The 57671-nt window shown below is 60.7% G+C and carries 51 protein-coding genes and 1 pseudogene (1 of these 52 running past the window's edge); 21 read left to right on the forward strand and 31 right to left on the reverse strand.

The window, feature by feature from the left end; translation table 11 throughout:
- Positions 1-285: pseudogene (locus ACCD00_RS11900) on the forward strand (protein BatD); the annotation flags it as partial.
- Positions 286-404: 119 nt separating this feature from the next.
- On the opposite strand, the gene ACCD00_RS11905 reads toward ACCD00_RS11900, so the two are convergent.
- Entirely contained in the window at positions 405-1763 is a 1359-nt protein-coding gene (locus ACCD00_RS11905; protein ID WP_413424660.1) for a lytic polysaccharide monooxygenase, read from the reverse strand.
- 363 nt (positions 1764-2126) lie between these two features.
- Between ACCD00_RS11905 and ACCD00_RS11910 the strand changes: the two genes are divergently transcribed.
- The 3 genes from ACCD00_RS11910 to ACCD00_RS11920 are packed head-to-tail and all read left to right on the forward strand — an operon-like array spanning position 2127 to position 7602.
- Entirely contained in the window at positions 2127-3371 is a 1245-nt protein-coding gene (locus tag ACCD00_RS11910) for an exonuclease SbcCD subunit D C-terminal domain-containing protein (RefSeq protein WP_413424662.1), read from the forward strand.
- A complete protein-coding gene (locus tag ACCD00_RS11915) occupies positions 3368-7009 on the forward strand; it encodes an AAA family ATPase (protein WP_413424664.1) in 3642 nt (1213 codons plus the stop codon). The genes ACCD00_RS11910 and ACCD00_RS11915 overlap by 4 nt, the downstream gene beginning before the upstream one ends.
- Positions 7006-7602 carry a glutathione S-transferase gene (locus ACCD00_RS11920; protein ID WP_413424666.1) on the forward strand — a complete coding sequence of 199 codons (597 nt, stop codon included), beginning with the start codon at positions 7006-7008 and terminating at the stop codon, positions 7600-7602. Before ACCD00_RS11915 ends, ACCD00_RS11920 begins: the two co-directional genes overlap by 4 nt.
- 114 nt (positions 7603-7716) lie before the next feature.
- Here ACCD00_RS11920 and ACCD00_RS11925 read toward each other — a convergent pair whose 3' ends face one another.
- From ACCD00_RS11925 to ACCD00_RS11965, 9 genes are all read right to left on the reverse strand, one after another.
- Positions 7717-7974, reverse strand: coding sequence for a hypothetical protein (locus ACCD00_RS11925; RefSeq protein WP_413424668.1), 258 nt, complete (start codon positions 7972-7974; stop codon positions 7717-7719).
- A complete protein-coding gene (locus ACCD00_RS11930; protein WP_413424670.1) occupies positions 7971-8183 on the reverse strand; it encodes a hypothetical protein in 213 nt (70 codons plus the stop codon). The genes ACCD00_RS11925 and ACCD00_RS11930 overlap by 4 nt, the downstream gene beginning before the upstream one ends.
- 115 nt (positions 8184-8298) lie before the next feature.
- Positions 8299-8424 (reverse strand): hypothetical protein, encoded by a 126-nt coding sequence (locus tag ACCD00_RS11935; protein ID WP_008020073.1) that lies wholly within the window; start codon positions 8422-8424, stop codon positions 8299-8301.
- Between the two features lie 218 nt (positions 8425-8642).
- A complete protein-coding gene (locus tag ACCD00_RS11940) occupies positions 8643-8822 on the reverse strand; it encodes a hypothetical protein (protein WP_007979950.1) in 180 nt (59 codons plus the stop codon).
- A 156-nt stretch (positions 8823-8978) separates the two neighbouring features.
- The gene (locus ACCD00_RS11945) at positions 8979-10148 is read right to left on the reverse strand and encodes a lactonase family protein (RefSeq protein ID WP_413424672.1); all 1170 of its coding nucleotides are present in this window, start codon (positions 10146-10148) and stop codon (positions 8979-8981) included.
- Positions 10141-10479, reverse strand: coding sequence for a DUF5629 family protein (locus ACCD00_RS11950; protein ID WP_008020075.1), 339 nt, complete (start codon positions 10477-10479; stop codon positions 10141-10143). The genes ACCD00_RS11945 and ACCD00_RS11950 overlap by 8 nt, the downstream gene beginning before the upstream one ends.
- A gap of 141 nt (positions 10480-10620) precedes the next feature.
- A complete protein-coding gene (locus tag ACCD00_RS11955; RefSeq protein WP_413424674.1) occupies positions 10621-12201 on the reverse strand; it encodes an aldehyde dehydrogenase (NADP(+)) in 1581 nt (526 codons plus the stop codon).
- 10 nt (positions 12202-12211) lie between these two features.
- The gene (gene araD1, locus ACCD00_RS11960) at positions 12212-13204 is read right to left on the reverse strand and encodes an AraD1 family protein (protein WP_413424676.1); all 993 of its coding nucleotides are present in this window, start codon (positions 13202-13204) and stop codon (positions 12212-12214) included.
- 174 nt (positions 13205-13378) lie between these two features.
- Complete coding sequence (locus ACCD00_RS11965; RefSeq protein WP_413424678.1) at positions 13379-14701, reverse strand: MFS transporter; 1323 nt, start codon at positions 14699-14701, stop codon at positions 13379-13381.
- 194 nt (positions 14702-14895) lie between these two features.
- Between ACCD00_RS11965 and ACCD00_RS11970 the strand changes: the two genes are divergently transcribed.
- Together ACCD00_RS11970 and ACCD00_RS11975 are read left to right on the forward strand one after the other, a co-directional pair.
- Positions 14896-16632 (forward strand): IlvD/Edd family dehydratase, encoded by a 1737-nt coding sequence (locus ACCD00_RS11970; RefSeq protein ID WP_413424680.1) that lies wholly within the window; start codon positions 14896-14898, stop codon positions 16630-16632.
- 175 nt (positions 16633-16807) lie between these two features.
- The gene (locus tag ACCD00_RS11975; protein WP_032829613.1) at positions 16808-17527 is read left to right on the forward strand and encodes a FadR/GntR family transcriptional regulator; all 720 of its coding nucleotides are present in this window, start codon (positions 16808-16810) and stop codon (positions 17525-17527) included.
- Between the two features lie 170 nt (positions 17528-17697).
- Here ACCD00_RS11975 and ACCD00_RS11980 read toward each other — a convergent pair whose 3' ends face one another.
- Both ACCD00_RS11980 and ACCD00_RS11985 read right to left on the reverse strand, forming a co-directional pair.
- Entirely contained in the window at positions 17698-20082 is a 2385-nt protein-coding gene (locus ACCD00_RS11980; RefSeq protein WP_413424682.1) for an efflux RND transporter permease subunit, read from the reverse strand.
- Between the two features lie 28 nt (positions 20083-20110).
- Positions 20111-21163 (reverse strand): WD40/YVTN/BNR-like repeat-containing protein, encoded by a 1053-nt coding sequence (locus ACCD00_RS11985; RefSeq protein ID WP_413424684.1) that lies wholly within the window; start codon positions 21161-21163, stop codon positions 20111-20113.
- A 375-nt stretch (positions 21164-21538) separates the two neighbouring features.
- Between ACCD00_RS11985 and ACCD00_RS11990 the strand changes: the two genes are divergently transcribed.
- Positions 21539-23599, forward strand: coding sequence for a hypothetical protein (locus tag ACCD00_RS11990; protein ID WP_413424686.1), 2061 nt, complete (start codon positions 21539-21541; stop codon positions 23597-23599).
- Between the two features lie 41 nt (positions 23600-23640).
- On the opposite strand, the gene pepN is transcribed toward ACCD00_RS11990, so the two are convergent.
- Genes pepN through ACCD00_RS12020 form a run of 6 tightly spaced genes read right to left on the reverse strand, consistent with a single transcriptional unit; the run spans position 23641 to position 30156 of the window.
- Complete coding sequence (gene pepN, locus ACCD00_RS11995; protein ID WP_413424688.1) at positions 23641-26298, reverse strand: aminopeptidase N; 2658 nt, start codon at positions 26296-26298, stop codon at positions 23641-23643.
- Positions 26299-26308: 10 nt separating this feature from the next.
- Positions 26309-27139 carry a DUF2797 domain-containing protein gene (locus ACCD00_RS12000; RefSeq protein WP_413424690.1) on the reverse strand — a complete coding sequence of 277 codons (831 nt, stop codon included), beginning with the start codon at positions 27137-27139 and terminating at the stop codon, positions 26309-26311.
- Positions 27136-27396, reverse strand: coding sequence for a YeaC family protein (locus tag ACCD00_RS12005; RefSeq protein ID WP_060540507.1), 261 nt, complete (start codon positions 27394-27396; stop codon positions 27136-27138). The genes ACCD00_RS12000 and ACCD00_RS12005 overlap by 4 nt, the downstream gene beginning before the upstream one ends.
- Before the next feature lie 32 nt (positions 27397-27428).
- Positions 27429-28298: a rhomboid family intramembrane serine protease gene (locus tag ACCD00_RS12010; protein WP_413424692.1), complete on the reverse strand. Its 870-nt coding sequence runs from the start codon at positions 28296-28298 to the stop codon at positions 27429-27431.
- The gene (locus ACCD00_RS12015) at positions 28295-29266 is read right to left on the reverse strand and encodes a metallophosphoesterase (RefSeq protein WP_413424694.1); all 972 of its coding nucleotides are present in this window, start codon (positions 29264-29266) and stop codon (positions 28295-28297) included. The genes ACCD00_RS12010 and ACCD00_RS12015 overlap by 4 nt, the downstream gene beginning before the upstream one ends.
- Positions 29266-30156: an NAD(+) kinase gene (locus ACCD00_RS12020; protein ID WP_008016128.1), complete on the reverse strand. Its 891-nt coding sequence runs from the start codon at positions 30154-30156 to the stop codon at positions 29266-29268. The genes ACCD00_RS12015 and ACCD00_RS12020 overlap by 1 nt, the downstream gene beginning before the upstream one ends.
- A 117-nt stretch (positions 30157-30273) precedes the next feature.
- Here ACCD00_RS12020 and ACCD00_RS12025 point away from each other — a divergent pair, with 117 nt between their 5' ends.
- A complete protein-coding gene (locus tag ACCD00_RS12025; RefSeq protein ID WP_413424696.1) occupies positions 30274-31224 on the forward strand; it encodes a DUF1853 family protein in 951 nt (316 codons plus the stop codon).
- 195 nt (positions 31225-31419) lie between these two features.
- Here the strand turns inward: ACCD00_RS12025 and ACCD00_RS12030 are convergent, their stop codons facing one another.
- Positions 31420-31980 (reverse strand): NADPH-dependent FMN reductase, encoded by a 561-nt coding sequence (locus ACCD00_RS12030; RefSeq protein ID WP_413424698.1) that lies wholly within the window; start codon positions 31978-31980, stop codon positions 31420-31422.
- A 175-nt stretch (positions 31981-32155) separates the two neighbouring features.
- On the opposite strand from ACCD00_RS12030, the gene ACCD00_RS12035 reads away from it, so the two are divergent.
- Both ACCD00_RS12035 and ACCD00_RS12040 read left to right on the forward strand, forming a co-directional pair.
- Positions 32156-32383 carry a hypothetical protein gene (locus ACCD00_RS12035; protein WP_413424700.1) on the forward strand — a complete coding sequence of 76 codons (228 nt, stop codon included), beginning with the start codon at positions 32156-32158 and terminating at the stop codon, positions 32381-32383.
- Between the two features lie 88 nt (positions 32384-32471).
- Positions 32472-33365, forward strand: coding sequence for a LysR family transcriptional regulator (locus tag ACCD00_RS12040; RefSeq protein WP_413424702.1), 894 nt, complete (start codon positions 32472-32474; stop codon positions 33363-33365).
- On the opposite strand, the gene ACCD00_RS12045 is transcribed toward ACCD00_RS12040, so the two are convergent.
- The 5 genes from ACCD00_RS12045 to ACCD00_RS12065 form a co-directional block, all read right to left on the reverse strand.
- Complete coding sequence (locus ACCD00_RS12045) at positions 33331-33945, reverse strand: GNAT family N-acetyltransferase (protein ID WP_413424704.1); 615 nt, start codon at positions 33943-33945, stop codon at positions 33331-33333. The two genes, ACCD00_RS12040 and ACCD00_RS12045, sit on opposite strands and share 35 nt — an antisense overlap.
- A 14-nt stretch (positions 33946-33959) precedes the next feature.
- Positions 33960-36215: an Orn/Lys/Arg decarboxylase N-terminal domain-containing protein gene (locus ACCD00_RS12050; RefSeq protein ID WP_413424706.1), complete on the reverse strand. Its 2256-nt coding sequence runs from the start codon at positions 36213-36215 to the stop codon at positions 33960-33962.
- Positions 36216-36339: 124 nt separating this feature from the next.
- Positions 36340-37098 (reverse strand): DNA polymerase III subunit epsilon, encoded by a 759-nt coding sequence (gene dnaQ / locus ACCD00_RS12055; protein WP_008016120.1) that lies wholly within the window; start codon positions 37096-37098, stop codon positions 36340-36342.
- Positions 37099-37310: 212 nt separating this feature from the next.
- Positions 37311-37763, reverse strand: coding sequence for a ribonuclease HI (gene rnhA / locus ACCD00_RS12060; protein WP_108215886.1), 453 nt, complete (start codon positions 37761-37763; stop codon positions 37311-37313).
- 92 nt (positions 37764-37855) lie between these two features.
- Entirely contained in the window at positions 37856-38614 is a 759-nt protein-coding gene (locus ACCD00_RS12065; RefSeq protein WP_413424709.1) for a methyltransferase domain-containing protein, read from the reverse strand.
- A gap of 65 nt (positions 38615-38679) precedes the next feature.
- On the opposite strand from ACCD00_RS12065, the gene gloB reads away from it, so the two are divergent.
- From gloB to fabI, 8 genes are all read left to right on the forward strand, one after another.
- Positions 38680-39447: a hydroxyacylglutathione hydrolase gene (gloB, locus tag ACCD00_RS12070; RefSeq protein ID WP_413424711.1), complete on the forward strand. Its 768-nt coding sequence runs from the start codon at positions 38680-38682 to the stop codon at positions 39445-39447.
- 99 nt (positions 39448-39546) lie between these two features.
- Positions 39547-40977 carry a transglycosylase SLT domain-containing protein gene (locus ACCD00_RS12075; protein WP_413424713.1) on the forward strand — a complete coding sequence of 477 codons (1431 nt, stop codon included), beginning with the start codon at positions 39547-39549 and terminating at the stop codon, positions 40975-40977.
- Between the two features lie 215 nt (positions 40978-41192).
- Positions 41193-43013 (forward strand): extracellular solute-binding protein, encoded by a 1821-nt coding sequence (locus ACCD00_RS12080; RefSeq protein ID WP_413424762.1) that lies wholly within the window; start codon positions 41193-41195, stop codon positions 43011-43013.
- Complete coding sequence (locus ACCD00_RS12085) at positions 43010-44851, forward strand: extracellular solute-binding protein (RefSeq protein WP_413424715.1); 1842 nt, start codon at positions 43010-43012, stop codon at positions 44849-44851. Before ACCD00_RS12080 ends, ACCD00_RS12085 begins: the two co-directional genes overlap by 4 nt.
- A gap of 4 nt (positions 44852-44855) precedes the next feature.
- Positions 44856-45929 carry a microcin C ABC transporter permease YejB gene (locus tag ACCD00_RS12090; protein ID WP_413424717.1) on the forward strand — a complete coding sequence of 358 codons (1074 nt, stop codon included), beginning with the start codon at positions 44856-44858 and terminating at the stop codon, positions 45927-45929.
- A 1-nt stretch (position 45930) separates the two neighbouring features.
- Entirely contained in the window at positions 45931-46950 is a 1020-nt protein-coding gene (locus ACCD00_RS12095; RefSeq protein ID WP_223461820.1) for an ABC transporter permease, read from the forward strand.
- Between the two features lies 1 nt (position 46951).
- Complete coding sequence (locus tag ACCD00_RS12100) at positions 46952-48562, forward strand: ABC transporter ATP-binding protein (protein ID WP_413424719.1); 1611 nt, start codon at positions 46952-46954, stop codon at positions 48560-48562.
- A gap of 19 nt (positions 48563-48581) precedes the next feature.
- On the forward strand, positions 48582-49376 hold the full coding sequence (gene fabI, locus ACCD00_RS12105) for an enoyl-ACP reductase FabI (RefSeq protein ID WP_057398455.1): 795 nt from the start codon (positions 48582-48584) through the stop codon (positions 49374-49376).
- 183 nt (positions 49377-49559) lie between these two features.
- On the opposite strand, the gene ACCD00_RS12110 is transcribed toward fabI, so the two are convergent.
- Positions 49560-50420, reverse strand: a complete 861-nt coding sequence (locus tag ACCD00_RS12110) for a LysR family transcriptional regulator (protein WP_413424721.1) — start codon at positions 50418-50420, stop codon at positions 49560-49562.
- Between the two features lie 113 nt (positions 50421-50533).
- Here ACCD00_RS12110 and ACCD00_RS12115 point away from each other — a divergent pair, with 113 nt between their 5' ends.
- Positions 50534-50959, forward strand: a complete 426-nt coding sequence (locus ACCD00_RS12115) for a VOC family protein (protein WP_413424723.1) — start codon at positions 50534-50536, stop codon at positions 50957-50959.
- A 125-nt stretch (positions 50960-51084) separates the two neighbouring features.
- On the opposite strand, the gene ACCD00_RS12120 is transcribed toward ACCD00_RS12115, so the two are convergent.
- The 6 genes from ACCD00_RS12120 to ACCD00_RS12145 all read right to left on the reverse strand — a co-directional run bounded on the left by ACCD00_RS12120 (position 51085) and on the right by ACCD00_RS12145 (position 56589).
- Positions 51085-51666, reverse strand: coding sequence for a GGDEF domain-containing protein (locus ACCD00_RS12120; protein WP_413424725.1), 582 nt, complete (start codon positions 51664-51666; stop codon positions 51085-51087).
- Positions 51667-51740: 74 nt separating this feature from the next.
- Positions 51741-52322: a hypothetical protein gene (locus ACCD00_RS12125; protein WP_413424727.1), complete on the reverse strand. Its 582-nt coding sequence runs from the start codon at positions 52320-52322 to the stop codon at positions 51741-51743.
- A gap of 1 nt (position 52323) precedes the next feature.
- Complete coding sequence (locus ACCD00_RS12130; RefSeq protein ID WP_413424729.1) at positions 52324-54492, reverse strand: molybdopterin cofactor-binding domain-containing protein; 2169 nt, start codon at positions 54490-54492, stop codon at positions 52324-52326.
- A 7-nt stretch (positions 54493-54499) separates the two neighbouring features.
- A complete protein-coding gene (locus tag ACCD00_RS12135) occupies positions 54500-54955 on the reverse strand; it encodes a (2Fe-2S)-binding protein (protein WP_413424731.1) in 456 nt (151 codons plus the stop codon).
- Between the two features lie 231 nt (positions 54956-55186).
- Positions 55187-56341, reverse strand: coding sequence for an NnrS family protein (locus ACCD00_RS12140; protein ID WP_413424733.1), 1155 nt, complete (start codon positions 56339-56341; stop codon positions 55187-55189).
- Positions 56341-56589, reverse strand: a complete 249-nt coding sequence (locus ACCD00_RS12145) for a transmembrane sensor/regulator PpyR (RefSeq protein WP_413424735.1) — start codon at positions 56587-56589, stop codon at positions 56341-56343. The genes ACCD00_RS12140 and ACCD00_RS12145 overlap by 1 nt, the downstream gene beginning before the upstream one ends.
- Before the next feature lie 266 nt (positions 56590-56855).
- On the opposite strand from ACCD00_RS12145, the gene ACCD00_RS12150 reads away from it, so the two are divergent.
- Both ACCD00_RS12150 and ACCD00_RS12155 read left to right on the forward strand, forming a co-directional pair.
- Entirely contained in the window at positions 56856-57359 is a 504-nt protein-coding gene (locus tag ACCD00_RS12150) for a VOC family protein (protein WP_413424737.1), read from the forward strand.
- Positions 57360-57392: 33 nt separating this feature from the next.
- Positions 57393-57671: the 5' portion of a helix-turn-helix domain-containing protein gene (locus ACCD00_RS12155; protein ID WP_413424739.1), read on the forward strand. Its footprint extends 555 nt past the window's final position; the window shows 279 of its 834 coding nt (coding positions 1-279); its start codon is at positions 57393-57395; the stop codon falls past the right edge of the window.

Below are 57671 nucleotides of genomic sequence, written 5' to 3' on the forward strand. Positions count from 1 at the left end.
GTCCTCGACGACCTCAAGCGCGCCTGCCAGGCCAACGACTCCCACGCCACCCGCCAGGCCCTCGACGCCTGGGCCCGCCAACAACCGGAAACCCTGGCCGACATGGCCGCCCGCTTCGTGCCGCTGTCCAATGCCCTCGACGGCCTGAACGGCGCGCTTTACAGCGAAACCGGCCAGTATTGGCAAGGTGATGAATTGTGGCGGGCGATCAAGGCGATCCCGATTGCCGAACGGGTTCAGGATCCGGTCGGCGACACTGGGTTGCCGCCGCTTTATCCCAAGTAGAATCAAATGATCGCAACCTTCGAAAGCGCCTGCATCAGGTGGATGTACACCCTCAGGAGCCATCGAAGGCTGCGATCTTTCAGCCCTTTTCAGCCACTCACGATGGCCTGTTCAACGGATCAGACATGCTTGGCCCAAAGCACATTGTCGCCTGCCCCAGGTGCCCAATCCTCAACATATGACGTATGTGCCTGAATGCAGGACCAGTTCTGCCCGGCGTGGCTCACCAACGCGTTTTTTGCATACTGAGTATTCAACTTCCACGCCGGATATGCCCCACCATCACCTTGTGTGCTGACGCTCAGGACATTACTTGATGATGACAGCTTGCCGTTCAGGTCGAGCGCCCTCACAAAATAACGGTACTCGGTCCCTGACGTCAGGTCCGTGTCCTCAAACGAAGTCTGATCTGCACCTACGCGCTTGACCTCCTGGCCGTCGCGAAAAATCAGGTAGTTCGTTATTGCCACCGGGCCTGAGGAGGCCCCCCACATCAAGCTGATACTGCGCTCTGTCTGGCCCATGCTGTGCAGGTTCGCCGGAGCGCTCGGCGCCCCGACCTCACCCTCCTCTGGCAACGTACGCACCTCGATAGCCGGACTTGGACGTGAAACATTGCCTGTCTCGTCGACTGCGCTAATAAAATAGCTGTAGACGGTGTCAGGCATCACGGCATGGTCGATCCAGGTCAGTTGTGGTGCCGCGACATCGACTGTAGCGGTCCCGTTGCGCGTAATACGGTAAAACGCGATAGGAGAAGCCCCCGTTGCAGCATTCCACGTCAATACCACCTGCTTGTCAGTGATATCACTGGCCTTCAAACCGGTCGGCGTGGTCGGACGCTCGCCTCCTCCAGACGACACAAAATCCAGGTCCACTACGTGATAGAACGCATTTCCGGTATCGGCGACCTCCCAGACAGCCAACAACACGTGATACCCCTCTCGTTTTGGCAGCGGGACCCCATGGATGGTGGGCGACGGCGGCTTCATGTCGTTTGAGTGTTCCCAATAGGGCTTCAGATTCAACTGCACCGTATAGAAAGGCTCGGCATCAAATTGATCGCGCGCCAGCGCTCTGCTGCTATCCCAATCAGCCTTGGTAATGAAGTAGTTCCAGCGACGGGTAACGTGGTTGGCGGTGAAATGCCAAGAGACATCCAGTGTTTCGCCGCTTCGCACTTCATGTTTTTGCCAGTGGCTACCCGGCTGATCCAGTTTTTGGCCGGTGGCTTGATTGGCGCTGGCAATTTTGCCGTCAGGAGGCGGCGCAAAATTGGCCACGTCCTCTTTGGCGTATGCATCAGCCACGTCGGCGGAAGTTTCGGGAAAAAACTTGCCGGACTCGCGCTGGTTCAAAGCCCCTTCATCCAACTCGCCTGCCTGCCAGGCAAAGTACGCCCGGGATGCGGGGGAAAACACGTGGCCATGACGCGGCGTGTTGATTCGGCTGATGGTACTCGGATGACTGTTTGACATGACGTTTCTCCACTGAGGCTGGATGAATGCGAGGTTCGATTCCATTGAGATCACATGTGAACAACACAACTTCAGCGTTTTTGAAGCGACACTATTTTCCCTTCAGGCTGAAACTCATAAATTGCGTCGCTGCCGCTCTGCAAGGCTCCATGCGCAGGGTCGATTAAACACCCTGCCCACCATAGTGGGAACTGTCATAACTGACAGGTAGGCATGACCGTTCGTAGGATTTTTTCATCGAGATCCGTAGCTGCACTCAATCAAGGCGTTCAGCAACCTTGGTCGTTTGTCAGTAAACTCTCCCCCCTTTCGTCGCCTCCATTTTTCCTGCGACCATCACCTTTTTATTTAGCGGAGTTGCCCTTGCGCTTGTTCCACACCTCCGACTGGCACCTCGGGCAGAACCTGCACGGCCAGGATCGCGATTTCGAACACGGCTGTTTTCTCGACTGGCTGCTGCGTCAACTGAAGCTCGATCAGCCGGACGTGCTGTTGATCGCCGGCGATATCTTCGACACGGTCAATCCGCCGGTCAAAGCCCAGGAACGCCTCTACGACTTCATCGTCAGCGCCCACGAACAGCAGCCATTGCTGACCATCGTGATGATTGCCGGCAACCACGATTCCGGCTCGCGGATCGAACTGCCCGCGCCGTTGATGCGCCGCCTGCGCACGCATGCCCTCGGTCGTGTGCTGTGGCTGGATGACGGGCAACTGGATGCCGAGCGCTTGCTGTTGCCGCTGCCGGACGCCAAGGGCAAAACCGTCGCCTGGTGCCTGGCGCTGCCGTTCCTGCGCCCTGCCGAAGTCACCGGCGCGCATCTGGGCGACAACTACCTGCGTGGCATTGGCCAGGTCCATGAATGGCTGATCGAGGCGGCGAACGCAAAGCGCAAGAAAGGCCAGGCGCTGATCGCCATCAGCCACGCGCACATGGCAGGCGGTTCGGTGTCGGAAGACTCCGAGCGCAGCCTGATCATCGGCAATGCCGAAGCGCTGCCCGCCAGCCTGTTCGGGCCGAGCATCAGTTACGTTGCCCTCGGCCACTTGCACAAACCGCAGAAGGTCAACGGCGAGGAGCGCATCCGCTACAGCGGCTCGCCGATTCCGCTGTCGTTCTCCGAGATCAGCTATCAGCACCAGATTCTCGACATCCGGCTCGAGGGCGAAACCCTGGTCAGCGTCGAACCGAAAATGATCCCCCGCGCGGTCAACCTGCAACGCATCGGCCCGGCGCCATTGAGCGAGATCCTGCTGCAACTGGCGGATCTGCCGAACATCGATCTGTTGGCCGACATCCAGCGCCAGCCGTGGCTGGAAGTGCGGGTGCGCCTTGATGAACCGCAGCCAGACCTGCGCAATCAAGTGGAAACCGCCCTGCAAGGCAAGGCCGTGCGCCTGGTGCGCATCGCCGCGGAATACGCCGGCAACGGCAGCCGTAACGGCGTCGAGGATGGCAACACACTGATCGAGCTGGACCAGCTCACACCTCAGGAGCTGTTCAGCCGCGCCTGGCAGGACAACTACGGCAGCGAGGTCGACGAGCAGACCCTCAAGGACTTTGCCGAGCTGTTGCAGGACGTGCAGATGGAGAGCGAACAGCCATGAAAATCCTCGCGATCCGCCTGAAGAACCTCGCCTCGCTGGCCGGGCCGTTTGAGATCGACTTTACCGCCGAACCCCTGGCCAGTGCCGGTCTGTTCGCCATCACCGGGCCGACCGGCGCCGGAAAAAGCACCCTGCTCGATGCGCTGTGCCTGGCGCTGTTTGGCGCCGTACCCCGCCTGAACAACACCGGCCGCGACGCCAAGGTGCCGGACGCCGACGGCGAAATCGGCACGGGTGACCCGCGGACCCTGCTGCGTCGCGGCACGGGCGAAGGTTATGCGGAAGTGGATTTCGTCGGTGTCGACGGCCGTCGTTACCGCGCCCGCTGGGAAGCCAATCGCGCTCGGGACAAGGCCGCCGGCAAGCTGCAGGCCAGCCGCCAGAGCTTGCGTGACATCGATCAGGATCAATTGCTCGCCAGCCAGAAAGGCGAATACAAGACTCAACTCGAAGCCGCCCTGGGGCTGAACTTCGAACAATTCACCCGCGCCGTGCTGCTGGCCCAAAGCGAGTTCAGCGCATTCCTCAAGGCCGACGACAACGACCGCAGCGAACTGCTGGAGAAGCTCACCGACACGGCGCTCTATACGCGTCTCGGTCGTCGGGCCTTCGACAAGACCAAGGACGCGCGCGAGACCCACAAGCTGTTGCAGGACCAGGCCAGCGGGGTCACGCCACTGTCGCCTGAAGCCCGGGCCGAGCTCGATGAGCGCTTCAATGAAGCTCAGCAGCAACTTAAAACCCGGCAGGCGCAGCTCAAACAGTTGGAGTTGCAACACAGCTGGCTCAAGGACTTGCAGCAGTTGCAGGACGCACAACAGAGCGCCACCGAACAACTGCAAGCAGCCCAACAGCACTGGGACAGCCTGACCGGCGAGCGCTTGAAGCTGACTCGTCTGGAGCAACTGGCCCCGCAACGGCACCAGTTCGCGCGCAAGACCGAACTGAGCGCCCAGCTCACACCGCTGGCGGCACACATTCAACAGCATATCCAACAGCAAACCGGACTGAACGCGCGTCAGGTTCAGCTCGAACACAGCCTGAGCGCGGCGAAAACGGCACTGGCCGCGGCCCAGAGCCAACACAGCCACAGCGCGCCACTGCTGCGTCAGGCCTTCGAAGAGCAAAGCACCCTCGCCCGCCTGGTCAAGGATGCGAGCCTCAGCGCCGACCTCAAGCAGCAGGCAGAACTGGCCTGCACTCAGGGGCAAAGCACGATTCAGGGTTTGCTCGACCAGCAGAAGCAGGTCGCCGAACGCTTGCAACGGATTGCCGCTGAACTTGAACAGAGCACTCATCTGGCGCCGCTGAGCGATGCCTGGAACGCCTACCGTGATCGTCTGCAACAACTGATGCTGATCGGTAATCGCTTGAACAAGGGCCAGGCTGAACTGGCCACCCTGGAGCAGAGCGCCGCACGCGCTGCCGAAGAACTGACCACACAGCGTCATGACCTCGAGGTGCTGTACAAAGAGGCTGGCGCCGAACCCGAAGCGGTGGCCGAGCAGATCCGGATTCTCGGCAGCCTGCTGCAGGACAACCGCAAGCAACTGCGGGCCGTTGAAGAACTGATGCGGCTTTGGGCCAGCCAGCAAGAACTGGACAAGCTCGGCGCCGAGCTACAGCAGCGCCAGCTCGCGGCGCAGCAAGAGCGTGATCGCCTGACCCAGGACGGTGTGAAGACCAAGGCCGAGCTGACCATCGCCGAACAGACCCTGACGGTCACCCGCGACTTGCTGGAACGCCAGCGTCTGGCGCGCAGTGCCAGCGTCGAAGAACTGCGTGCGCAGTTGCAGGACGATCAGCCGTGCCCGGTTTGCGGCAGCCCGGACCACCCTTATCACCAGCCCGAAGCCTTGCTGCAAAGCCTCGGCCGGCACGATGAAAGCGAACAGGCCAATGCCCAGAAAGCCGTGGACCTGCTCAAGGAAAAACTCACCGATCTGCGCGCTGAAGTCGGCGGCCTGATTGCCCAGCAAAAAGAATTGCTGCGACAGCAGGAACAGCTCGCGACTCAGCAACAAAGCCTGGCGCCGAGCCTTGAAGCGCACCCGCTGTCCGCTCAACTGTTGGTCCAGGATGCGGACAAACGCGATGCCTGGCTGGCACAACAAAGCAGCCAGTTGAACCAGAGCATTGCCCAGGACGAACAACGGCAAACCGCCCTGCTCACCCTGCAACAGGACGCTGCGCGCCTGACGCAGCAACTGCGCAGCGCCGAAACGGCGAACCAACAGGCGACACAACAGCTGCTCGACCAGCAACGGGAGTTGAGCAGCGACCGCCAACGCCTGGACGAAGAACTGAGCACGTTCAGCACCCTGTTGCCCGCCGAGACCCTGGAAGCGCTGCGCAACGAACCCGCCGCGACTTTCATGCAGCTCGACCGGCAGATCGCCCAGCGTCTGCAACAACTCGACCAGCAGCGCGATGAACTCGGCGAACAGCAACAACGCCAGCAGACGCTGGACAAAGAACAGTACCAACAGCAGACCCGCGCCCAACAACTGGACGCTACGCAGCAGCAATTCACCGCGCTGGCAGGACAGCAACAGGCTTGCCAGGAAAAACTGACGCAACTGCTGGGCGAACACGCCAGCGCCGAACAATGGCAACAACAACTCGATCAGGCCGTCGAGCAGGCACGCACTGCCGAAGCAGCGGCCAATCAGGAACTGCAAAGCGTGCGCACGGAGCTGGTGCAACTGGCCGCCGAACTCAAGGCGCAACAGGAACGCGTACAAGCCCTGGAAAGCGAAGACCGCGAGCTGAGCGCCAGGATCGACGACTGGCGCGCGCAGCATCCAGAACTGGACGACGGCGGACTGCAGGAGTTGTTGAGCGTCAGCGAGCAACAGCTCAGCGAACTGCGTCAACGATTGCAGCAGAGCGAAAAAGCCATCGAACAAACCAGGGTGTTGCTGCAAGAGCGGGATCAACGCTTGCTCGATCATCAAGCGCAACACAACGGCAACCTCGACGCCGGACAACTGGCTGCCGCACTGGTCGACCTGCAAAACCTGGCGGCCACCAGCGAGCAACATTGCGCCGAACTGCGCGCCGAACAGGCCGAGGACCAGCGCCGGCAGAACGCCAATCAGGCCCTGGCGCAGCAAATCGCCGACGCCTACGGCGAGTATCAACGCTGGGCTCGCTTGAATGCGCTGATCGGCTCCGCCACCGGCGACACCTTCCGCAAGATCGCCCAGGCCTACAACCTTGACCTGCTGGTGCACCACGCCAACGTGCAATTGCGCCAACTGGTGCGCCGCTATCGCCTCAAGCGTGGCGGCAGCATGCTCGGGTTGCTGGTGATGGACACCGAGATGGGCGACGAACTGCGTTCGGTGCATTCGCTGTCCGGTGGCGAGACCTTCCTGGTATCGCTGGCGCTGGCCCTCGGCCTGGCATCGATGGCGTCGAGCACGCTGAAAATCGAGTCGCTGTTCATCGACGAAGGCTTCGGCAGCCTCGATCCGGAATCCCTGCAACTGGCCATGGACGCCCTCGACGGCTTGCAAGCCCAGGGCCGCAAGGTCGCGGTTATTTCCCACGTACAGGAAATGCATGAACGGATTCCGGTGCAGATTCAGGTCCGCCGCCAGGGCAACGGCCTGAGCACCCTGGAGGTGAAATGAACACGCTGTATTCCTTCCGCCGCTGCCCGTACGCCATGCGCGCACGCATGGCCCTGCACTATTCGGGGGTGGCCGCGGACATCGTCGAAGTCAGCCTGAAGGCCAAGCCTGCCGAGATGCTCGCGCTGTCGGGCAAAGGCACGGTGCCGGTACTGAACGCCGATGGCCGGGTGATCGACGAAAGCCTCGACATCATGCGCTGGGCGCTGGCGCAGAACGATCCCCAGGACTGGTTGCTCAAGAATGATCCTGATGCGGCGGCACACATCGCCCCGCTGATCGAACAGAACGATCAGGTGTTCAAGGTGCACTTGAATCGCTACAAGTACGCCGAGCGTTATCCCGAGCAGCCGATGGAGGTTTATCGCAGCGAAGGTGAGGTGTTCCTGCGCAGGCTGGATCAGTTGCTGGAAGGACGGGACTATTTGCTGGCGGACCATCCGAGCCTGGCGGATGTCGCATTGATGCCGTTCGTACGGCAGTTTGCACATGTGGATCGCGAGTGGTTCGGGCAGACGCCTTACCTGCGCTTGCAGGCGTGGCTACAGCGGCTTTTGGCGTCGGACCTGTTCACATCAATCATGAAGAAATAACCACCCCCTGTAGGAGCCAGCTTGCTGGCGATGGTGTGTCAGTTGACGCTGTGGTGCCTGATACGCCATCGCCAGCAAGCTGGCTCCTACAAAGGCCAGCGGTGTGTCGAGGATTCAGGCCAGCACCCCACACATCCCTATCACCGAGCAATCGACCTGGAACGGCCCGAAAACCACACCTTCACTCCTGATGGGCGGATTGCCGGCCAGCATGCCCTGAGCATTGGCGTTTTCGATGTTGCGGGCAATGTTGTGGTTGGCTTCGATGGCCCGGGCCAATGAACCCGCCGAGCCCTGTCCGATCCCCAACAGGGAGGATCCGTTGGTCATGAACGCCAGGAAGGCGATGACCCAAAGTCTGTGCCCTTTCATGCGCCGACCACTCCTGCGAGTTCAGCCTGATCAGCGCTCGCGCTTTGCGCACGGTGTTCAAACTGGATGCCGGGATAAGCGACCTGGATCGGTGCTTCAACGCTGGATTGCGACTGGGCTGAAAGGCTGACCACCAGCACCATGGCAAGGTAAAGACCGATCGCCACATAGGCGTCGTGTTTGGCAGAAGTGAGAATTGCGCTGGCCATGATGTTCTCCGCAGGCATGTTTCAATACCCACAGAATCGATCAAAAGAGCCTGGGTAACCACTCAGGGTTATCCATAGTGACCATCAGCCTCATTGATCATTAAGCCAGACTATTTCAGTCTTCAATAAAACTCATCAAGCGTTCGCGGCCAGCATCCGGCTCACCCGGAACAGGGTCGGCTGCCGACAAAATGGGGGTGGAATAGAGAAAAAGAAGAACCAATGCCAGACGCGTCACCATGCTGCCGATCCTTGCCGTGAGGGGGAGTCAAAAAATCAGCGTCAATTTAAACTCATGGCGATGTGATATCAAGCGTGACATTGATAGCAATTTGATGCTGTCGTAAATGCGTTATGCAGGAGCGACATCACTCTGATCGTTTTCGACACTCGTGTTTTCAACACAAGGGTCTTCGATCATCAGTGACTTCGCTCCTGCATAAAGGCAGGGGTGAACGTTCAGGCTTGGGTTTTGTGGTCCAGCGCGGCGTAGAAGTTGGCGCTCTGTTGCAGGTACTTCTGGGTGTAGCTCTGGGTGTGGGCTTTTTTGTCGCTGATTTCAACGTTGGCACTGGCTGGCAGCGCAACGGTGGCAGAAATGGCGGATGCGGCGATGACAGAGAAGATGTTGAAGTTCATGGCGGTATTCCTCGGATTCAGTTGGCTTGCTTGCCCGGTGGGGCCGTGAAGCAAACTTAACCCTCGAGGGTTCATGCCTTGAAATGCTTTGTAGCATTACCAGATATCAGCGTCATTGATAAAAGCAGGCAGGCCCCATTAACCGGGGCCTGCGGCTTATTGACGCAGCAGAAACCTGAGGTCGCTTGGCGCGTGCATCGGGAGTTTTTGCACGGTCTTGCCCAGCAAACCGGTCTTGGCATCGCGTTCGACGACGACAATCTGGTTGCTCTTCTGGTTGGCGATCAACAGGAATCTGCCGCTCGGATCGAGGCTGAATTCTCGCGGATGATCGCCCTCCACCGCCCGGCGTTGCAGCTCGTTGAGGTGGCCGGTGGCCGGATCAATCGCAAACACCAGCAGTTGATTGGCCGTGCCACGGTTGCTGACGTAGAGGAACTTGTCGTCAGCTGAGGCATGCAGCGCCGCCGCAGCCTTGTCTGAGACCGGTTGCCCGGCGGCAAGATCAACCATCTGCGTCTGCTCGAGTTGGCCGTCGTGGTAATCGAACACTGCCACCTGTGCACTCATTTCCATGGTCAGCCAGGCGTGTTTGCCATCGGCGCTGAACAGCAGATGACGGGGTCCGCTACCGGGCGGCAGCTCCACGAATGCCGGGGTTGCCGGGGTCAATGGCAGTTCTGGATTGGCCTTGGGGTCGAAGCGGTAGGCAAACACCTTGTCGGCGCCCAGGTCGTTGGAGAACACGTATCTGCCGTCCGGCGACGGGATCGTCGAATGCACGTGGGCCGAGGCCTGGCGTTCGGGATTGATCCGGCTCGCCGGGTGGCTGCTCATCTGCACCACGGGTTTGAGCTTGCCATCGGCCGCCACCGGCAATACTGCGAGGGTGCCACCCGGGTCTTCGGCCACCGAGTAATTGCTGACAAACAGATGGCGGCCATCGGCGCTGAGACTGGAATGGGTCGGCTCGTTGCCCAGGCTTTGTACCTGGCTGATCAGGCTCAGCGCATGGGTCTTGGGATCAATCGAGTAACTGCTGACACGCCCTACCGGATCCGCCTGACCCGGGCCGTTTTCATTGACCACGAACAAGTGTCGGTGGTCCTTCGACAGGGTCAGCCACGAAGGATTCTCGCTTTTGATCACTTGCAGGGGCCTGGTATTGATCTGCCCGGTGCGGCTGTCGAAAGCCAGACGGTAGATACCCTGGCTTTGACTGGCGGTGTAGGACCCCACGAGCAGTTGATAGTCGTCGGCGGACGCAGCCTGAACTCCCATCGCACCGATACTGCCGGCCATCAACAGCGGCCAGAGTTTATTCATCCTCAGGTTCATCGTCATCGTTGTCACCGCTGACGACATCGCCCAGGCACACCAAACGGTGCTCACCTGAATCACCGATGATCAACCAGCTTTGCAGTGAGGCGTCGTATGTCGCAGCCTGAACCTGCGCCGGGGTGAACTCCCAGTGCTTGGCCGCGCGGCCGTCCATGCATTCGATATGCAGGTTGTCATCGACATCAAGGGCGAATTCGAAGGCATGCAGCCCGTCGATTTCCACCATTCCACAGTGTTCGAGGGCATTGAGCAGGGTGTCGGTTGCGGCAGTCATGGCAGTCAATCTTTGGATGGGAAAACCGCAATGATAGCTCATGGCACCGCATTCCCCTCATCTGGAATGACCAACCTGTGGGAGCGGGCTTGCTCGCGAAAGCGGTCTGTCAGGCAACATTCATGTTGAATGTCCAATTGCATTCGCGAGCAAGCCCGCTCCCACAGGGATTGTATTGGTCTGTTACAGCGCCTCACGCGATGGCTGGCCATCCACCAGTCGCTGGATACGCATCGGATTGCCGTTCTTCAGCGCATCCGGCAGCAGATTGTCGGGGTAGTTCTGCAAGCACACCGGTCGCAGGAAGCGATCGATGGCCAGTGTGCCCACCGACGTACCACGCGCATCGGACGTTGCCGGGTAAGGCCCGCCGTGGACCATCGAATCACAGACCTCCACGCCAGTCGGATAGCCATTGAGCAGGATTCGCCCGACCTTCTGTTCCAGCAACGCCGTAAGCCCGGTGAACTGCTCGAAGTCCGCCGGCTCGCCAATGAGGGTGGCGGTCAATTGGCCGTGCAGGCCGTTCAAGGCGGCCATCAGTTGCGCATGATCGGCCACCTCAACCACCACGGTGGCCGGACCGAACACTTCCTCCTGCAGCACTTCATCGCCGTCGATCAGCAAGCTGACATCGGCCTTGAACAACTGCGGCTGCGCCTGGTTGCCCTGCTGCGGATGACCGGCCAGGTGCTTGACGCCCGGATGCGCGAGCAGTTTTTGCAAGCCTTGGCCATAGCTGCCCAAGGTTCCGGCGTTGAGCATGGTTTGCGCCGGTTGATCCGCCATCAACCCGGCTACTTGCTGCACAAATGCGCTGAACGAAGCAGAGCGAATGCCAATCACCAAACCGGGATTGGTGCAGAACTGCCCGCAGCCCTGGACCACCGACGCCGTGAGATCCCGGGCGATCGAGTCCGCCCGCGCCTGCAAGGCCTCGGGCAACACGATCACCGGGTTGATGCTCGACATCTCGGCGAACACCGGAATCGGTTGCGCACGTGCCGCGGCCATGTCGCACAAGGCTCGACCGCCCTTGAGCGAACCAGTGAAACCCACGGCCTGGATCGCCGGATGCTTGACCAGTGTCTCGCCGACACCCGCGCCGTAGATCATGTTGAACACGCCCGCCGGCATGCCGGTTTTCTCGGCGGCACGAATGATTACGTCGGCCACCTGCTCGGCCGTGGCCATGTGACCGCTGTGGGCCTTGAACACCACCGGGCATCCGGCGGCGAGTGCCGATGCGGTATCGCCGCCGGCGGTGGAGAACGCCAGCGGAAAGTTGCTGGCACCGAACACAGCCACCGGCCCGAGGCCGATACGGTATTGACGCAGATCCGGACGCGGCAACGGCTGACGCTCCGGTAATGCCCGGTCGATCCGTGCACCGTAGAAATCACCGCGACGCAAGACTTTGGCAAACAGGCGCATCTGGCCGCTGGTGCGTCCACGCTCACCTTGAATCCGGCCTGCGGGCAACGCTGTTTCGCGGCAGACCACAGCGACAAAATCATCACCGAGGGCATCCAGTTCATCGGCAATCGCATCGAGAAACTGCGCCCGTCGCTCCGCGCTCAGGCTGCGATAGGCCGGATACGCGGCCGCTGCAGCGGCGGCCGCCGCAGCGACTTCCAGCGGTGTCGCCTGATAAAAATCGCCGGGCAAGGCCTCGCCCGTCGTCGCATCGACACTCTGCAACTTGATGCTGCCGGCAGCGCTGCGTTGGCCGCCGATGTAGTTGTGACCAAGAATCCGGGTCATGGGTGAGTCCTCAAAGTGTGCCGACGGTGCCGGGCTCGAAAGCCGCAGCGACGGGTGCGATGCCGTTGATCAACGGCGCGCCGAATTCGGCCTGGGTGATCTCGAACACGTCACCCGGTTGCGTGCGAATGCCGTCGGCAAAGGACAGGGTCGCGGTGCCGAAGAAGTGAACATGCACATCCCCCGGGCGCAGGAACTGGCTGTACTTGAAATGATGGAATTCCAGGTTGGCGAGGCTGTGGCACATGTTCGCCTCACCACTGAGAAACTCGTTTTGCCACAGCACTTCGCCGTCGCGCAGGATGCGGCTGGTGCCCGCCAGATGCTGCGGCAGTTCGCCGACCCGCAGTTCCGGGCCATAGCTGCAACTGCGCAGTTTCGAGTGAGCCAGATACAGGTAGTTCTTGCGTTCCATGACGTGATCGGAGAATTCGTTACCCACGGCAAAGCCCAGGCGATACGGTTTGCGGTCTTGGCCGATCACGTACAGGCCACTGATCTCGGGCTCTTCACCGGCATCTTCGGCGAATGGCGGTAGCGGAAAAGGTTGACCTGGCCGCACGACAATGCTGCCGTCGCCCTTGTAGAACCATTCCGGTTGCACACCGGCTTCATCCGCCGCCGGTTTGCCGCCCTCCACGCCCCATTTGAAGATGCGCATGGTGTCGGTCATCGCCGCTTCGTCGCCACTTTGCTGATGCATCTTGTCCCGGGCCGAGGCGCTGCCCAGATGGGTCAGGCCTGTGCCGCTGATGAGCATGTGCGCCGGGTCCGGATGGTCCAGCGGCGGCAGGATGCGCCGTTTCGCCAGCAGTTCGGCATAATCATGGCTGATGCCCAGCCCCAGACCTTGCACCTGTTGCTCAAGGCTGGCGCCCGCCTCGATCGCCGCCAATGCCAGATCGCGAGCCGTGCGCGCGTCCTGCACTTCACGGACCAAACCGTCCTCGACAACGCCGACACGGCGTTCGCCGTTACTCAATTCGAACTGAACCAAACGCATGAATTCTCTCCTGTAAAACAATTCTTCAAAACGCTGCAGAACCAATGTGGGAGCGGCGGTGCGGCGATCCGACTTGCTCGCGAAGAGGTCGTCATACCCGACATCATCGGTGACTGACACTCCGCTTTCGCGAGCAAGCCCGCTCCCACATTCGGTCGGCGTAAATCCTCAAAATCAGGTACGCGACGCCCCACGCGCACTCGCCGCAAATTCATCGGCCGGCAACACGTGCCGGCGTTCCAGCAAGCGATACACCACACCGGTCAACACCAGCCCGAACACCATCACGCCAGACAGGAAGTACAGGCCCGAAGCCAGGTTGCCGGTGTATTCCTTGAGTGCGCCGATCACGAATGGACCGAGGTAGCCACCGAGGTTGCCCACCGAGTTGATCAAGGCGATCCCCGCCGCTGCACTGGCGCCGGCAAAGAAGCGGCCCGGCAAGGTCCAGAACACGGCCGTACAGGAGAACAGTGCGAATGCCACCAGGCACAACGCCGCCAGTTGCAGCACCGGCACCGACAGCCAGGCGCTGAGGAACAGGCCGATCGCACCGAGCACGTAAAGCACGGCGAGGTGGCCGTAGCGGTCGTTCAAGCGGTCGGAACTGCGCGGGATGATCAGCAGACCGACGATGCCAAAGATGTACGGCACCGCCGAGACGAATCCGGTCACCAGGTCGCTGCCGCCAAACTGCTTGATCAGGGTCGGCAGCCACAAACCCAGGCCATAGATGCTCAGCGTCACCGGCAGGTAGAACAGCGCCAACAGCAGCACGCGCTTGTCCTTGAGGGCGTGCAGCGGATTGCCATGGCGGGTCTGGCCGTACGCGTCCAGATCCTTTTTCAGCTCACCACTGAGCCAGTCCTTTTCCGCCTGGTCCATCCACTTCACTTGTTGCGGGCCGTCCGGCAGGTAACGCAGTACCGGCCAGGTCAACAGGATCGCCGGGGTACCGATGACGATGAACAGCCACTGCCAGCCGTGCAGCCCCAGCACACCGTCCATGCCCAGCAAGCCACCGGACACCGGGCCGGTGATCATCATCGCAATGGGTTGCGACAGGATGAACAACCCGAGGATCTTGCCGCGATGGCGCACCGGGAACCATTGGGTGATGTAGTACAGGACACCCGGAAAGAACCCGGCCTCGGCGGCACCGAGCAGGAAACGCATCAGATAGAAACTGTTCGGTCCCTGGACGAACGCCATGCCGATGGTGATGGCGCCCCAGGTGACCATGATTCGCGCGAACCAGCGCCGGGCACCGAAGCGATCGAGCATCAGGTTACTGGGGATTTCCAGCAGGAAGTAACCGATGAAGAACAGCCCTGCGCCCAGGCCGTAAGCCGCATCGCCCAGACCGATGTCGGCACCCATGTGCAGCTTGGCGAACCCCACGGCGGAGCGGTCCACATAGGCGATCAGGTACAGCAGGATCAGGAAGGGAATCAGTTTCAACGTAATGCGACGGATAAGCCGCAGTTCCTGGCTCATGAGATCGGTCTCCGATTGTTGTTGTTATAGAACCTCGGGGGACGCCTCTCGCGAAATGTTCGCCAGGGCCATCCCTCCGTTTGAGCGGACTATATAGTAATACTATTTGATCAACAACACTTCCAAACAGTGCAAATTGCGCTTATGTTACGCCTCAGCTCGAACAATATAGTCATACAATAAGAGAATCGATCATGTCTGATAAGAAACCCACCCTGCGCTCGGCCCAATGGTTTGGCACCGCCGACAAGAACGGCTTCATGTACCGCAGCTGGATGAAGAATCAGGGCATCGCCGACCACCAGTTCCATGGCAAGCCGATCATCGGCATCTGCAACACCTGGTCGGAACTGACCCCGTGCAACGCGCATTTCCGCCAGATTGCCGAGCACGTCAAACGCGGTGTGATCGAGGCCGGCGGCTTCCCGGTGGAGTTTCCGGTGTTCTCCAACGGCGAATCGAACCTGCGCCCGACCGCCATGCTCACCCGCAACCTGGCGAGCATGGACGTGGAAGAAGCCATTCGCGGCAACCCGATTGACGGCGTCGTGCTGCTGACCGGTTGCGACAAGACCACTCCGGCGCTACTGATGGGCGCCGCCAGTTGCGACGTGCCGGCCATCGTCGTCACTGGCGGGCCGATGCTCAACGGCAAGCACAAGGGCAAGGACATCGGCTCCGGCACCGTGGTCTGGCAGCTCAGCGAACAGGTCAAGGCCGGCACCATCAGCATCGATGACTTCCTTGCGGCCGAGGGCGGCATGTCTCGCTCGGCCGGCACCTGCAACACCATGGGCACCGCCTCGACCATGGCCTGCATGGCCGAAGCACTCGGTACTTCCCTGCCCCACAACGCGGCGATTCCCGCCGTTGATGCACGCCGCTACGTGTTGGCGCACATGTCCGGCATGCGTGCGGTGGAGATGGTGCGCGAAGACTTGAAGCTGTCGAAGATCCTCACCAGGGAAGCCTTCGAAAATGCCATTCGCGTCAATGCCGCCATCGGCGGTTCGACCAACGCGGTGATCCACCTGAAAGCCATCGCCGGGCGCATCGGGGTTGAACTGGACCTGGACGACTGGACCCGTATCGGCCGTGGCATGCCGACCATCGTCGACCTGCAACCTTCCGGGCGCTTCCTGATGGAAGAGTTCTACTACGCCGGTGGATTGCCTGCGGTACTGCGCCGCCTCGGCGAAGCCAATCTGATCCCGAACCCGAATGCCTTGACCGTCAACGGCAAATCCATCGGCGAGAACACCAGGGACGCGCCGATCTACGGCGAAGACGAAGTGATCCGCACCCTAAACAACCCGATCCGTGCCGATGGCGGTATCTGTGTGCTGCGCGGCAACCTGGCACCGCTGGGCGCTGTGCTCAAGCCATCCGCTGCCACGCCGGAACTGATGCAGCATCGCGGCCGCGCGGTGGTGTTCGAGAACTTCGACATGTACAAGGCGCGAATCAACGACCCGGAACTGGACGTGGATGCCGACTCGATCCTGGTGATGAAAAACTGCGGGCCGAAGGGTTATCCCGGCATGGCCGAAGTGGGCAACATGGGCTTGCCGGCCAAGCTGCTGGCCCAGGGCGTGACCGACATGGTGCGTATTTCCGATGCGCGCATGAGCGGCACGGCATACGGTACCGTTGTCCTGCACGTCGCCCCAGAGGCCGCCGCCGGCGGACCGCTGGCCGCGGTGAAGGAAGGCGACTGGATCGAACTCGATTGCGCCAGCGGCCGCTTGCACCTGGACATTCCGGACGCCGAACTGGCCGCGCGCATGGCCGATCTGCAACCGCCACAGCAGTTACTGGTGGGTGGCTACCGCCAGCTGTACATCGACCACGTGCTGCAAGCGGACCAGGGTTGCGACTTCGACTTCCTGGTCGGCTGCCGCGGAGCCGAAGTGCCGCGTCATTCCCACTGACACCACCTCCCCCTGTAGGAGCGAGCTTGCTCGCGATGGACCCGAGACCGCCGCGGGGTGTCAGGTTACCCACGTTATCGTTGACGTCCATCGCGAGCGAGCTCGCTCCTACAGTCGACTCGCCGCGCCTGCTATCATGCGCGACACCTATTCGCACAGGACCGCGCCGTTCCCCATGGATTACCGCAAACCCTCCGACCGCAAAAGCATGCACTCGCGCATCGTCCAGGAACTGGGGATGCAGATCGTCTCGGGACGTTTCCTGCCGGACGACAAACTGCCCGCCGAGGCGCTGTTGTGCGAAGAATATGCGGTCAGCCGACCGGTGCTGCGTGAAGCCACCCGGGTACTGGTTGCCAAGGGCCTGGTGTATTCCCGCCCGCGAGTCGGCACCGTGGTCAAGCCGCGCAAGGACTGGCACATGCTCGACCCGGACGTGCTGCACTGGTTGATGCAGAGCAGCCCGCAGAATCAGTTTTTCGACTTGCTGACCAGTGTGCGCAGCATCATCGAACCGGCCGCTGCCGCCCTCGCCGCGCAATTCGCCACGGAAGCAGACATTGCCTCCATCGGTGAGGCCTACCAGCGCATGGAAGCTGCGCCGACGCCGGAGGCACTGTTGCAACCTGACCTGGACTTCCACAGTCGCATCGCCGACGCAACGCACAACGACTTGCTGGCCAACCTGTGCAATATGCTCTCGGTGGCTATCGCCGAAGCCTTGAAGCACTCGAACCAACGGCCGAACCTGCATGAACTGGCGCTGCCCCGGCACAAGGCGATCCTGACCGCCATCGAAAACCGCGACGCCCTCGGTGCGCGGCATGCGACGCTGGTGCAACTCGATGATGCGCGCAGTGCGTTGAATGTGGTGCTGGGCAGCGATCCCGCCTGATTACCGGCCCCTAGTAGGAGCGAGCTTGCTCGCGATGGAGTATCAGTCGGAGTCAATGTAGCTGACACACCATCGCGAGCAAGCTCGCTCCTACAACAGGGACTGGTGCGAATTTGAGATATAAAAAAAGCCGCAACCCTGAGGTTGCGGCTTTTTCATTTCAGCCTGGATCAGTGGGCGAACAACGAATTGCCTTTCTGCCCCGCCAGCTTCTCAGGCTTGATCAGGAACCGCGCCAGTGCCGGCAACAGCCACAGCGCACCGAACATGTTCCACAACAGCATGAAGGTCAGCATCAGCCCCATGTCGGCCTGGAACTTGATGGCCGAGAAGATCCAGGTGCACACGCCGATGGCCAGGCACAGACCGGTAAACAGCACGGCCTTACCGGTGGACTTCAGCGTCTGGTAATACGCCTCTTGCAGCGGCAGGCCGGCACGCAGGAAGCTTTCCAGGCGGCTGTAGATGTAGATGCCGTAATCCACGCCGATCCCCACCCCAAGCGCCACGACCGGCAGGGTTGCCACTTTCACGCCGATGCCCATGAAGGCCATCAGGGCGTTGCCGAGTACCGAGGTCAGCACCAGCGGCAGCACGATGCACAAGGTCGCCGCCCAGGAACGGAAGGTGATCATGCACATGACCGCAACGCAGATGTACACCAGGATCAGGATGGTCAGCTCGGACTTCTTGATCACCTCGTTGGTGGCCGCCTCGATACCGGCGTTACCGGCCGCGAGGATGAACGCCAGGCCGTCCTTGTTGTTTTCCCTGGCGAACTCCTGCACTGCATGCACCGCGCGATCCAGGGTCTCAGCCTTGTGATCGTTGAGGAACACCAGCACCGGCGCCAGGGAACAGCTGTTGTTGTACAGGCCGTCGGCGCGGGCAATGGAGTTGTTCAGCACATCAGGGTTGCGCGACAGGGTTTCCCATTTCAGGTTGCCCTCGTTCATGCCCTTGATCATCTGCTTGGACACGGTCACCAGCGAGATCGCCGACTGCACGCCCTCGGTGTTCTGCATCTTCCACATCAACTCGTCGATCGGCGCCATGGCTTCGTAGCGCGAGCAACCTTCGGCCTTGGTCTTGACCATCACCACCAACACATCGGAACTGGTGGAGTAGTTATTGATGATGAAGTTGTTGTCCTTGTTGTAGCGCGAGTCCGGACGCAGCTCCGGGGCACCCTGGTCGAGGTCGCCGATCTTCAGGTTCTGGCTGTACCACAGGCCGCCACCAAAGGCGATCAGCGCCAGCAGGATGGAAACCGGTGCAACTTTGGCGCTGGCGAAATTCGCCAGCAAGCGCCAGAACGGATGTTCGCGGGTTGCGTCTTTCTTGCTGCGGGCCACGGCACGCTTGCTGATGCCGACATAGGAAATCGCCACCGGCAGCAGGATCAGGTTGGTGAACACGATCACCGCCACACCGATGGACGCGCCAATCGCCAGCTCACGGATCACGCCGATATCGATGATCAGCAGCGTGATGAAACCCACCGCATCGGCGAGGATCGCGATCATCCCTGGCAGGAACAATTGACGGAACGTACGGCGCGCCGCCGTCAGGGCGTTGTCCGCTTCACTCGATTGCAGGGCGATGCCGTTGATCTTCTGCACGCCGTGGGAAATACCGATGGCGAAGATCAGGAACGGCACCAGCATCGAATAGGGGTCGAGCCCGAAACCGAAGAAGTGCATCAACCCCAGTTGCCAGACCACCGCCACCAGCGTCGTGCTCAACACGGCGACGGTACTGCGCAGGCAGTTGGTGAACCACAGCAGGAGGATCAGGGTGATGACAAAGGCAATTCCGAAGAACATCACCACCATCACCAAGCCATCGATCAGGTCGCCGACTTTCTTGGCGAAACCGACGATGTGGATCTTCACGTTCGGGTTCTGCGCTTCGAACTTGGTGCGGATCTTGTCTTCAAGCTCATGAGAGAACTTGCGATAGTCCAGCGCCAGCAACTTGCCCTGGTCTTGCGGGTCCGGGTAGGACTCCAGCAACGGAATGTCGACGATGCTCGACTTGAAGTCGTTGGCCACCAGACGCCCGATCTGCCCGGACTTGAGCACGTTGTTGCGCAGCAGGTCGAGGCTGGCCTGGGAGCCGTTGTAGCTTTGCGGAATCACTTCACCGCCGGCGAAGCCCTCTTCCGTCACTTCGGTCCAGCGAACGCTCGGGCTCCACAGCGACTTGAGGCCGGAACGGTCGACACCGGAGATGTAGAACACCTCGTCGTTGATCTGACGCAGGGTCTCCATGTACTCCTTGGAGAAGATATCGCCGTCGGTGGCCTCCACCGAAATCCGCACGGTGTTGCCCAGGTTCGTCAGGTCATTGCGGTGCTCCATCATCTTCTGGATGAAGGGATGCTCCAGCGGGATCATCTTTTCGAAACTGGTGGACGGACGAATCAGCGTGGCCTGCCAGAACAGGAAGATACTGACCAGCAGGCAGATCGTGATCACTGCCGGGCGGTTGTTGAAGATCAGGCGCTCGAGGAACGTCGCCTTGTCCTGGTGATGAGTACTCAAGGAAGTCATAGCTCCGCCTTCTTGTTATTAACCCGGCTCATTTGCCCGACTCGGTGCCGTTCGGCGAAGTGACGCGAACGCCGCCCTGCCCGGCCAGAACCAGATTGCCATTGCCTGCCGCAGTCACTGCCGAGACGGAAATACGGTCCGGACGGTTGACCACCGTGAAGGTTTCGCCATCGTCGCTGCTGCGAATCACCGAGCCGCCGTTGCCGACGATCACGATGGAACCATCGTCGAGCAGCGTGCCGCCGGACAACCCGAACTCCAGGTCGCCACGTTCGGCCTTGAGCTCGACTTGCTCCCAGGTGCTGCCGAAATCCGTGGAACGGTAAAGGTTGCCGCGCAGTCCGTAGGCCAGCAGCGTATTGGGCTGTGCCGTGCCGATCACGCCAAACAGCGAGCCTTCGTACGGACCCTCGAGTTTCTCCCAGGTCTGGCCCCAGTCCGCGGAGCGGAACATGCTGCCCTGCTCGCCGACGATGAACAGCCCGGCATCCTTGACCGCCGTAATGGCGTTGAGGTGGTACTGGTCTTCGTTGTCCAGGCGGTCGCTGACGTCTTCCCAGTTTTTTCCACCATCGGTGGTGGCCATCAACGAACCATAAGCGCCCACGGCAAAGCCGCTGTTGACGTCCTGGAACCAGACATCGAGCAGCGGCGATTCGCGTTTCAGATCTTCGAATTGCCGGGTCCAGGTCGCACCGCCGTCTTCGCTGGCGAGGATCTGCGCGTCATGACCGACAGCCCAACCGTGTTTGTCATCGACAAAGAACACCGACGTCAGCAGAGCCCGGGTCGGCACCTTGGCCTGCGTCCAGGTGGCGCCCTGGTCATCGGAATACAGGATGTGCCCACGATCCCCGACCGCCACCAGGCGCTTGCCGGCATGGACGACATCGAGCATCAGGCTTTTGACGGCCTTGGCGGATTCAGTGGAATAAACAACGTCGGATGCTGGCGCCGCCGCGGCCAGCGCAGGTGCCGACAGCATGGCAGAGCCCAACAGCGAGAGCGCTGTAGCCAGCAACGCGAATTTGCGCAGTGCCGGCGGGCGGCAGATACCCACACCCATGACAGGCTCACTCATAGACCTTCCCCCATTATTATTGTTAGGTCGTTCAACCTTTCTGGGCGCCGCAAGGGTGCGTGTCTGGACCGGCTGTTTCAGAGCATAGTCCTGAAACCCGCAATCCAGAGCCCCTTCGGAAGCTGGCTTATCCTATCGGTGTTTTTTAATGTCTGACAATCGACGCCACGTTATGTTTTGTTAACCGGGGGTAGATGCGGCCCGGGTGAATGGTCGGGTATTGCGGAGGGTGATCGAGTGTCTATGGACGGCCTATGCCCGTGTTTGGCTTACTCATGCCGCCAAGCGAATTGTAACCATGAGCGTTTTTTGTCAGAACCCGACTTGCCGTCCCCCCTATGGTGGTACGCATCGACTCCCCATGGACGGCAAGAAATGATTCCATCTGCAAGCGGCTCCTCATCCAGCCGCCCTCCCGCAAACAACGACCGTCCAATAGACCCCACACCCATTGCACAAGCGGTGAAACTCGTTTGCCAAGGACAGGCGGAATTAGTGTCGCCCGTGCAATCAGCGGAAAAAAAGCCAGTGCGTGACTCATCTGTGGCGGGACCGAAGCCGCCCGGGGATGGCCGTAAGAATAGAATCGCCGCGATGAAGGACCAAAAGCAGCAGCGCACTGCTGAACTGACGCAGAATATCCAGAAATACCTGGGGCAACAGGAGCAAATGCAAAAACGCGTTGATGTCACGTACAACGTCATGCTGAGCAAACAAAACGATCCGTCATGCTCCGAACAAGAGCGGGCGAAGTTCAGGCAACGTTACGTCGTCGAACTCGACACTCAAAGCACAAGCTATGTCACGCTGCTGGCCGAGACCAGGAAACTGGATGAGCTGAGGGTTGATCCTTACACTACTCAACTCCAGTGCGACCTGCTGAATAGTCTTGTCAACAATGTTAGGGCGTTAATCGCCATAGCAGGCCTGGATCTCGAAGCCACTGAGCGCAATTACCCCCATTCCAACAGTAATGCTTTGCAGATCTACACAGCCATGCACACCGAAGGCACTGTCGTAGTGGATGGTCTGTTGGAATACATGGGCAAGAGCTCCGAAATCTACGAGACGTTGATAAAGCTCCATGAAGAGGTGGGGAACCTGCTTCACGAACTTAAATCGATGTCACCCCAGGGCGCCAAGGCCTGGCAGCGATTGACCAGCAACAGGCCCGATAATCAAGCGACCGCTCTGCGTACCAGGTTCAACCAAGTGGTCACTTTGCCCACCCTCAGTGCCAAAGTACCTGGCAGCGACACGTCAGCAGCACTGTTCAGCGCTATAGAGCCACTGCTGTTGTTGTCCACGTCCCATATTGAGCTACAAGCTTTACAGCACTATGAAAGCGGCGATCGTATTGCCGTACTGGACAACCTGATCGAACACTACGACACAGCAAAGCTCGGGCTCACAAGTATCGGCATTTTCAGAACCGAGGAATTGCAGCTGGCCCCGTTCAGCCGTCTGTGTGAAATCGTCGGACAATTGCACGATGATGCCGAGCGCCGTCTGGCTGATGAGCTGCAGAACCTGGCGGACTCTGAAAGGTCCTCCCCGAAATCGACAGCGGACCAACTTCCCGCCAACCGCCCCTCTTCATCGCCCTCCCGCAAGCGGGTCATCAAAACTGTCAATGGCGCAATGATCGGTGACGTCCGGCCGCGAGTTGCCAAACAGGGCGCAGACATTGTCGACATCAAAAGCCCTTTCGAAGACCAGCCACTGGCCTCCTTCCACGAACATAAGCCGAATGCCTGGGTAGAAATCGAAAAAGCCAGAACACCCGCACCGAAACCGCGAGCCACTCCCTATCCGCAACTCATGGGCGATGCTCGAAAGGCGTTGGCAAAAATCGATGAACTGATGCAAAAATTTGAAGGCTACGCACGAGGGACGAGCCACCCAAAGGGAATCGAAGAGAGCTTGCAGAACACGGCAAAGAATCTCATCGACTATGCGGACCGCCTGAAAGACCATGAACACACACCGCCAAACTCGCAAAACGATGCCGCATTCGTCAGTAAGCTACGGGGCCAGGCACAAACAATCAACGACAAGGCAACGCAACTGCGCACCAAAATGTCCCTGGCCCAAGCCCCTACCAGCGCAGCCGTAGAATATCTGTTGAGTCGCAACGAAATTCATCCACAAAAAAACGGCGAGCGCATTCAACTGAAAACCGGACGCCAGGACTTTTTGCAGGAATACGTTCTGTTGAACCGTGAGAATCGGCCCTTGTGGTATGCACACTTTCATTACGAAACATTAAATAGCGACGACGTCGACTACACTGCGGCCAGCCTGAAAACCAAAGAACAGCGCTTCGCAACCAATGCCACGGCACTGGCCAAGGCACAAACCCCTCACCAGAAAATCGACATCTACCGCGGCCACATCGACAAGGAACTGGCCACGAAGCTTTTCTTGCTGCTGTAACCTGTTCGCCGCGCAGTGACTGGCACTGCGCGGCGTCAGAATCAGGCCAGGCTTTTGCTGACCACCTCAAACACATCGCTAGACAACTGCCCCGAAGCACGAATCCGCTCCAGCTCTCCCTTCATCAAGGCCTGACGAGCATCGTCATACTTGCGCCAGCGAGTCAAAGGCGCCAACTGGCGAGAAGCAATCTGCGGATTGAAGCCATTCAACTCGATCACCAGATCCGCGAGGAAGCGATACCCGGAACCATCGGCGGCGTGGAAGTTGATCAGGTTCTGCCCGGCAAACGCACCGACCAGCGCCCGCACCTTGTTCGGATTCTTGATGTTGAACGCAGGATGCTGCATCAACTGACGAACCCGCTCCAGACCACCCGGCAACACACTGCCCGCCTGAACGCTGAACCACTGATCCATGACCAGCGGGTTATCCATGAAGTGCTCGGCGAAACTGGCCAGTGCCTTGGCTTTCTCGGCTTCGAACGGCGAATTGACCAACACGGCGAGTGCGGTCAGGCGCTCGGTCATGTTGTCGCACGCGTCGAACTGCTCCAGGGTTGCTGCCAATACTTGCGGCTTGCCGCTGAGCATCAGGTACGACAGCGCGATGTTCTGCAGGGCACGACGAGCGAAATGCCCGGCTTCGGCCACATACGGCGTCTGCTTCGACAACTCGCGATTGCCCTGATAACGCTGCCACAGACCTTCGAACAAGGCGTCGGCCAGTTGCTTGCGGGCAAACTCGCGGGCGATGTGGATGGCGTCGACATCCGCCACTTCGCTGATCTCGGTCAGGTACGCTTCGCTCGGCAGCGACAGCATTTCCGCCACCATCGCCTGATCCAGCGACTCATCCGCGAGCACCGTGCGCAGCGCGGACACCAGACGCTGATCGAGTACCAGCGCTTCGCCCTTCTGCTGTTGGGCGATCAACTCTTGCAGCACCTGCACCGACAACTGCTGGCCAGCATCCCAGCGATTGAAGCCGTCGCTGTCGTGCTGCATCAGGAACATCAACTGGTCGCGGTTGTACGGGAAGCTCAGTTTTACCGGCGCGGAGAAACCACGCAGCAACGAAGGCAGCGGCTGTTCGGCGATGTCGACGAAGGTAAAGGTCTGCTCGGCCTCGGTCACGGAAATGACCCGCGAGGTGCCTTGCGCAGTGGCTTCACCGGACAGGCGCAGGGCAATCGCTGCCCCTTTGGCATCCAGCAGCCCCAGTTCGACAGGGATCACGAACGGCAGTTTTTCAACCTTGTCCGGGGTTTGCGGGTAGCTCTGGCGGAAGGTCAGGCTGTAGGTTTTTGCCGCCGCGTCATAGGACTCGCTCACCGCCAGGCGCGGTGTGCCAGCCTGGCTGTACCAGCGCTTGAACTGGGTCAGGTCGACGCCATTGGCATCTTCCATTGCCTTGATGAAGTCATCGCAGGTCACCGCCTGGCCGTCGTGGCGTTCGAAGTACAGGTCGCTGCCTTTGCGGAAGCCTTCGGCACCGAGCAAGGTGTGGATCATGCCGACCACTTCCGAACCCTTTTCATATACGGTCAGGGTGTAGAAGTTGGAAATCTCGATGAAGCTGTCCGGGCGCACGGCGTGGGCCATGGGGCCGGCGTCCTCGGCGAACTGGTGGGTGCGCAGGTACGCCACGTCCTGGATGCGCTTGACCGTGGCCGAGTTCATGTCCGAGGAGAAACCGGCATCGCGGAACACGGTGAAGCCTTCCTTGAGCGACAGCTGGAACCAGTCGCGGCAGGTCACGCGGTTGCCCGACCAGTTGTGGAAGTATTCGTGGGCGACGATCGCCTCGACCCGCTGGTGCGCGGCATCGGTGGCGGTTTCGGCCTTGGCCAGCACGGCGCTGGAGTTGAAGATGTTGAGGCCCTTGTTCTCCATGGCGCCCATATTGAAGTCATTCACGGCGACGATCATGAAGATGTCCAGATCGTACTCGCGACCATAGACCTCTTCGTCCCAACGCATGGACTTCTTCAGGCTGTTCATGGCGTGCTGGCACTTGTCGATGTTTTCCGGCTCGACGTAGATGCGCAGCGCCACAGTGCGCTCGTTCATGGTGGTGAAGCTGTCTTCGACGCACCACAGGTCGCCGGCGACCAGCGCAAACAGGTACGCCGGTTTCTTGAACGGGTCTTCCCAGGTCGCCCAGTGCCGGCCATCTTCGCCGGGACCGGAAGCGATCGGGTTGCCGTTGGACAGCAGCACCGGATAGCTGTGTTGTTCGGCGACGACCGTGGTGGTGAACGTGCTCATCACGTCCGGGCGGTCGAGGTAATAGGTGATCTTGCGAAAGCCTTCGGCCTCGCACTGGGTGCAGAACATCGTGCCGGACTTGTACAGGCCCTCCAGCGCGGTGTTGGTTTCCGGGTGGATCCGGACGCTGGTATCGACCGTGAAGGTGGTGCTGGTCGGGTGCAGGGTCAGGTGATTTTCAGTCAACTGGTAGTCGGCGGCGCCCAGCTCACGGTCGGCCAGGGTGACCGACAACAGCTCCAGCTGCTGGCCGTCCAGTACCAGTGGCGGCAGCCCCGGGCCGCGCTCGGGGTTACGGCGCATCACCAGTTGCGCATGGACCAGGCTGTGGTCCTCGAACAACTCGAAGGTCAGGTGCGTTTCGTCGATCAGGTACTCGGGCGCCTGATAGTCTTTCAGGTAAATCATCTTCGGTTGTTCGGTGCGCATGCTGGAGTCCTTACTGATGCACGGCGAGCTGGTAAGCCGTGTATTTACGAATATTGATCACGCCGGTGTCGAAGATCAGGTATTGGCCCTTGACCCCCATCAGCGTGCCTTCGGCAATCGGGTTCTTGTCCAGGTTGAAGCTGACAATCTTCGCCGGGTATTGCTCGACCGGGTAGCGGATTTCCAGCGGTTCGACGTCGGTAACCGTCTGGATCGCCTGCAAGCCAAATCGTTGCTGCAGTCCCAACAGGCCCTCGGCGCAGCTGTCGAACAGTCGGTCGCGGACCTCGGCCAGGTTCACGGCCGCCGCATCGCCCTTGAGTAAAGCACGCCAATTGGTCTTGTCGGCCACCTGGCTACGGAACAGGTCTTCGACGAAACCGGACTGTTGCCGGGTCGATACGCGCATGATCGGCAAGGCCTGGCTCGCACCCTGGTCGAGCCAGCGGGTCGGCAACTGGGTGGCCCGGGTAATCCCGACTTTCACCCCCGACGAGTTGGCCAGGTACACCACGTGATCGGTCATGCAGAACTTCTCGCCCCATTCGGGCTCGCGGCAGGTGCCGGCGTCGAAGTGGCAGCGCTCCGGGCTCATGATGCACACGTCGCACTGGGCCAGTTTGGTCATGCACGGGTAGCAGTAACCCTGGCTGAAACTGGTTTTGGTCTTGCGTGCGCAATGGATGCAGTGAATCGCACCCAGGTATTCGAGGCGCACCGTGGTGCCGATCAACGGATTGACCGGGACCTCGGTTTCGCCCAGACGGAAAGCGTATTGCACGTTCGGCCCGTCAAGGCGCGCCGACATTTTGCTGATTGCACCGCGGCCAATCTCGATCAATGGATGGCATCCGACTTGAACAGGATATTCGGCACTTCGATCGACTTCGAGGCGCATTCCTGCGGCCCCATGTAGCCGGTACGCTGGTCCTCTGGCAGGTTCTGGATTTCCCAGGCGATCATCGCCTGCAACGACAGCTCGCGTTGTTCGGCGGTGAGTTTGCCACCGTCGGACCATTTGCCGATTTCCACGGCCAGCTTCAGGCTCTCGTAGATATCGGGGGTGATGTTTTTGATCATTTCGTTAAAAGAGGACATCAGGTCTCCGTGCTCTTTATTGCATGTCTGAATTAGGCGGCCAGTTTACGGCGGTTATACAAACCGCCCAACAAACCGGTGAAGCATCCGATGAGTAACCCGCTGACATGGGCCGCGTTGGCGATTTCGCCGAAGCCGATCATCGAGACCAGCCCGGACAGGCACAGCAGCAACCACACCAGCATCATCACCAGCACACCGCGCGGCAGGCGATAAGCCGGGTTCGGCGCCAGCAGCTGGAAGATCCAGCAATGTCCGAGCAGGCCGTACAGTACGCCGGACAAGCCGCCGAACAAGGTCGGGCCGCTGAAGTAATACTGGGCGAAGTTGGACACCAGGCTGAACAGCAAGGTCAGGCCGATCAGGTTGATACTGCCCTGGCGCGACTCGATGCGCCGCCCCAGTTCCCAGTACCACATGCCGTTCATCGCCAGGTGCAGGATGCCGAAGTGGATCAGCATCGGCGTAACCAGGCGCCACCACTGCCCCGCCGCCAGGCTGTCGGCCAGTGGCGTGAAGTGGAGGTATTCGCCGACCACGCGGAATTCGAGGAAGGTCAGCCAGCGCATGGTTTCAAGGTTGTCGCCGAGCAAGGTCACCGCGCCGACGATCACGCTCAGCATCAGCACCAGCGCGGTGGCCCTGGCGTATTTCAATTGCTCGACGAACCCCGGACGCTTGATGGTCTGCGCCACCGGAATGTCCAGTTGCTGGTCGGGATCGCCCGCCGGAAAGCGTTCGTACAGCGCGCGCACGTCTTCGCTGATATTGTCTGGCACCCACAGCACCTGCTCGCCCGCTTCCTCACTGACCCGATGGGGCACTTGCATGCGTTTGAGCAGCGTGACGAACCCGCTCAGGTCCACCGCCAATGGCAGACGCAATACCGCTACAGCACTCATTGCAGCACCTCCGGCCGCTCGACATCGACCCAGACGAATTTATGCGGATCCAGGCGGGTTTCCTGATCCAGTCGATAGGCAACCAGTTTGCCGTACAGCACCGCGCTGTAATCCAGACAGGCCAGGTTCGGCCGGATCGGTGCCGGCTTGCCGCTGCGCCAGTAATGGCCAACGAAAAGCAGCGGCTCATCGATGCCATAGCGCAGCAAACTGTTCTTTTCAGTGGACGTCAGCGGTGTCCGGGCCACGGGCTCCGGCAGAGCATCCGGCTGGAACACGATGTCGCCGTAGGTTTTCGGATCGTCTTCCCAGAACTTGGTGCGGAAGAACGAACGCACTAAACCATCGCCACTGGTCATGGTCAGTCCATGGGGCAAGCGCATGTCGGTGCCGCGCAGCAGCCGGTCGAACACGGTGCAGGCAAACGAACCCGACTGCGCCGATGCCTGGAGAAAAGGCTCGTCGACACAACCGTTGGGGAATAACGCTCGCAGCGGCTCGATCAGCCCGGCATCCCAGCAGGCGTGGACCACGCGAAAACGCCCGGCATCGACGAACAATGGCAGCTCATAGAACCATTGCTGGAAGTCGTGCCAGTCACCCGGATGGTGTTCGAACTGGGTCAGGGTTTCATGCAGCAGGCGGGCATGGCGCGGCGTGTGCTCGCGCACGAACTGCTTGCCGCTGCCGGGCAGCGCTGGCGTGGCCCAGCCCAGCGCGTTGAACTCATGGTTACCCATGATGCACAGCGCGTGACCGGCCTCGACCATGTCGTGGACGATGTGCAGCGCCTCGCGAATCCGCGGGCCGCGATCAATGATGTCGCCGACGAACACTGCCATGCGCGAATCGTGTCGCCAGACGCCGCCCTGTTTGTGATAACCGAGTCGGTCGAGCAAGTGCTCCAGGGTCAGAGCGCAACCATGCACGTCACCGATCAGGTCGTAGCTACGCGCGGGATCGAGCATCAGTCGCCTCCACCCCCCAACTTGCTGCCCCAGCCGAGCTTGGTCCGGCAGACTTCATAGTAGTTGTGGTCGAGCGGATGAATCAGCCGCAGTTTCTGGGCTTTTTTGCTGACGGTAATGGTGTCGCCGGGCGCACAGGTAAAGTGGTTCTGCCCGTCACACGAGACTTGCGGGTAAATCTGCATATCCTTGGACACGACGATTTTCAGCTCACTGTTGCCATCGACCACAATCGGCCTACCCGACAAGGTATGGGGGTACATCGGCACAATCACAATAGCGTCGAGCTTGGGATGCATGATCGGTCCACCCGCCGACAGCGCGTAAGCGGTCGAACCGGTCGGTGTGGCAACGATCAGGCCATCGGCCTTCTGGCTGCAGACGAACTGGCCATCGATGTACAGCTCGAATTCGATCATTCGCGTGGATTTGCCAGGATGCAGCACCACATCGTTCAAGGCATCGCCCTGACCGATGGCCTCGCCGTGGCGGCGGACTTCGGCCTGCAGCAGGAAGCGGTTTTCCACCAGATAGTGGCCATCCAGTACTTCAGCGACCTTGGTTTCCAGCTCATCGGGGCGAATGTCGGTCAGGAAACCCAGGCTGCCCCGGTTGATGCCGAGCACCGGAATATTGTGTTTTGCCAACGCCCGGGCGGCACCGAGCAGGCTGCCGTCACCACCGACCACAATGACCATGTCGCAGACTTCGCCGAGCATCTTGCGTGACGAGGTTTGCAGGCCGTGCCCTGGCAGCACTTCGGCGATGGTGTCTTCGAGGATCACGTGCAGGTGACGATCGAGCAGAAACCGTTTCAGTCGGCGGACGGTATCCAGCACCTGGGAACTGCCCAGGCGACCGATGATGCCGATATTGCGAAATTGCTCCATGGGGCTCCTGCGGGGATCTGTGTGGCGGCGAAAATCACGATTATGGGCGAAAGCCGGCCGTAGACAAAATCCTTTCAGCTTCAAGGGTGTGCCCGGGATTCGGGCTATGCTCGCAAGATGATGCTATTTCCGGATTTGCTCCACCTGCCCCATCAGTTACGCCATCCCGAAGTGCGTGACCTGGCGTGGGTCATCCTCGCGCCGCCGATGCTGGGTGATACCCCGTGGCCGCAGCGCCACCCGCTGGCCGGCAGCGACTGGGTGCTGGCACCGCAAAAGCTCGAGCATTGGCTACGGCAGCTGGACCGCGACAGTTACGGCCTGCTGCACTGGCTGGCCCAGGCCCGAACCCGGCGCCTGGGCCTGTACTACGAACGCCTCTGGCAATTCGCCGTGCAGCATGCGCCTGGCATTGAACTGATTGCCGCCAACATGCCGATTCGGCGCGAGGGGCACACCCTGGGTGAACTGGACATGCTGCTGCGCGACCGCGACGGCGTGCATCACCTGGAACTGGCGATCAAGCTCTACCTCGGCCCGCAATCTGGCGACGGACACGACACCGCCCAGTGGCTGGGTCCGGGGTGCCACGATCGGCTCGACCGTAAACTGGCGCACCTGAGCCAGCATCAACTGCCGATTTCCGCACGCCCCGAGAGCCGTGAAGTGCTGGCGGGACTGGATATCCAGGCGTTCAGTGCCCACTTGTGGCTGGGGGGTTATCTGCTGTACCCGTGGCCCGGACAGGCCGCCCCACCGTTGGGTGCGCATCCGCAGCATTTGCGGGGGCGCTGGCTGCATCAAAAGGATTGGCCAGCGTTGTTGGCCCAGAGCCCGCCGGGGCGCTGGCAACCTCTGCCCCGCCACGCCTGGCTGGCGCCGGCGCATTATTCGGCGGAGCACACCTGGAACCCTGGACAGATGCAGGCGTGGCTCGATGACCTGGACCCGCTGGCGCCGGCACAACTGCTGGTGCGCCTGACGGAAAATGCCAACGGTGACTGGGAAGAGGCTGAACGCCTGTTTCTGGTGGCGGATCTTTGGCCGAATGTACCGGGGCAGAGTTGAGCCTTGCATCGCCTGAGCCGGCCCCTTCGCGGGCAAGCCCGCTCCCACATTGGGCCTCAGCCGAACACAAGTCTTGTATCCACTGAAGATCCCTGTGGGAGCGGGCTTGCTCGCGAAGGGGCCAACACGGCCTAAACAGAAAACCGCATCGCCGGTTATCCAGCGTTTCGCAGAACAAACACCGGCCAATGACCATCAAGCTTTCTTGTGCTGCTCGACCCATTGCCCATAGGCATTGATGAAACTTTGCAGGAACGGCTTGACCGACTCGGACAATTTCCCCGCCTCGTCGAACGCCGAACCGGCGTTCCCCAGATAGGCCTCCGGTTGCTGCATCATCGGCACATTGAGAAACACCATGGATTGACGCAGGTTGTGGTTGGCCCCAAACCCGCCGACGGCCCCCGGCGAAACGCTGATAACGGCGCCCGGTTTGCCGCTCCAGGCACTTTTGCCATACGGACGCGAACCCACGTCAATCGCGTTTTTCAGCGGCGCCGGCACCGATCGGTTGTATTCCGGGGTCACGAACAGCACCGCGTCGGATGAACTCACCTGTTGCCGGAAAGTGCTGTAGGCTGCCGGCGGTGAAGCGCCATCGATGTCTTCGTTGTAGAGCGGCAAATCGCCAATCTCGACGATGTTGAGCTTGAGATTGGCCGGCGCCAGCTCTATCAGGGCCCGAGCGACCTTGCGGTTGATCGATTCCTTTCTCAAGCTGCCGACCAGGACGGCGATCGTATAGACGTTGCTCATGGGGATTTCTCGACTGTCCGATAGGAAGAGCTTGTAGTTATAGATGACGATTCCAGCAGCGGGCGACTGAAAACGCCGCCCCTGACTATTTTTTTCCTGTAGGAAAACTTACCGCACCCAGTCACGGTCTACAGAGCCGCAAATTGAGTGATTTATCTCCAGAGGTTCTAAGCAGATGGCAGCAGTACTCGTCGGTCAGTTCCATGCAAGAGACGCGCAAGGCCGTATTTATTCGGTGCACGAGTTCCAGGAATCCACCCCGGCGGTAGACGGTTCAGGGCCTGTCACCACCTACAAGCTGGCCATTGGCGACCGTGTCAACAAGGTCGACGACAATGAATTTCTGTTGGTGCAAACCGGCGTTACCATTATCCGCGAACCGCAAACCGTCAGCGTTTCATAACTCATCGTTATGAGCAGAAGTCATATGCGCGGACTTGGGGTAGGATTCAGCGACTGACTCCTCCACCTGCTGAACATGGACTTCACGCATGCGCTTACGCCATATCGAAGTGATCCAGGCGCTCTTGCAGACCGGTCACCTGGGCACCGCCGCCGAATGGCTGCAGTTGCCGGTGACCGAAGTCGAACGCTTGCTACGCGACGCTGAGGATCAGTTGGGTTTCATGCTGTTCGCCAGCGTGCGCGGACGATTGCAGGCCACCCGTGAAGCGCGGGAATTGCAGGTGGAAATTGCCCGGGTCTACGACGCGCTCGAACCCGTACAGCGTCTAGCCAACAGCCTCAGGCAATACCTGGCGCCGCCGCTGCGCATCATCTGCACCCCGCCTCTGGCCAACCAATTGTTGCCACACAGCATTGCGACCCTGCGCCGACGCCTGCCCGACGCGCCTTGCACACTACTGAGCCAGCCGACCCGCGACATCGTCAGAAGCCTGCTGCTGCGTGAAAGCGATCTGGGGCTGAGCCTGCACGACCCCGATCACGCCGACCTCGATTGCCAGGTGATTGCCCAGGGCAAACTTCAGTTGCTCGCACCCCATGGCTGGCTGCAACCGAAGCAGAAATACATTTCACTGCAGGATCTGGCCGGTCAATCAATGATCGGCCTGGAGGGGCACGACCCGCTGAGCCCGGCACTGGAAAACAAACTGCACGGCTTGCGCCCTGCTCCGGTGATTCAGACCCGGGTCCAGACGCATCAGATGATGCGCAGCATGGTCGAGGCCGGCGAAGGTCTGGCCATTGTCGACCCCTTCACCGCCCTCGGTGCCAAAGCCTCGGGACTGGACACCTGCCCGCTGGCGCCCGCCGTCCCGATCAGCCTCTACGCCCTGTCCCTGAAAAACGCCGAACCGTCTGCGGCGGTTCAGACCCTGTTGGCCATCGTCACGGAACAAGCCGCGGCGATGCTGACGAACTGAGCGGGTTTTCCAATGGGTTTTCGAACAGCCGATACCAGAACAGCGCCACTTCGGCGGTGTTCGGATCGATCCCGCGATAACGCAGTTGGTCAATCCCGCCAATCACGTAACCGCAGCGTTCATAAAGCCTGCAGGCCCCGAGGTTGTTGTTCTGGGTTTCGAGCATGATGCCCGGGAGTTTTTTCTTGCGGCTCCAGAATTGCGCCACATCCAGCAAGGCCTTGGCCACTCCATGCCGTCGGGCCGGTGCATGCACCGCCAGCTCGTCGATATGGGCAAAGCCGTTCCAGTTGGTGCTGACCACCAGATGCCCCACGGGCTGGTCATCCAGATAGGCCATGAAAATTGCGCTGTCGGCGGCATCGCGAAAGCTGCTGAACTCCTCCGGATCAATACCATAGCACTTGCGATACGGCGTAATCGGTGTAACCGGCCACTGTGCCACCGGCGTACCTATTTCGGCTGCACCGTAGGCCGCGACTTCAAAACTGAAATCACTGCCCCAGATATAAGCGGCAAAACCGTCATCGGCAACCCGTACCGACAAGCCTGGGTAAATCGGATTCATAACCGGCTGCATACTGGGAAAGGTCCTCACTCCTTGATGCAATCGACGGTGTAGCACCGCCCACTGCCCTGGTCTTCATGTTGCAATCCGTGCACATCAGCAACGAACCCCGGGAAACTGCTATCGAACGTGCGGGCAAACGCCAGGTAATCGATGATCGAGCGAGTCGACTCGGTAAAGCGCTCGCCTGGCATGATCAGCGGTATGCCGGGAGGGTACGGCACCAGCATCACCGCGGCGATCCGCCCATCCAGCGCATCGATCGACACCGCCTCAACCTCACCTCGCACCAATTGATCATAGGCGTCCGCCGGTTTCATCGCGACTTCCGGCAGTACCGTGTACATGCGCTTGAGGTGCCTGGCGGTGGCGTTGCTGCGATAACAGGCATGCAACTGATCGCATAAATCACGCAGGCCCATACCCTGATACCGCGCCACATTCTCTTGCGCCACGCAAGGCAGGCAACTGGCCAGGCTGACGTTGGCGTCATAACTGCGCTTGAACTCCAGCAATTCGGTGAGCAGCGTACTCCACTTGCCTTTGGTAATCCCCATGGAGAACAGCACCAGGAACGAATAAAGCCCGGTTTTCTCGACCACCAGGCCACGCTCCCAAAGGAACTTGCTGACCACCGCCGCCGGAATCCCGCGCTCGCTGAGGGCGCCACCGGCTGTCAGCCCCGGCATCACCAGCGTGACCTTGATCGGGTCGAGCAACACATAATCCTCGGTCACGCCGCCAAAGCCATGCCAGTCGGCATCGGGCTGCAGTAACCAGTCCTCGGTAACGACCCGCTCGATGCCCTCCGCCGACGGCGGTTGCCAGATCGAAAACCACCAGTCATCCGCAGCAATGTGCTGTCGCAAGTTGGCCAGCGCCCGACGAAAGCTCAGGGCCTCGTCAAACATTTCCTGCAACAGCGAACGCCCGGCCGGCCCTTCCATCATCGCCGAGGCCACGTCCAGCGAGGCGATGATGCCGTACTGCGGCGAAGTCGAGATGTGCATCATGAACGCTTCATTGAAGCGATCCCGATCCAGTTGCCGCGCACCGCCGTCGCGCACATGAATCATCGACGCCTGGCTGAATGCCGCCAGCAGCTTGTGAGTGGAATGGGTGGTAAACACCAACGGGCTGCCTTCATCACGTGACGTGCCCATGCCGTAGCGCCCGGCAAAAAACTCATGAAATGCGGCATAGGCGTACCAGGCCTCGTCGAAGTGCAGCACTTCAACGCTATTGCCCAATTGCTGCCTGATCAGTTCGGCGTTGTAACAGAGGCCGTCATAGGTCGAATTGGTCACCACGGCGAGCTTGACCTTCGGTGAACGCCCCTTGGTCAGCGGACTGGCGTCGATCTTGGCCTGGATCGACTCGCGGCTGAACTCACTCAGTGGAATCGGACCGATGATCCCCAGCTCATTACGCTCCGGACACAAGTACAGCGGGATCGCGCCGGTCATGATGATCGAGTGCAGCACCGACTTGTGGCAATTGCGATCCACCAGCACCAGGTCATCGCGAGCGACCACCGAGTGCCAGACAATCTTGTTGGCCGTGGACGTGCCATTGATCACGAAAAAGGTGTGATCGGCGCCAAAATTACGTGCTGCACGGGCCTCGGCTTCAGCCAGGGGACCGGTGTGGTCGAGTAAGGAGCCAAGTTCCGGCACCGACACCGAAAGATCCGAGCGCAGGGTATTTTCCCCGAAAAACTGGTGAAACGCCTGCCCGACCGGGCTTTTGTGATACGCCACGCCACCGCCGTGACCGGGGGTATGCCAGGAATAATTGGAATCCGCCGTGTGCTGCACCAGTGCCTTGAAAAACGGTGGCAACAGACCATCAAGGTATTTGCGTGCAGCGCGGGCCACCTGCCGGGCGAGAAAGGGCACCGTATCTTCAAACAGGTAAAGGATGCCGCGTAACTGATTGAGCTCGGCCATGGCGTCGGCGGGCGCGTTTTCCAGAGTCACTTTTTCGCCCAGGGCGAAAATCGGCAGATCCGGCGCACGCACTCGCGCCAGACCGATCAGTTCGGCCATGTTTTGCAACAAATGCGAATGGGAGCTGGCGTCCTCAGACGCAATCAACATGCAGGACAGGCCATGGTAAGTCGACGCCACCAGTCGTCCTTCGGTGTAGTCCACCGCCGAAACGACGCTGAATCCTTCCTGCTCCAGCTCCCGGGCAATCCCCCGCACGCGGTCGCCAGCGACGCTGTCGGCCTTGATGTCGCGATGGACAATCAGGACCGGGAATTTCAAATCTTTATACATGAGGCTCAGTGTCCTGAGGCGGCAGACCAGAGCCTGCCAATCACCTCAGGTTAGAGTGTTGCAGCGGATGTAGCGAGTGCGACGCCCTGAAATGGGTCACAAGGTGCGCTTTTATTTGAAAGGGCTAGGCCTGGGCTTCAGCCTCGGCCAGTTGCACCCACAACGCCGGAGCGCCAGCGGATTTGCTGATGATTTCCAGGCGCGCGGCATGGCGGGCCAGGTCGTCTTCGCTGGCGCGGATGATACGCGTCGGCTGGCGGTCCGCCGGCAGACGGCGGATCTCGGTGGCTGAGTTGTCCGCCCCTTCACCGGATCCATTGCCATCGGAAGCGTTACCGGCCAGGGAGAGACTGGTCTGCCCCCCGGTCATGGTCAGGTAGACGTCGGCGAGAATCTCGGAGTCGAGCAAGGCGCCGTGCAGTTCACGGCCGGAGTTGTCGACGCCATAGCGCTTGCACAAGGCGTCGAGGCTGTTGCGCTGCCCCGGGTGACGTTCCCGGGCCATGATCAGGGTGTCGAGGATCGTGCAGTGCTGCGTGATGTCCGCGCGATCCTGCCGCCCCATCAGGGCGAATTCGTTGTTGATGAAGCCAACGTCGAACGCCGCGTTATGGATGATCAGCTGCGCGCCCTTGATGAACTCGAAGAACTCTTCGGCCACTTCGGCAAAACGTGGCTTGCCCACGAGGAACTCGTTGGTGATGCCGTGGACGCCGATGGCGCCCTCGTCACTTTCGCGGTCGGGTTGCAGGTACACGTGAAAGTGCCGGCCCGTCAGGCGTCGGCCGATCAACTCGACACAACCGATTTCGATAATCCGGTGGCCGTCGGTCACCGGCATGCCGGTGGTTTCGGTATCGAGTACAACGGATCTGGTGGCCATCAGTGCTCAGCTCTCAATCGGTCAATCGTGCAAAAGCGGCGATGTTAACACGCTCGCCGGGGTGTTTCAGATAGACCGTGTCGCCCCTTTCGCGAGCAAGCCCGCTCCCACAGGGAATCGAGGTTTGCACACAATATTGGGCTCATGAAGATCCAGTGTGGGAGCGGGCTTGCTCGCGAAGGCCGCGACTCGGTCCATAGGCCAGACCCGAATCAGCCCTGTTTGTACCCACGCACTTCATCGACGCCGCGGTTGGCCAACTGGTCGGCCCGTTCGTTACCGTGATGGCCAATGTGTCCGCGCACCCATTTCCAGGTGACCTTGTGGCGGTTGACCTGCTCGTCGAGCAGCTTCCACAGGTCGGCGTTTTTCACCGGTTCTTTCGCTGCGGTTTTCCAGCCGCGCTTCTTCCAGTTGTCCATCCACTCGTTGATGCCTTTCATCACGTACTGGGAGTCGGTCACCAGCAGCACGTCACAGGGTCGCTTGAGTTCTTCCAGGCCACGGATCGCGCCCATCAGCTCCATGCGGTTGTTGGTGGTATTGGCTTCGCCGCCCCAGAGCTCCTTTTCGACACCCTTGCACACCAGCAGTGCGCCCCAGCCGCCAGGGCCAGGGTTGCCTTTGCAGGCGCCGTCGGTGAACAGTTCTACGCTATCGCTCATGCCAATCTATCCAGAAAATGCGCTGGCCCGCCGATCGCTGATCGACGACGCCCGAAGCCGGGACAGGCCCGGCCGCAAATAAAAAGTGTGTCTTACGGTTCGATGTTGCGACGGTTGACCTTGGCCATCGGCAAAGGAATCAACTTGCCCATTGGCTCGCGCCGCTCCTGACGGACTGGTCGCAGGCCCACCACGATCTTGCGCGCCACCAATAAATAGAAGCCGCCGCCCGACAGTTGCCAGTCACCGGCCTTGCGCTCCCAACCGGCCAGGCGGGTCTGCCATGCCGGTGACGCAAGCGGCGGACGATAGCACCCGAAGCGGCGTTTCTCCAGCGCAAAGCCCAGCAGGTTCAGCCAGTCCGCAACCCGTGACGGCGAAATGCAGCGCGCCTTGCGCAGCGCATCCTGGGCAAACACATGCCGCAGGCCCCAGCTGCTCCAGGGGTTGATGCCAATGATCAGCAAATGTCCACCGGGGCGTACGCTGCTTGCTGCCTCGCGAAGCAGCCCGTGGGGCGACAGGCAGAAATCCAGGCCATGCTGCAATACCACCACGTCGGCAGCGTGCTCGCTCAGCGGCCAGGCCTGCTCCTCGCAAACGATCTCCACCCCCGGCAACGGCGCGCCAAGGCGCACGTTACGCTGCACCTGCGGCGCTGACGGAGGGGGCTCGGCCGAGGGGCCGTAATGCACCAGATAACCACCAAAGAACCGCCCGAGCTCGTCTTCGAGCATGCGCCGCTCTTCGTCCAGCAGAAATTGCCCGAGGGGACCGGCCAGCCACTCGCGGGCCGCGCTGATCAACGCCAGCCAGTCAGGATCGGCTTGTGCGAACGCTTTATCAGTCATTGCATTCTCCAACGCGCCAGGAAGTTCTAAGATGCGCCAATGTTTTCCGCTTGGCGAATCCGACGATGATACAGATCACTGCCCTGCCCGCCTTTACCGACAACTACATCTGGTTGTTACAGGACCACGGCAGCAAACGCTGCGCGGTGGTCGACCCGGGTGATGCCGCCCCGGTACAAGCCTGGCTCGCGGCCAATCCGGGCTGGGTACTGAGTGATATTTTGATCACTCACCACCATCATGACCACGTCGGCGGCGTCGAATTGCTGAAGAAAGCGACAAACGCGAAAGTCTTTGGTCCGGCCAGCGAAAAGATCCCGGCGCGGGACGTCGCGCTCAAGGACAACGACAAGGTCAGCGTGCTCGGCTGGGACTTCGACGTCATCGCGGTCCCGGGTCACACCCTGGGGCATATCGCCTATTACCATCACGGGCTGCTGTTTTGCGGTGACACCTTGTTTGCCGCCGGTTGCGGGCGCTTGTTCGAAGGCACGCCACAGCAAATGCACAGCTCGCTGACACGCCTCGCGGCGTTGCCGGAAGACACGCTGGTCTACTGCACCCACGAATACACCCTCAGTAACCTGAAGTTTGCGGCGGCCGTCGAACCGGACAATCCGCACACCGCCGAGCGCCTGGCCAAAGTCACCCGGCAACGGGAATCCGGGATCCTGACGCTGCCGTCGACACTGGCACTGGAAAAGCTCACAAACCCGTTTTTGCGCTCCGGCGAAACATCCGTTAAAGAAAAAGCGGACGAACGGACCGGCACCGATAACTCGGCGCCCGATATGGTTTTTGCTGCTCTTCGAGCCTGGAAAGATACGTTCTAAAAGGATCTCGTAAGGTTGCAACAATTCTGAAAGGTTGACCGCGCTGGGTGCGCTTCCTAGAATCGCCCGACATTTTTGCCCGGAACTTACTTCCAGCCAATGTCGTCACCTATTCGCAAAGCCATCAGTTCCGACGCATTGACCCGCTTGGCTCAAGCCATAGCGGTGGCTGTGTCCGCCACCCTGGCGGGCTGTTCCAGCCATGCGCCGCAGACCGATGCGGCGCATACGCCGAACATCGCCGCGCGCGCCAAGCAGAAGCCGATCTGGCTGAGCGAAAAACCCAGTCCGCAAATTCCACAGGACGTCTGGGAGCGTATGCGGCAGGGCTTCCAGTTGCAGGACGGGCTGGGTGTCAACCCGCGCATCGAGCAACAGCGCCTCTGGTTCGCCAGCAATCCATCGTTCCTGGAAAACGCCGGCGAACGTGGCAGCCTCTACATTCACTACATCGTCGAACGCCTTGAAGAGCGCAACATGCCGCTGGAACTGGCACTGCTGCCAGTGATTGAAAGTGCCTACAACCCGATGGCCTATTCCCGGGCCGACGCGGTGGGTCTTTGGCAATTCATCCCCTCCACCGGGCGCTACTTCAACCTGCGTCAAACCCGATTCTATGATGGCCGGCGCGACATCACCGCGTCGACCACCGCCGCGATGGATTACCTGACCCGCCTGCACGACATGTTCAACGGCGACTGGTTGCTGGCCCTGGCGGCCTATAACGCAGGCGAAGGCACCGTCAGCCGGGCCATCGAGCGCAACGAGCGCCTCGGCCTGCCGACCGACTACTGGAACCTGCCGTTGCCGGCCGAAACCCAGGCCTACGTACCGAAGCTGCTGGCACTGTCGCAAGTGGTGATGGCACCGGAAGCCTACGGCGTGAACCTCAATCCGATCGCCAACGAACCCTACTTCCAGGTCGTCGAAATCAACCAGCGCATGGACCTGTCCAAGGTCGCTGAAGTCGCCAACATCGACGAAGACGAACTGTTCCAGCTCAACCCGGCATTCAAGCAGCGCACCACCATCGACGGCCCGCAGCACCTGCTGGTGCCGACCTCCAAGGCGCAACTGCTGACCAGCAGCCTGCAGACCATGCGTCCTGAAGAGTTGATCAGCAAGAAATCGCTCAAGCCGGTCTTCGAAGGCGCCGACGACACCCAGGTCGCCAGCGCCAGGCGCTCCTACCGGGTCAAACGGGGTGACAACCTCGGCTCCATCGCCAAGGCCAACAACGTTGACGTGAAGGACCTGCAACGCTGGAACAACATGACCGGCAAGAATCTCAAGCCCGGCCAGACCCTGGTCATGCAGGACAACGGCAAACGCAATTCCGGGCGGGTCAACACCGTGATTGCGGCAAACAACAAGAAGCAGCAGACCACGTACAAGGTCCAGCAAGGCGACTCGCTGTACATCGTGGCCAAGCGCTTCAATGTAGAGATGCAGCACCTCAAGCGCTGGAACCCGCGTGTCGGCCAGGCGCTCAAGCCCGGTCAGATGTTGACGGTGGCCAATCCGCATTAAAACTACTGTAGGAGCGAGCTTGCTCGCGAAAAACCCAAGGGCACCGAGTTGATTCAGGCGCCCCGTGTCATCGTTGACCACCATCGCGAGCAAGCTCGCTCCTACAGGATTGTGATCGCCCGGATCCCCCGTCTTTTTCCTGCCCATACAAGCTGTTACTGTACGATCCATAATGCCCAAGCCGCCTGGATCGGATCCCCTATTTGAAGCGTCCCCTGCCCCTGCTCCTGATCAGCCTGGCCTTGAGCTCCACCGCAAGCGCGACGATCAGCGAAAGCCATGGTTATGCGCAGTTCGGCACGCTCAAGTATCCGGCCCGATTTACCCACTTCGACTGGGTCAACCCGCAAGCGCCCAAGGGCGGTACGTTGCGGGTGATGGCGTTTGGCACCTTCGATACGCTCAACCCGTACACCTTCAAGGGCACCAGCCCGGTCACCACACCGAACTTCCTGCAATACGGCATCAACGAGCTCAACGAGCCGCTGATGGTCGGCACCGGGCAGTACGCGCCTTCGGGTGACGAGCCCGCGTCCAGCTATGGCCTGATTGCCCAGTCGGTGGAGTACAGCGAGGACCGCAGCTGGGTGGTGTTCAACCTGCGTCCCGAAGCACGCTTCCATGACGGTACGCCGATCACCGCCTACGACGTCGCGTTCTCCTATCGCCTGCTGCTCAAGGAAGGCCATCCGCTGTACCGCACCAGCCTTCAGGAAGTGCAACGGGTCGACATCCTCAACCCGCAGCGGGTCCGTTTCGTGTTCAAGCGCGCCGGTAATCCACTGCTGATCCTGCGCCTGGGCGAAATGCCGGTGCTGGCACAGCACTACTGGAAAGGTCGCGACTTCAAGGCCACCACCTTCGAGGCGCCGCTGGGCAGCGGACCGTATCGCATCACGTCGGTCACGCCAGGGCGACAGATCGTCTTCGAACGGGTCAACGATTACTGGGGCAAGGACCTGCCGGTCAATCGCGGCAAGTACAACTTCGACCGCATGGAAGTCGAGTTCTACCGCGACAGCGACGTGGCCTTCGAGGCTTTCAAGGCCGGTGAATTCGACATCTACATCGAACATCAGGCGAAGAACTGGGACACCGGCTACAACTTTCCCGCCATACGCCGCGGCGAAGTGGTCAAGGCGCAGATCCCCCACCAGATCCCGACCCAGACCCAGGGCCTGTTCATGAACAGCCGTCGTCCGACTTTCTCGGACGCCAAGGTCCGTGAAGCACTGGGGCTGATGTTCAACTTTGAGTGGACCAACCGCACGCTGTTCGGCGGTGCCTACCAACGCGCCATGAGCTACTACCCCAACAGCGAATTCTCGGCCAGCGGTTTACCGGTCGGGCATGAATGGCTGTTGCTCAAGCCCTATCGTGAACAGCTGCCGGCCAGGCTCTTTACCGAGCCGTTCAGCCTGCCGCAGACCGACGGGCGCGCCATCCCCAGGGAGACCTTGCGCAATGCCCTCGGCCTGCTCGCCGAAGCCGGCTGGAAGCTCAATGGCCAGCACCTGCAAAACGCCGCCGGGCAACCCTTGCGGCTGGAGCTGCTGCTGGTCAATCCAAACCTGGAACGCATCCTCCAGCCTTATGTCGAGAACCTCGCCAGCATCGGCATCGATGCGCGGCTGCGCACGGTCGATCGCGCACAATACAAGCAGCGCCTCGACCAGTTCGATTTCGACATGATTCTGATGACCCTCAACCAGACCCTCAGCCCCGGCCTGGAGCAGTGGCAGTACTTTCACTCCAGCCAGGCCGGGGTCAAGGGCAGCAAGAACTACGCGGGCATCGCCAACCCGGTGGTCGACCATTTGCTCGAACAGTTGCTGGCCGCCCGCAACCGCGACGAGCAAGTCGCCGCCGGCAAGGCCCTTGACCGCGTGCTGCTGTGGCAGCACTACATCGTCCCCAACTGGTACCTCAATTATCACCGCCTGGCGTACCGCAACCGGCTCGCCTTCGTCACCACGCCGCCCTATACCCTGGGCCTGAACGCGTGGTGGCTGAAATCTTCGGAGAAAGATCAATGAAGCCCATCCGCACCCTGCTCCTGCAGGCCAGCGGCCTGTTGTTCGCCGGGCTGGCCTGCGCCGCCCCGCAACACGCAGTGACCCTGTACAACGAGCCGCCGAAATACCCGGCCGACTTCAAGCACTTCGACTACGTCAATCCGGACGCGCCCAAGGGCGGAATATTCCGTCAGGCCGGTTTCGGCGGCTTCGACAGCCTTAACCCGTTCATCAGCAAAGGCGTGCCGGCGGACGATATCGGCATGATCTACGACACCCTGGCCAAGCAAGGCCTGGACGAACCGTTCACCGAGTACGGCCTGATCGCCCGGCTGATCGAAAAAGCCCCGGACAACGGTTGGGTGCGCTTCTACCTGCGCCCCGAAGCGCGCTTCCATGATGGCCATCCGGTGCGTGCCGAAGACGTGGTGTTCAGCTTCCAGATGCTGACCAAGGACGGCGCCCCGATGTACCGCGGCTACTACAACGACGTGGCGGAAGCGGTCGCCGAAGACCCGCTCACCGTACTGTTCAAGTTCAAGCACACCAACAACCGCGAACTGCCGCTGATCCTTGGCCAGTTGCCGGTGCTGCCCAAGCATTGGTGGGCCGACCGCGACTTCAATAAGGGCAACCTGGAAATTCCGCTGGGCAGCGGCCCGTACAAGGTCGGCGAAGTGAAGGCCGGGCGCTCGGTGCGCTATGAGCGCGTCAAGGATTACTGGGGCAAGGACCTGCCGGTCAATCGGGGTTTCTATAATTTCGACGTGATGACCACCGATTACTACCGTGACAACACCGTGGCCCTGGAAGCGCTCAAGGCCGGGCAGTTCGACTACTGGCTGGAAATGACCGCGAAAAACTGGGCCAACGCCTACAACACTCCAGCGGTCACCGAAGGTCGGCTGGTCAAGGAACAGATTCCCAATGGCAATCCGACCGGCATGCAAGGGTTCGTGTTCAATTTGCGCCGCCCGGTGTTCCAGGATGTGCGCGTGCGCCAGGCCTTGTCGCTATTGCTGGACTTCGAATGGACCAACAAGCAGCTGTTCAACAGCGCCTATGTGCGTACCCGCAGCTACTTCGAAAACTCGGAAATGGCCGCCACCGGCCTGCCGGATGCCGATCAGGTGGCGATCCTCGATCCGTTGCGCAGCAAGCTGCCACCGCAAGTATTCAGCGAAGCGTTCCAGAACCCGAGCACCGACGCTAGCGGCATGATCCGCACCCAGCAACGGGAAGCCTATCAACTGTTGCAGGAGGCCGGCTGGCGCATTGTCGATGACAAGATGGTCGACGCCACCGGCAAACCGGTAGCCATCGAGTTCCTGCTGGCCCAGACCGAATTCGAACGGGTGTTGCTACCGTTCAAGCGCAACCTGAGCGACCTGGGTATCGACCTGGTGATTCGCCGGGTCGACGTCTCGCAATACATCAACCGCGTGCGTTCCCGGGACTTCGACATGATCGTCGGCAGCTTCCCGCAATCCAACTCGCCGGGGAACGAACAACGGGAATTCTGGATGTCGGCCGCCGCCGACAAACCCGGCAGCCGCAACTCCATGGGCCTGAAAGACCCGGTGGTCGATCAACTGGTCGAGCAACTGATCAACGCCGATTCGCGCAAGAGCCTGGTGGCCCATGCCCGCGCGCTGGACCGCGTTCTGCAATGGGGCTATTACGTAATACCAAACTGGCACATCAAGACCTGGCGCGTGGCGTACTGGAACCACATCGGCCACCCGAAGGTCTCGCCTAAATACGACATCGGCACGGCCACCTGGTGGGTCAAGCCTGATATCAAGCCTGCGATAGAAGTCGAAACCACACTGCAGGCCGGTCCTGCGGGCACGGAGTAATCAGATGCTGGCGTACATTTTTCGGCGACTGCTGCTGATCATTCCCACCCTGTTCGGCATCCTGCTGATCAACTTCGTGATCATCCAGGCTGCTCCGGGCGGGCCGGTGGAGCAAATGATCGCCAAGCTCGAAGGCTTTGAAGGCGCCACCAGCCGCATCGCTGGCGGTGGTGCCGAAGTGTCGGTGGCAGGCTCGGCCTATCGCGGCGCCCAGGGCCTGGACCCGGCGCTGGTCAAGGAAATCGAACACATGTACGGCTTCGACAAATCGGCGCCGGAACGCCTGTGGATCATGGTCAAGAACTATGCGTCGCTGGATTTCGGCGACAGCTTCTTCCGTGACGCCAAGGTCATCGACCTGATCAAGGAAAAGATGCCGGTCTCGATCTCCCTCGGGCTGTGGAGCACGCTGATCATGTACCTGGTGTCGATCCCGCTGGGAATCGCCAAGGCGAAGCGGCACGGCAGCCACTTCGACGTCTGGACCAGTTCGGCGATCATCGTCGGCTATGCGATCCCGGCGTTCCTGTTCGCCATCCTGTTGATCGTGGTATTTGCCGGCGGCAGTTACCTGGACTGGTTCCCGTTGCGCGGGCTGACCTCGAACAACTTCGATGAACTGAGCATGGGCGGCAAGGTCCTCGACTACTTCTGGCACCTGGCGCTACCGGTGACCGCGCTGGTCATCGGCAACTTCGCGACCATGACCCTGCTGACCAAGAACAGCTTTCTCGACGAGATCAACAAGCAGTACGTGATCACCGCCAAGGCCAAGGGACTGACCAATCACCGCGTGCTGTACGGCCACGTGTTCCGCAACGCCATGCTGCTGGTGATCGCCGGTTTCCCTTCAGCCTTGATCGGCATCTTTTTCACCGGCTCGTTGCTGGTAGAGGTGATCTTCTCCCTTGACGGCCTCGGCCTGATGAGTTTCGAGGCGGCGATCAACCGCGATTACCCGGTGGTGTTCGGCACGCTGTTCATCTTCACCCTGCTCGGGTTGGTGGTAAAACTGATCGGCGACCTCACCTACACCCTTGTCGATCCGCGCATCGACTTCGAAAGCCGGGAGCATTGAGATGAACCTGTCCCCCCTCAATCGCCGGCGCTTCGAACTGTTCAAGGCCAACAGGCGCGGGTGGTGGTCGCTGTGGCTGTTCCTGATCCTGTTCGGTGCCAGCCTCGGCGCCGAGCTGATTGCCAACGACAAGCCGCTGGCGGTGCATTACGACAACAACTGGTACTTCCCGGCGCTCAAGCGCTACCCGGAAACCACCTTCGGCGGCGAATTTCCGCTGGAAGCCAACTACAAGAGTCCGTACATCCGCGAACTGCTCAAGGCCAAGGACGCCTGGGTGCTGTGGGCGCCGATCCCCTACAGCTACCAGAGCATCAACTACGACCTGAAAGTCCCGGCCCCGGCCCCGCCCTCGACGGACAACCTCCTGGGCACCGACGATCAGGGCCGCGATGTGCTGGCCCGGGTGATCTACGGCTTCCGCATTTCAGTACTGTTTGCCCTGACCCTGACGGTGCTCAGCTCGATCATCGGCGTGATCGCCGGGGCCTTGCAGGGTTTCTACGGTGGCTGGGTGGATCTGGCCGGGCAGCGCTTCCTGGAGATCTGGTCCGGGCTGCCGGTGTTGTACTTGCTGATCATCCTCGCCAGCTTCGTGCAGCCCAACTTCTGGTGGTTGCTGGGGATCATGCTGCTGTTCTCGTGGATGAGCCTGGTGGATGTGGTGCGCGCCGAGTTCCTGCGCGGTCGCAACCTGGAATACGTACGCGCCGCCCGCGCCCTGGGCATGCAGAACGGTGCGATCATGTTCCGCCACATCTTGCCCAACGCGATGGTCTCGACCATGACCTTCATGCCGTTCATCCTCACCGGCGCCATCGGCACATTGACCGCCCTGGACTTCCTCGGCTTCGGCCTGCCGGCGGGCAGCCCTTCGCTGGGGGAACTGGTGGCCCAGGGCAAATCCAACCTGCAGGCGCCGTGGCTGGGCATCAGTGCTTTTGCGGTGCTGGCCTTGATGTTGAGTTTGCTGGTGTTCATCGGTGAGTCCGCTCGCGATGCCTTCGACCCGAGGAAGTGAAATGAATCAGCACAATCTGATCGAAGTGCGCGACCTGTCCGTCGACTTTGTCGTCGGCAATCGCTGCCAGCGGGCCGTCGAAGGCGTCAGCTTCGACATCAAGCGCGGCGAAACCCTGGCCCTGGTCGGCGAGAGCGGTTCCGGCAAATCGGTCACCGCCCATTCGATCCTGCGCCTGCTGCCCTACCCCCTTGCCCGGCATCCGTCCGGCACGATCGAATATTCCGGGCAGAACCTGCTGAACCTGAAAGAAAAGACCATTCGCCACATTCGCGGCAACCGCATTGCGATGATCTTCCAGGAGCCGATGACCTCGCTCAATCCCCTGCACTCGATTCAAAAGCAGATCAACGAGGTGCTGGGCATCCACAAAGGGCTGACCGGCAAGGTCGCGACCAAACGCACGCTGGAACTGCTGGAGATGGTCGGCATCCCCGAGCCGCACAAACGCCTCAAGGCCCTGCCCCACGAATTGTCCGGCGGCCAGCGTCAACGGGTGATGATCGCCATGGCCCTGGCCAACGAGCCGGAACTGCTGATCGCCGACGAGCCGACCACTGCGCTGGACGTGACCGTTCAGCTGAAAATCCTCGAGTTGCTCAAGGAACTGCAGGCCCGATTGGGCATGGCCCTGCTGCTGATCAGCCATGATTTGAACCTTGTGCGAAGAATTGCGCATCGCGTATGTGTCATGCAGCAAGGTTGCATCGTCGAACAGGCATCGTGCGAAGAATTGTTCCGCGCGCCGCAGCATCCGTACACTCGGGAACTGCTGGCAGCGGAGCCCGGCGGCAAGCCTGCAAGCAACGTGATCGGCCCGCCCTTGCTGGCGGTCGAAGACCTGAAAGTCTGGTTTCCGATCAAGAAAGGCTTGCTCAAGCGCACGGTGGATTACGTCAAGGCGGTGGACGGCATCAACTTCAGCCTGCCCCAGGGCCAGACCCTGGGGATCGTGGGTGAAAGCGGTTCCGGCAAGTCGACGCTGGGCCTGGCGATTTTGCGGTTGATCGCCAGCAAAGGCGCCATTCGCTTTGAAGGCCAGCCGCTAGACTGCCTGACGCAGCAACAAGTCAGGCCGCTGCGACGGGAGATGCAAGTGGTGTTTCAGGACCCGTTCGGCAGCCTGAGCCCACGGATGTGCGTGAATGACATCGTTGGCGAAGGCCTGCGGATCCACAAGATGGGCACCGAGGCGGAACAGGAACAAGCGATCATTGCAGCACTCAAGGAGGTAGGCCTGGATCCGGAAACCCGGCATCGCTACCCCCACGAATTTTCCGGCGGGCAACGGCAGAGAATCGCCATTGCCCGGGCATTGGTGTTAAAACCGGCGTTGATTTTGCTGGACGAGCCGACCTCGGCTCTCGACCGCACCGTACAGCGCCAAGTGGTGGAGCTTTTGCGTTCGCTGCAAACCAAGTACAACCTGACGTATCTGTTTATCAGCCATGACCTGGCTGTGGTGAAAGCGCTGAGCCACCAGTTGATGGTGGTCAAGCATGGCCAAGTGGTCGAACAGGGAGACGCGCAAAGCATTTTTGCCGCCCCCCAACATCCATATACACAGCAGTTGCTGGAAGCCGCTTTTCTGGCTCCGGCCACTGCGCAATAACCTGAAAGAGGAGCAACACATGGGTTTTCTCGCCGGTAAGCGCGTACTGATCGTCGGTGTCGCCAGCAAGCTGTCCATCGCATCCGGCATCGCTGCCGCCATGCATCGCGAGGGCGCTGAGCTTGCCTTCACTTATCAGAACGACAAACTCAAGGGTCGTGTCGAAGAGTTCGCACAAGGCTGGGGTTCGAGCCCTGAGCTGTGCTTCCCGTGCGACGTGGCCAGCGATGAAGAAATCGCCAAGGTCTTCGAAGAACTGAGCAAGAAGTGGGATGGCCTGGACTGCATCGTGCACTCCGTGGGCTTCGCCCCGGGCGACCAACTGGACGGCGACTTCACCGAAGCCACCACCCGTGAAGGTTTCCGCATCTCTCACGACATCAGCGCCTACAGCTTCGTGGCACTGGCCAAGGCCGGCCGTGAAATGATGAAAGGCCGCAACGGCAGCCTGCTGACCCTGTCGTACCTGGGCGCCGAGCGCACCATGCCGAACTACAACGTAATGGGCATGGCCAAGGCTTCCCTGGAAGCGGGCGTACGCTACCTGGCCGGCTCCCTGGGCCCGGACGGTACTCGCGTCAACTGTGTATCGGCAGGTCCGATCCGCACCCTCGCCGCTTCCGGCATCAAGAACTTCCGCAAGATGCTGGCCGCCAACGAAGCGCAAACTCCGCTGCGCCGCAACGTCACCATCGAAGAGGTCGGCAACGCCGGCGCCTTCCTGTGCTCGGACCTGGCGTCCGGCATCAGCGGTGAAATCATGTACGTGGACGGTGGCTTCAACACCACCGCCATGGGCAGCCTCGAAGAGTAATCTTCGGTCGGCTACAAAAAAACCGCCTTTTCAGGCGGTTTTTTTATGCCTGCGATTTCCGGCCGATGTAGCACCCCCTGTAGGAGCGAGCCTGCTCGCGAAAAACCCGGGCACGCCGTGTTCATCCAGACTGCGCGCGTTATCGTTGACGACCTTCGCGAGCCAGCTCGCTCCTACAGAGGGTCAGTGTTGTGTCAGGCATTTGGCGAACAACTGCTGAATCGGCTGATTGCGCTGGCTGTAGCGCTGCAACAGCACGATCTCGCGGTAGAAGGTCAACTCACCCAACCGAATCACCCTGACCTTCGCCCCATGCTCCAGCCACAGCCCCGCCTCCGGCAGCAGCGAAACCCCCAACCCACACTCGACCATTTTGACAATGGCCTCCAGTTCATCCAGCTCCAGCGCCACGCGCACTTCAATCCGTTGCTCACGCAGAAAACGCGTCACTAGCCGCCCGCCAAACGAATTGCGGTCGTAGCGCACATGAGGGTGCTCAGCCAGCAGTTGCAACGGATCATCGTCCTCCAGGTCCGCCGGTACGATCAGTACAAACGGCTCCCGGCGAATCACCTGTGCGAACAACTCCTTGGGCAACTCGAACGGTGGCTTGATCAGGATCGCCAGATCCACTTCTCCCGTGTCCACCTGGCTCAGCAGGTTCAGCGATACACCGGGCACCAGCTTGGGCTCCAGCAAGGGTGCCTGCTGGCGCAATCGCAGCAGCGCCTGTGGCAGCAACCCGGTCTGCGCCGTCGCCACCGCGCCAATTTTCAACTCGCCACGGTACTCACCGACATCGTCACTGACAGCCATGCGGCTGAAGGTTTCGAGCATTTCCCTGGCCATTGGCAATGCACGCTGCCCTGCTGCATTGAGCAGTGCCTGGCGGCCAGTGCGGTCGAACAGACGGATGCCCAGGGCGTGTTCCAGATTGCGAATCTGCGCGCTGACCGCCGATTGCGTCAGGCCGATGTGCATGCCGGCCGCGGCGAAGGTGCCGTGACGCGCCACGGCGACAAAGGTTTTCAGTTCTCGCAGCATAGCGGCCTCGATTGATCGAAATAATTTGAGCTCGACGCAAAAATTATCGTCTTTCAATCAAAAAGCACAGGACTAAACTCAACGCACTCCCACCCGCCACCGAGGTACGCCTGATGCAACTGTCCCCTTTTCACCTGGCCATTCCCGTCTACGACTTGCCTGCCGCCCGGCGCTTTTACGGTGAGGTGTTTGGCCTGGAGGAAGGTCGCTCAAGCGATCATTGGGTGGATTTCAATTTCTTCGGTCATCAACTGGTGATTCACCTGGCGCCGAAAAATCCTGCGCAAGAAGCCGCGCACACCAATGCCGTTGATGGTCACGATGTGCCGGTGCCGCATTTTGGCGTGGTGCTCGGCATGGCGGAATGGGAGACGCTGGCCGAGCGGCTGAAGTCGCTGGAGACTCGCTTCGTGATCGAGCCGGGGATTCGTTTTCAGGGGCTGGTGGGGGAACAGGCGACGATGTTTCTGTTTGATCCTTGCGGTAATGCGCTGGAGTTCAAGGCGTTCAAGGATATCGGGCAACTGTTTGCCAAGTGAAAGTATGTGTTGCCTGTTCGGGCCTCTTCGCGAGCAAGCCCGCTCCCACACTGGATCCATGTAGCACTGAAGATCCCTGTGGGAGCGGGCTTGCTCGCGAAGAGGCCCGCCAATACTTCACAGCCCTAACGGCTCATCACCCGCTCGGCCTCAGCTAACAGGTCCTCGATTGAGTCATGAACCTCAGGGTCATACTCGACCTGGACAACGCGGAACCGAATGTCATAACTGCGATGCGCCGTGGCGTTGCGTTCATCGAGTATCTCGTCGAGTCGCGCCTTGATCGCTGCAATCTCCACGACACTGGAACCGGTCAGCAGCGCCGCGAACCGGTCGCCTTCGAGCCGTCCGACCACATCGTTTTCACGAAAGCCGATACGCAGGACATCGGCGAATGTCTTGAGCGCATCGTCACCCTTGGCCCGGCCATACAGATAACAGTTGCGCTTGAATTCATCGAGGGTGAAGTACAGCAGCGTCGCCGGCGTCGCCACTTCCCGGCAAGCGTCCAGTCCGAGTTTGGCCAGTTCGCTGAAACCATGGCGATTGGACAGCAGCGTCAGCTCATCCATGCTCGCCATTTGCACGCCCGCCAACTCTCGCTCGGCCTGGCGCGCCAGATCGCGCAGCCGTTCACGTTCTTGCTGTGGCGTGAGCAACTGATTGGTGGATTGACCCGATTTGCCCGTTTTTCCTGAGATCAACATCGTTCACTCCTTTGGCAGGTATGCACGTTAGAGTCGCTCATACCTGCATTGGCTCCCTGTTTGCGTGCCGCTGGTCAGCTACCCGACACCGGGCACGGCCCTCCTGCATCGGCCCAGCGCTTGAACCGGGTGACGAAGATATCGTGGGGCACCGGCACCGGCGCGCGATTGCCGCCCGGACTCCAGCCCCATAGCACCAGCTTGTCGTCGCTGACGTGTTTGATCAGCGCGGCGAAATCCCGATCGCCGTTGCTCGAGCGATCCTTGATCATCGCGCATAGCCGGTCGGCCGGCAGGCCGATCCAGGCCATCCGCTGCGCTGCCGGCGGCAGGCTCCAGTGTGGCGCGCCGGGTGGCGCGTGAGGCCCATAACTGGCCGGCGGATTACTTTGGGCATGGCACGTCGCACAGGGCAACCCGGCCGAGCCCTTGCCGTCCATGCCACGCACGACATTCATCGCGTGCGGCACCCCGGCATCGAATTGCAGCGGCGAATCACCGGGAATGTGGCAGTTCTGGCAACGGGGGCTCTGGAAGACCTTCTGCACGGTGTCGAACGCCTGCAAGGCCTCGCGGTCATCGGCAAACACGTGCGATGCGTAGGCTACGAGACAGATCAGGATCACCGTCCCAAGCAACCAATGATGTCGTTTCATCTCACACCCCCGACAGCTGCAACGGCAGCTCCCGCAGACGCTGGCCGGTCAGGGCAAACACCGCGTTGGCCACTGCCGGGGCCGTGGGTGGCACACCGGCTTCGCCGATGCCGCCGGGCTTGTCGCTGCTGGGTACGATATGCACTTCGACCACCGGCATTTCGTTGAGCCGCAGCACCTGATAGTCGTGGTAGTTGGACTGCACCACCTGCCCGTCCTTGAGCGTCAGTTTGCTGTGCAAGGTGAAGCCCAGGCCAAAGGTAATGCACGACTCCATCTGCGCGGCGATACTCTGCGGGTTGACCGCGATGCCGCAGTCCACCGCGCACACCACCCGGTGCACGCGAATGGCGAGGTTGTCCTGGGACACTTCGGCCACCTGAGCCACGTAACTGCCGAACGACTCGTGCACCGCCACACCCAGTGCATGGCCATCCGGCAACGGCGCCTTCCAGTTGGCTTTCTCCACCGCAAGGTTCAGCACACCGAGGTGGCGCGGATGGTCCTTGAGCAAGGTGCGCCGATACTCCACCGGATCCTTGCCCGCTGCCGTGGCCAGTTCATCGATCAGCGATTCCATGACAAACGCGGTGTGGGTGTGCCCCACCGAACGTAACCACAACACGCTGATCCCGGTCTTCGGTGAGTGCAGTTCAATCTGGTGATTGGCCAGCCCTTCGAGGTAGGGGCTATCGGCCACGCCCTCGACGGAGGTCTTGTCGATCCCGTCCTTGACCATGCTCGCTTCAAGCGAGGTGCCGGCCATGATCGACTGCCCGACCATCACATGCTTCCAGGCCAATGGCAGGCCGTCGGCATCCAGCCCGATGCGTGCATGGTGCAGGAACGCCGAGCGATAATAGCCGCCACGGATGTCATCCTCCCGCGCCCACACGGTTTTCACCGGTGCACCTGCGGCCTTGGCGACATACACCGCTTCGCTGACGAAATCCGACGTCGGATTGGCCCGTCGCCCGAAGCCGCCGCCAAGAAACTCGGTATGGATCTCGACCTGTTCGGGCTTGAGCCCGGTGATTTCCCCGGCGACCATTTGATCCAGGGTCTGAAACTGGGTACCGGTCCAGATTTCGCACTTGTCCTTGGTGATGCGCACCGTGCAGTTCAGTGGTTCCATCGGCGCGTGGGCCAGATAAGGCACGCTGTATTCAGCGTCGATGGTCTTCGCCGCTTTCGCCAGCGCAGCCTGGGTATCGCCGGCCTGACCGGCGTTCAGGCCTGGGGTGGCGGCGAGTTTGCGGAAGCTTTCCAGCAGCGCCTGGCTATCGAGCCCGGCATTCGGCCCCGGGTTCCAGTCGATTTTCAGCGCATCGCGGCCCAGCTTCGCCGCCCAATAATGTTCGGCAATCACCGCGATGCCTGTCGGCACCTGCACCACTTTGTGTACACCCGGAATCGCCAGCGCTTCGGCGCCTTCAAAGGATCTGACGCTACCGCCGAATGTGGGTGAACGGGCGACCATCGCGGTCATCAGCCCGTCAAACTGCACGTCCATGCCGAATTTCGCCCGCCCGGTGATTTTCTCCGGTGTGTCCAGGCGCCTGGTGGGTTTGCCGATCAGCCGCCAGTCCTTGGCGTCCTTGAGTTTGATCGAGGCCGGGTCCGGCCGAGGCAACTGACCTGCGTCATCGGCCAATTCGCCATAAGTGGCGCGATGCTCGCCAGCGATGACCACGCCCGACTCGGTTTGAATCCCGGACGGCGGAACATTGAAACGCTTGGCCGCCGCCTCGATCAGCATCAAGCGCGCCGCTGCGCCGGCCTGGCGATAGCGGTCGAATTCCATCCAGGTCGAGGTCGAACCACCAGTGATTTGCATCCCGCCAAACCCGGCCAGGCCGTAATCGGCGGCCGATGCCGGGGCATGTTCGACGCGGATTTTCGCCCAGTCGGCGTCGAGTTCTTCGGCGATCAACATGGTCAGGCCGGTCCAGATGCCCTGGCCCATTTCCGAGTGCCCGAGCAACACAGTGACACTGTTGTCATTGCCAATGCGCAGGAAGGCGTTTGGCGCAAACACGTTGCCCTGGTTCTGCGCGCCCATGGCGAACCGGTGAGCGCCGGGAATGACAAACGCGACCACCAGCCCACCGCCCAGCCAGGCACTGCCCTTGAGAAAACCACGGCGCGATAACCTGTCGATGCTGTTCATGGCAACCTCAACCCAGCTCGGCGGCGCGCTTGACGGCGGCGCGAATCCGCGGGTAAGTGCCGCAGCGGCAGATGTTGCCGGACAGTGCCTGATCGATGTCGCTGTCGGTCGGTTTCGGAATCTTCGCCAGCAACGCCGCCGCCGACATGATCTGCCCGGACTGGCAGTAACCACACTGGACCACGTCAAGTTCCGCCCAGGCCTGTTGCACCGGGTGCGAACCGTCCGCGGACAGGCCTTCGATGGTGAGAATCCTTTGCCCATCGGCCACAGCCGTGGCCGGTGTGATACAGGCACGTAGCGGCGCGCCGTCGACGTGCACGGTGCAGGCCCCGCATTGGGCGATACCGCAGCCGAATTTGGTGCCGGTGAGGTGGGCCACATCGCGCAAGACCCAGAGCAGCGGCATGTCGGCGGGGACATCCAGCTCCTGATCCTGGCCATTGATGTTCAGGGTCAGCATGGCGCAGTTCCTCAGGCTCACGATGATCTGAAGGGGCGCCGCTGCGGTCTTGTCCAACCTGCGCGCGCCCCGGGCTATCCCTTCAGCTAAGCGCAAATTTGCCGGCAGGCCGTGGTGCGTCGACCACCGGTCACCTGTAGGAGCGAGCTTGCTCGCGAAAAACGCCAGTACAACGCGGTCATTCAGACAGGGCGCGTTATCGTTCACGGCCGTCGCGAGCAAGCTTCGCTCCTACACCCTCGGCTTGAGCAAAATACCGGTGTAACGCGACAGAAACAGCCCGAATGCCATACACCAAAGCAGCGCCGACATTCCCAATCCCCACCCGGAAAACGGCACCAGCAACACCCGTGACACACCCGCCACCAGCACCAGGGCAAATCCCGCAACGATTACTTTCGAGGGCAGCAACGGCCGCCCGGTATGCCCCAGGCTGACCCGCGCGATCATCGCCAGGATCAACCCGCCGATACCGCCAACGGCCAGCGAATGGGTGGCCAGGCTTTGTTGCGGCATCACGCCCAGGTGCCACAGCGCCATGGCCAGCGTCGCCACCGCGAGCCAGGCGTAAGCCAAGTACAGCGACCACAGTAGCGGCACGCGCCACAGGCCGCGGTCATGCCAGCGCCACAGGCGCAGCAGATGCAAGCCGCTCAGCAACGCAAACAACACTGCCAGCCACACACGTGGGACGTCGTTCAAACCGGCGGCAAAAGACACCGCCGCCAGCATGGCACTGACCAGCAACACCTTGCCCGGCAACGGATGGGCTGCAGGCGTTGCCGGACGATTCAAGCCGCGCTGGATGAAGAACGGAATCACCCGCCCGCCGATCACGCTCATCAGCGCGCCCACCAGCCACAAAGCGGCCAGCACGCCATGACGTTGCAGATTGGCGTCATCAACGACAAACCCCAGCAACGTCAATGCCTGACACCCGGCCAGCAACGACACCATCAATAGAATCGGATAATTCTCGCGCTTGCCCGCAGCCAGCAGATCGCGCCCCAACACCCACGCCAACAGAGGCAGAAACGGAACCTGCAAGGCCAGCAGCAAGGATGCCGGTATCGGCAGGTACCACGCCAGCCGCGCCAGCAGCCACACCAGCAGCAGGCCGATCAGCGGCCAGCCCTTGAGCCCCGGCCGGCCGGTCCAGTTGGGCACCGCAGTCAGGAGGAACCCGGCGATGATGGCCGTGGCAAATCCGAAGGGCATTTCATGCCGATGCCAGGCGAGCATGCCGCCCACCGGTTGCGCACCGGGCAAACGCCCGTACAGCCACAAGGCCCAGATAGCCACGGCGATGGCGGCGAAACCGGCACCGGCGAGAAAGAATGGCCGGAAGCCAAGGCTGAATACCGGTGCAACGGCAAGCCGGCGCATCAAGCCACCACCCGGACCGGGCCTTGGCTCAGTCGATACTGAGAAAGCAGGCGCATGACATAGCCGATTTTCAACAGGGTCGGGCCGAGAATGGTCATGGCGTGCATAGTCACCAGTACGACGATCGACAGGTGGCCGTCGTAAAGATAGGCACCGTAGATGCCGGCCAGCAGCATCGCCAGGCCAGCACCGAGCACACGGCTCGACAACTCAAGAACGTTCTGCGGGTTGCTGAAGAAGTTGAACATTTTGCGTACTCCTGAAGGCGTTCAGTTGTACGTTTACCTGATCAAGTCCCGTGCCAGCTTTTTACCCCTTCAGATCCAGGCACTTGTGCGAATACGAGTCATAACGACACACCACACAAATAGTCAATTAGACTCTTCATCAAGTCATTAAGACTACGTTTTCGCAAACCTGTGGCAATTTTCTCGATCTACGGTACGGCCTGGCGACCAGAGGCTGACTACGCTGAAAGTCCTGGACATGCGTAACCTGAAGAGGAGTTGGCACCATGCTACGCGTACAAAAACTCACGCCTTGCCTGTGGTTCGACGATCAGGCCGAAGAGGCGGCGAAGTTCTATTGCTCGATCTTCGATCATTCGAAAATCACGGCCATCACCCACTACGGCCATGCCGGTTTCGAATTCCATGGCCGGCCCGAAGGTTCGGTCATGACCGTCAGCTTCGAGCTCGACGGGCAGAGCTTCACCGGCCTCAACGGCGGGCCGTTGTTCAAGTTCAGTGAAGCGGTTTCGTTTCAGGTCAATTGCCTGACCCAGGAAGAAGTCGATCATTACTGGGGCAACCTCTCGGCCGGTGGCGTACCCGAGGCCCAGCAATGCGGTTGGCTCAAGGACAAGTTCGGGCTGTCGTGGCAGATCGTCCCCGTCGCGATGATGGACATGATCAAAGACCCGGACACGAAAAAATCCCAACGGGCCATGCAGGCGATGATGCAGATGAAAAAACTCGATATCGCCGAACTGCAACGAGCCTTTGACGGCGAGAGCTAATACACTCGGGCACTGACCTGCCGAGGAATGAGCATGAAGCACGCCGTTGCCAAAAACGCCGACAAGGCCCCGCGCTTCTGGCGCGATGATGCCCTGCCCTTCATCGAAGCCCGCTCCATCGCCGACGGGCGCGAAGTCTGCTACACCCGGCATGCCCACGAGCACTTTTCCATCGGGGCGATCACCGCCGGGCGCAGCACCTATGTCCATGAGCAGTGCGCATTCGAGGTCGGCGCCGGCACGGTCGTACTGATGAACCCCGGCGACGTCCATGCCTGCAATCCGATCGAGGACCAACCCTGGTCGTACCTG

This window comes from Pseudomonas sp. Pseusp3 (assembly GCF_047304225.1).
Classification (GTDB): domain Bacteria; phylum Pseudomonadota; class Gammaproteobacteria; order Pseudomonadales; family Pseudomonadaceae; genus Aquipseudomonas; species Aquipseudomonas fluorescens_CD.

What these genes read in the sequence shown, in the direction of transcription:
- ACCD00_RS11905 (WP_413424660.1), bottom strand. Translation starts at nt 1,763, where the DNA reads ATGTCAAACAGTCATCCGAGTACCATCAGCCGAATCAACACGCCGCGT.
- ACCD00_RS11915 (WP_413424664.1), top strand. Translation starts at nt 3,368, where the DNA reads ATGAAAATCCTCGCGATCCGCCTGAAGAACCTCGCCTCGCTGGCCGGG.
- ACCD00_RS11920 (WP_413424666.1), top strand. Translation starts at nt 7,006, where the DNA reads ATGAACACGCTGTATTCCTTCCGCCGCTGCCCGTACGCCATGCGCGCA.
- ACCD00_RS11925 (WP_413424668.1), bottom strand. Translation starts at nt 7,974, where the DNA reads ATGAAAGGGCACAGACTTTGGGTCATCGCCTTCCTGGCGTTCATGACC.
- ACCD00_RS11930 (WP_413424670.1), bottom strand. Translation starts at nt 8,183, where the DNA reads ATGGCCAGCGCAATTCTCACTTCTGCCAAACACGACGCCTATGTGGCG.
- ACCD00_RS11935 (WP_008020073.1), bottom strand. Translation starts at nt 8,424, where the DNA reads ATGGTGACGCGTCTGGCATTGGTTCTTCTTTTTCTCTATTCCACCCCC.
- ACCD00_RS11940 (WP_007979950.1), bottom strand. Translation starts at nt 8,822, where the DNA reads ATGAACTTCAACATCTTCTCTGTCATCGCCGCATCCGCCATTTCTGCC.
- ACCD00_RS11945 (WP_413424672.1), bottom strand. Translation starts at nt 10,148, where the DNA reads ATGAATAAACTCTGGCCGCTGTTGATGGCCGGCAGTATCGGTGCGATG.
- ACCD00_RS11950 (WP_008020075.1), bottom strand. Translation starts at nt 10,479, where the DNA reads ATGAGCTATCATTGCGGTTTTCCCATCCAAAGATTGACTGCCATGACT.
- ACCD00_RS11955 (WP_413424674.1), bottom strand. Translation starts at nt 12,201, where the DNA reads ATGACCCGGATTCTTGGTCACAACTACATCGGCGGCCAACGCAGCGCT.
- araD1 (WP_413424676.1), bottom strand. Translation starts at nt 13,204, where the DNA reads ATGCGTTTGGTTCAGTTCGAATTGAGTAACGGCGAACGCCGTGTCGGC.
- ACCD00_RS11965 (WP_413424678.1), bottom strand. Translation starts at nt 14,701, where the DNA reads ATGAGCCAGGAACTGCGGCTTATCCGTCGCATTACGTTGAAACTGATT.
- ACCD00_RS11970 (WP_413424680.1), top strand. Translation starts at nt 14,896, where the DNA reads ATGTCTGATAAGAAACCCACCCTGCGCTCGGCCCAATGGTTTGGCACC.
- ACCD00_RS11975 (WP_032829613.1), top strand. Translation starts at nt 16,808, where the DNA reads ATGGATTACCGCAAACCCTCCGACCGCAAAAGCATGCACTCGCGCATC.
- ACCD00_RS11980 (WP_413424682.1), bottom strand. Translation starts at nt 20,082, where the DNA reads ATGACTTCCTTGAGTACTCATCACCAGGACAAGGCGACGTTCCTCGAG.
- ACCD00_RS11985 (WP_413424684.1), bottom strand. Translation starts at nt 21,163, where the DNA reads ATGAGTGAGCCTGTCATGGGTGTGGGTATCTGCCGCCCGCCGGCACTG.
- ACCD00_RS11990 (WP_413424686.1), top strand. Translation starts at nt 21,539, where the DNA reads ATGATTCCATCTGCAAGCGGCTCCTCATCCAGCCGCCCTCCCGCAAAC.
- pepN (WP_413424688.1), bottom strand. Translation starts at nt 26,298, where the DNA reads ATGCGCACCGAACAACCGAAGATGATTTACCTGAAAGACTATCAGGCG.
- ACCD00_RS12005 (WP_060540507.1), bottom strand. Translation starts at nt 27,396, where the DNA reads ATGTCCTCTTTTAACGAAATGATCAAAAACATCACCCCCGATATCTAC.
- ACCD00_RS12010 (WP_413424692.1), bottom strand. Translation starts at nt 28,298, where the DNA reads ATGAGTGCTGTAGCGGTATTGCGTCTGCCATTGGCGGTGGACCTGAGC.
- ACCD00_RS12015 (WP_413424694.1), bottom strand. Translation starts at nt 29,266, where the DNA reads ATGCTCGATCCCGCGCGTAGCTACGACCTGATCGGTGACGTGCATGGT.
- ACCD00_RS12020 (WP_008016128.1), bottom strand. Translation starts at nt 30,156, where the DNA reads ATGGAGCAATTTCGCAATATCGGCATCATCGGTCGCCTGGGCAGTTCC.
- ACCD00_RS12025 (WP_413424696.1), top strand. Translation starts at nt 30,274, where the DNA reads ATGATGCTATTTCCGGATTTGCTCCACCTGCCCCATCAGTTACGCCAT.
- ACCD00_RS12030 (WP_413424698.1), bottom strand. Translation starts at nt 31,980, where the DNA reads ATGAGCAACGTCTATACGATCGCCGTCCTGGTCGGCAGCTTGAGAAAG.
- ACCD00_RS12035 (WP_413424700.1), top strand. Translation starts at nt 32,156, where the DNA reads ATGGCAGCAGTACTCGTCGGTCAGTTCCATGCAAGAGACGCGCAAGGC.
- ACCD00_RS12040 (WP_413424702.1), top strand. Translation starts at nt 32,472, where the DNA reads ATGCGCTTACGCCATATCGAAGTGATCCAGGCGCTCTTGCAGACCGGT.
- ACCD00_RS12045 (WP_413424704.1), bottom strand. Translation starts at nt 33,945, where the DNA reads ATGCAGCCGGTTATGAATCCGATTTACCCAGGCTTGTCGGTACGGGTT.
- ACCD00_RS12050 (WP_413424706.1), bottom strand. Translation starts at nt 36,215, where the DNA reads ATGTATAAAGATTTGAAATTCCCGGTCCTGATTGTCCATCGCGACATC.
- dnaQ (WP_008016120.1), bottom strand. Translation starts at nt 37,098, where the DNA reads ATGGCCACCAGATCCGTTGTACTCGATACCGAAACCACCGGCATGCCG.
- rnhA (WP_108215886.1), bottom strand. Translation starts at nt 37,763, where the DNA reads ATGAGCGATAGCGTAGAACTGTTCACCGACGGCGCCTGCAAAGGCAAC.
- ACCD00_RS12065 (WP_413424709.1), bottom strand. Translation starts at nt 38,614, where the DNA reads ATGACTGATAAAGCGTTCGCACAAGCCGATCCTGACTGGCTGGCGTTG.
- gloB (WP_413424711.1), top strand. Translation starts at nt 38,680, where the DNA reads ATGATACAGATCACTGCCCTGCCCGCCTTTACCGACAACTACATCTGG.
- ACCD00_RS12075 (WP_413424713.1), top strand. Translation starts at nt 39,547, where the DNA reads ATGTCGTCACCTATTCGCAAAGCCATCAGTTCCGACGCATTGACCCGC.
- ACCD00_RS12085 (WP_413424715.1), top strand. Translation starts at nt 43,010, where the DNA reads ATGAAGCCCATCCGCACCCTGCTCCTGCAGGCCAGCGGCCTGTTGTTC.
- ACCD00_RS12090 (WP_413424717.1), top strand. Translation starts at nt 44,856, where the DNA reads ATGCTGGCGTACATTTTTCGGCGACTGCTGCTGATCATTCCCACCCTG.
- ACCD00_RS12095 (WP_223461820.1), top strand. Translation starts at nt 45,931, where the DNA reads ATGAACCTGTCCCCCCTCAATCGCCGGCGCTTCGAACTGTTCAAGGCC.
- ACCD00_RS12100 (WP_413424719.1), top strand. Translation starts at nt 46,952, where the DNA reads ATGAATCAGCACAATCTGATCGAAGTGCGCGACCTGTCCGTCGACTTT.
- fabI (WP_057398455.1), top strand. Translation starts at nt 48,582, where the DNA reads ATGGGTTTTCTCGCCGGTAAGCGCGTACTGATCGTCGGTGTCGCCAGC.
- ACCD00_RS12110 (WP_413424721.1), bottom strand. Translation starts at nt 50,420, where the DNA reads ATGCTGCGAGAACTGAAAACCTTTGTCGCCGTGGCGCGTCACGGCACC.
- ACCD00_RS12115 (WP_413424723.1), top strand. Translation starts at nt 50,534, where the DNA reads ATGCAACTGTCCCCTTTTCACCTGGCCATTCCCGTCTACGACTTGCCT.
- ACCD00_RS12120 (WP_413424725.1), bottom strand. Translation starts at nt 51,666, where the DNA reads ATGTTGATCTCAGGAAAAACGGGCAAATCGGGTCAATCCACCAATCAG.
- ACCD00_RS12125 (WP_413424727.1), bottom strand. Translation starts at nt 52,322, where the DNA reads ATGAAACGACATCATTGGTTGCTTGGGACGGTGATCCTGATCTGTCTC.
- ACCD00_RS12130 (WP_413424729.1), bottom strand. Translation starts at nt 54,492, where the DNA reads ATGAACAGCATCGACAGGTTATCGCGCCGTGGTTTTCTCAAGGGCAGT.
- ACCD00_RS12135 (WP_413424731.1), bottom strand. Translation starts at nt 54,955, where the DNA reads ATGCTGACCCTGAACATCAATGGCCAGGATCAGGAGCTGGATGTCCCC.
- ACCD00_RS12140 (WP_413424733.1), bottom strand. Translation starts at nt 56,341, where the DNA reads ATGCGCCGGCTTGCCGTTGCACCGGTATTCAGCCTTGGCTTCCGGCCA.
- ACCD00_RS12145 (WP_413424735.1), bottom strand. Translation starts at nt 56,589, where the DNA reads ATGTTCAACTTCTTCAGCAACCCGCAGAACGTTCTTGAGTTGTCGAGC.
- ACCD00_RS12150 (WP_413424737.1), top strand. Translation starts at nt 56,856, where the DNA reads ATGCTACGCGTACAAAAACTCACGCCTTGCCTGTGGTTCGACGATCAG.